Source organism: Desulfobaccales bacterium (assembly GCA_041648175.1).
GTDB lineage: Bacteria > Desulfobacterota > Desulfobaccia > Desulfobaccales > 0-14-0-80-60-11 > 0-14-0-80-60-11.
Genome location: JBAZPO010000002.1, coordinates 115,343 through 173,013, shown reverse-complemented (window position 1 = coordinate 173,013; position 57,671 = coordinate 115,343). Strand labels below are relative to the sequence as shown.

Below are 57,671 nucleotides of genomic sequence, written 5' to 3'. Positions count from 1 at the left end.
GCTCTCTTTAAACGCCTGGACCTGGGAGACATCGTGGGCTTCGAGGGCACGCTCTTCCGCACCAAAACCGGGGAACTCACCCTGGCGGTGTCCAAATTCGTCCTGCTCACCAAGGCCCTATTACCCTTGCCGGAAAAATACCACGGCCTCACCGATGTCGAGACCAGGTATCGCCAGCGCTACCTGGACCTGATGGTCAACCCCCAGGTCCGGGAGGTGTTCATCAGGCGCGCCGCGATTATCAGTTTAATGCGGCAATTCTTCCAGAACCGGGGCTACCTGGAAGTGGAAACCCCCATGATGCAGCCCATTCCCGGGGGCGCCACGGCCCGGCCTTTTGTCACCCATCATCAGGCCCTGGACATGACCCTTTATCTGAGGATCGCGCCGGAGCTCTACCTGAAGCGCCTGGTGATCGGCGGGTTCGACCGGGTCTTCGAGATCAACCGGAATTTCCGTAACGAAGGTCTGTCCATCCAGCACAATCCCGAATTCACCATGCTGGAGTTTTACCAGGCCTATGCTACCTATGAAGACCTTATGGCCCTTACCGAAGAGCTGATCGCCCAGGTGGCCCAAGAGGTCCTGGGAAGCACGCGGCTGATCTACCAGGGGGTCGAGATTGACCTTACCCCTCCCTGGACCCGACTGGATCTGAGGGAGTCCCTGACTCGGATCGGAGGCATCCCCGCGGAGGTAGTACGGGACCGGGAGGCCCTGGTGAATCTGGCCAAAGAGGAAGGCGTCACTCTGCGTCCGGGCGAGGGCTACGGCCGCGCCCTGACAAAACTCTTCGACCTCAAGGTGGAAGCCCGCCTGCAGCAGCCTACTTTTATCCTGGGTTATCCCCGGGAGACCTCTCCTCTGTCCCGGTGCAGCGACGTGGATGCTGAGGTGGTGGACCGCTTCGAGCTGTTCATTGCCGGGCGGGAACTGGCCAATGCCTTCTCCGAGCTCAACGATCCGGTGGACCAGCGGAGCCGCTTCGAGGCGCAACTGGACGCCCATGCCGCGGGCGATGAAGAGATGCCCCACGCCCTGGACGAGGATTACGTCATCGCGCTGGAGCAGGGCATGCCGCCTACCGCCGGCGAGGGGATCGGCATCGACCGGCTGGTGATGCTCCTCACCGATTCGGCTTCCATCCGGGACGTCATTTTGTTTCCGCTCCTCAGACCGGAGAGGTAAGCTGCCTTGGGTTTCTTCGAATCGTTCGTAGCCCTGCGGTTGCTCAAGGGGGTCAAGCGCCAAAAAGGCTTTCTCTCCCTATCCACCTTTATTTCGATGGCCGGGGTGATGGTGGGGGTCATGGCCCTCATCGTGGTCATCGGGGTGATGACCGGGTACACCCAGGAAATGGAGAAGAAGATCCTGGGCATTAACGCGCACATCGTTCTCTTGAAAAAGGGTTCCCTCTTTACCGACTACAAGCAGGTGGTTCAAAAAGTAGAGGCTCTACCCGGGGTCAGCGCGGCCCATCCATTCATATATACCCAGGTAATGGTATCTTCAGGGGAAGGCCTCTCCGGTGGAGTACTGCGAGGCATCGATCCGGACCTGCTCACCGCCGGAGGCCCAAAAGGTCTGAGGCTCCAAGCAGGGCACTGGAAGGATCTGACCGCCGATATACCGGGGGAATCGCCGGTCACAGCCATCGGCAATGAGATGGCCCAGACGCTCAACCTCAAAGTGGGCAGCTACCTGAACGTCATCTCCCCCTTGGGAAGCCGCACGGCTGCGGGCCGCCAGCCCAGCATGAAATCATTCCGGGTTGGCGCCATTTTCCATACAGGTATGTATGAATTTGATTCGGGGCTCATGTTTCTCAGCATTCCTCGGGTACAGGAGTTTTTAGGGCTGGGCAACCAGATTACGGGGTTGGAAGTTCAGGTAAAGGATATCTATGCCGTCGGCCAAGTGGCGCGCGTCATTGATGAGAAACTTGGCGCGCCCTTTTACACGAAAGACTGGCAAACCATGCACGGGCCGCTGTTTGCGGCTTTAAAAATGCAAAAAATCACCATGTTTATTATATTGACCTTGATCATCATGGTGGCAGCCTTCGGCATCGCCAGCACCCTCTTTATGATGGTGATGAAAAAAACCAAGGATATCGCGATCCTCAAATCCATGGGGGCCACCAGCCGAAGCATTATAGAAATCTTTGTCTTGAATGGCTTGTTTATCGGAGCAGTGGGGACCTCCTTGGGGGTCTTGTCAGGATTGACCCTGTGCGAAGTATTGCAGAAATATCAATTCATCAAAATACCAAAAGATATCTATTACCTGGACACCTTGCCGGTCCAGATTCAGGCCATGGACCTCTTGGCCATCATCATTGCAGCTTTAGCCATCACCCTCATTGCTTCACTTTACCCTTCCTGGCAGGCAGCCCGTCTGAATCCAGTTGAGGGCATCCGCTATGAATAAGGGCTAAAGGAGGCTGCGCAGGTTTGGGCTTTTTTGAAACCTTTGTAGCCTTGCGGCTACTTCGAGGAGTCAAGCGCCAGAAAGGTTTTCTGCCGCTATCCACCTTTATTTCCGTAGCCGGGGTGATGGTTGGGGTTATGGCCCTCATCGTGGTCATCGGGGTGATGACCGGCTTTGACCTTGACCTGAAGAAAAAGATCCTCAGCGTCAACGCCCACATCCTGGTGCATAAGCACGGCGCCAGTCTCACGGACGAGGAGCAGGTGGCCGCCAAGATCAAGGATATCCCCGGGGTGGTTTCGGTTGATCCGTTCATCTATACTCAGGTGATGTACTCTTCACCGGGGAACATTGCGGGGGGGATCGTCCGGGGTCTGGACCCGGCGACGATTCGGGCGGGCGGGCCCCGTGCCCTGGATGTGGTGCAGGGGAAATTCGCCGACCTGGCGGCGGGGGAGCCCGGAGAACCGCCTCTGGCCGCCATCGGCAACGAACTCGCCCGGAACCTCAACCTTTCGGTGGGAGACTACCTGAACGTCATCTCGCCGTTGGGCACTCTGACGCCCATGGGCAGGTTGCCCCGGATGAAGGCCTTTCGTATCGCCGCCATTTTTCATTCCGGCATGTACGAGTTCGACTCTTCCCTGGTCTACACCAGCATCCCGGCCCTGCAGGAATTTTTGGGGCTGGGTCGCCGGGTCACCGGCCTGGAAGTGGAAATCAAAGATATCTATGCTGCGGCGGAACTGGCGGAGGTCATTCAGAAAAAACTCGGGCCGCCTTTTTATACCCGCAACTGGATGTATATGAACCGCAGCCTGTTCGCTGCCTTGAAGCTCGAGAAGATCGCCATGTTTATCATCCTGACCTTGATCATCCTGGTGGCGGCCTTCGGCATCTCCTCGACCCTGTTCATGATGGTCATGAAAAAGACCCGGGACATCGCCATCCTCAAGTCCATGGGGGCCACGCGCATAAGCATCATGAAGATATTTATCTTCAACGGGCTGATCATCGGGGGCCTGGGCACTATCGGCGGTCTGGGACTGGGTCTGGGCCTCTGCGCCATCCTGAAAAAGTACCAATTCATCAAGCTGCCTCGGGATGTCTATTACATCTCCACCCTGCCGGTGACGGTCCAGGTGCCGGATGTGCTGGCCATAATCGCTGCCGCCATGGCTATCAGCTTCCTGGCCACCCTTTACCCCTCCTGGCAAGCGGCCCGGATGGACCCGGTGGAGGCGATCAGGTACGAGTGATGCCGTTTTTGATTTTTTGTTTTTCGTTTCGGGTTAATTGTAACGCTTGCCAAAAGTTCCTTCCTTTTATTTCCTCGCCCCTCTGAGGGGAGAGGGTGAGGGGTGAGTAGAAAAAAGCTTTTGGCAACGAGTATTAAGACATGAAACCTAATACTACGAAGTCACCGATAACCAGGAAGTGCGGCGCTGTGAACCAACAGCTTAAAACGAAAACCTGCATTGACGCTCCTTGGGGAAAGTGATAAGGTGGCTTACCGTTTGGGAACGCAATGACAAAGCAGGCAAACCCTCAGACTCCCGTGAAGGTGGAAATCCGCGGCCTGGCCAAAATCTTCCGCCACAATGGCAACCAGGTGGAGGTGCTCACCAGGGTAGACCTGGATATCCGCTCGGGTGAGACCCTGGCGGTGGTAGGGGCGTCGGGCGTAGGAAAATCGACGCTGCTACACATCCTGGGGACCCTGGAGCGCCCCAGCGCCGGAACCGTGCTATGGGAAGGCCAGGACGTCTTCGCCCTGGATGACCGTTCCCTGGCAGCCTTTCGTAATCACAAGGTCGGGTTCGTGTTTCAATTTCACCATCTACTGGCCGAATTCAATGCCCTGGAAAATGTGATGATGCCGGCGCTCATCGCGCGGCTGCCAAAAGCGGTGGCCCGTGAGCAGGCCGAGGCGATCCTGGTGCGGGTGGGGCTTAAGGACCGTTTGACCCACCGGGTCTCCACCCTGTCCGGCGGCGAACAACAGCGGGTGGCCGTGGCCCGGGCCCTGGTGCTGGGGCCGGAGGTGCTCCTGGCCGATGAACCCACCGGTAACCTGGACCCCAAAAGCGGAGGCCGGGTGCAGGAGCTCATCCTGGAACTGAACCGGGAACGCGGCCTCACTTCGGTCATCGTCACCCACAACTTGGAGATGGCCCGGGCCCTGGATCGGCAGATCACTTTGTTGGAAGGCAAAGCAGTAACTCTACATGGAGAATAAAGTGGCTCGAAGCCTGATTGCAGCATTCCTCCTGGTGGTATTGGCTCTGGCTTCCTCCGGACCAACCCTGGCCCAGGAGCAGGAATTGGTTTTCAAAAAGGTTGCTGTTTTCCCTTTTATTATCAACAGTAAAGAACCGCTGGAACACCTGGGGCAAAAGATCAGCCAGGAAATCCAGGACCGTTTGAAGACCGACGGCTTCACCCTCATTGCCCCGGAAGCCCTTGCCAAGGAAATCTCCCAACTGTCGGAACCCTTGAATGACGGTTCAGCCCAGCAGATCGGCCGGAAACTGGGGGCAGACCTCGTGATCTGGGGAACCTTGATCAAGGTGGGAGACGCCCTCTCTTTGGACGCCCGCCTCCTGGACCTGACCGGCAAGATGCCGGTCACTGCCTTAAAGCTGCAAGGGACAGGGCTCAAATCCATAAGCGGCCTTTCTCGTCAGGCGGCCCAGGAACTGAGCCTGAAGATTCTGGGTAAGGAGAAGATTGCCCACATTGTTATCAAGGGAAACCGCCGCATCGAACGGGACGCCATCCTGGGAACGATGCAGACCCGGGAAGGGGAAACCCTGTCTCCGGCCCACGTGCGCGAGGATTTGAAAGCCATCTACAAGATGGGTTATTTCACCGACGTCCGGATGGATATCGGTGATACCCCGGAAGGCCGGGTGCTCACCGTCCTGGTGAAGGAAAAGCCCTCCATCCGGGAGATCCAGGTGGAAGGCAACCGGAAGATCAAAAAAGATAAGATCATAGAGGTTATGGCCCTCAAACCCTTCTCGGTAGCCTCGGAAGGCGCTATCAAGGAAGACATCAACAAAGTCCAGCAGTTGTATCGGGAGAAGGGCTATTACGAAGCCAATATTTCCTATAACCTGGTGCCCGCGGGCGAACACGAAGTTAACCTGGTGCTCAATGTCAATGAAGGCGGCAAGATGGCCATCAAAGATATCGAATTCGAAGGCAACAAGGCCTTCAGCTCCAAGGAACTCCGGAAGGTGATGGAAACCAAAGAACGGGGCTTTTACCTCGTCTCGTTAATCACTGGGTCAGGTAAGCTGAATAAGGACACTTTGGAACGGGACCTGGAAAAAGTCTCCTCGTTTTATTATAACCATGGCTATATCAAGGCCAAAGTCGGGGAACCCAAAGTAGACATTAAGGGCAATTGGATTTATGTCACTATTCCCATTCAAGAGGGGCCTGAATACCATGTAGGTAAGATCGATTTAACCGGTGACCTCCTGGAAGACAAGGCCAAGATCCTGGATATGCTGAAGACTCCTAAAGCGCCGGTCTATAGCCGGGAGCAGTTGCAGGAAGATCTTACCATCCTGGCTGATTTCTACGCGGACCACGGCTATGCCAACGCCGACATCGTGCCCCTGATTAAGGAGAACGAACAAAATTTAACCGTGGATGTCACCTTCGACATCCATCAAGGCCAAAAGGTCTATTTCGAACGTATCGATATCGCCGGCAACATCAAGACCCGGGACAAAGTGATCCGGCGGGAACTGCGGGTCTACGAACAGGAACTCTTCAGCGCCACCAGTCTCAAAGAAAGCATCAAGAATCTGCGGCGCTTGGAATATTTTGAAGATGTGAATTTCTCCACCACTCCGGGGAGCGCTCCCAACCACATGAACCTGAAGATTACCGTCAAGGAGCGGCCTACTGGCACCTTCGGTCTTGGAGCGGGTTACAGTACCCAGGACCGCGCCGTGGGGATGGTGACGATCAGCCAAAACAACCTGTTCGGGCGAGGCCAGCAAGTCAAAGTTGAAGGGGTTATCGGTACGATTTCCCATCGGATTCGGGCCTCTTTTGTGGAGCCTTACCTTTTTGACCGGCCTTTGAGTCTGGGGATCGACGCCTTTAACTGGGAGCGGGAATACAGCGAATACACCCGGGTCAGTCAGGGTGGCGTTTTACGCCTGAGTCACCCCCTTAAATGGAAGTATACCCGCCTTTTCTGGATGTATCGGTTTGAGAACGTCCAATTACAGGACCTGGTGCCCAATGCCTCGGAGACCCTGCAGCAGGCTGCGACGATCCATAATACCAGCGCCACCTCATTCATAGTGCGGCGGGATTCCCGGGATTCCACGTTTGCCCCCACCCGAGGTTCGGATAACAGCGCCTCGATTGAGATGGCGGGGTTGGGAGGCGATACGGCCTTTGTGCGCTACATTGCTGAAACCGGCTGGTATTTTCCGCTTAAATGGGATTGTGTCGGCGTGCTCCATGGCCGGGCCGGCGGGATGAACAAGTTGCACTGGGGTGCAATGCCGGCTTACGAGCTGTTCTACTTGGGTGGTATTGACACCATCCGGGGCTTTAAATATGCTGAGATCAGCCCCCGTGACCCGGCCACCAATGAACGCATCGGTGGCCCGCGCTTCCTGCAACTTAACACTGAGTTCAGGTTTCCCCTGTACAAAAAGATGGGCCTCTCGGGGACGGTCTTTGTTGATGCTGGTAACGTCTACGGTCCCAATGAAGTTGGCCCCTTTTTACGGACAACTGCCGGAGTCGGTTTCCGCTGGTTCTCCCCAATGGGGCCACTGCGGGTGGAATGGGGTTATAATCTATCGAAACATCCCTGGGAACGTTCCAGTGCCTGGGAATTCACCATGGGCGGCACTTTCTAGAGCCCTGAGCATGATGAGGACAACTTCCCTGGTTAGGTAGCCGCCGGGGAATCATTTTAGTACGAGAAACTCAGGAGGTTTGCATGTCTAAAGTGGGTGTGGGGCTTTTGATAACTGCGGCTTTGATTTTGACGCCGCTCTGCGCGGCGCACGCTGAATTCAAGGTTGGCGTGGTCGACGGTATGGATGTCGTCTCCAAATCCGCCGACGGGAAGCGGGTCCAGGACAGCATCAAACGTAAGTCCGAAGAATTAGGTAAGCCGTTTGCCCAGAGGCGTCAGGAGCTGGCAAAGCAAGTCGAAGAATTTCAGAAACAGGCGGGCATGATGAAAGAAGACGCCCGCAAGAAAAAGGGCGAAGAGCTGGAAAAGAAGATGCAGGAGTTTCAGCGTCAAGGCGCCGACGCTGAAAAACAACTGTCACAGTACCAGGAAGAGCAACTCAAGCCGTTGTTCCAAAAATTGGAAACCGCGGTGAAAGGCGTGGCCGCGGCGGAAAAGCTGGATCTCGTCCTGGACAAGCGCAATTCCGGGCTGCTGTATATGGATCCCAAGCTAGATATTACCGATAAGGTGCGCAGCAAATTCTAAGAGGCGCACTACTTCGACCCCTAAAGGTTTCATGACACGCACTCTGGGCGAACTGGCGGTCTTCCTGGGAGGAGAACTCCACGGACCGGCCGATCTTGTCATTGAGGGCATTGCCCCCATAGATCAGGCCACTGACCGGGAGATTACCTTCATCGCCCAGAAGCGCTTCACCCGCCTGGTGGATCAGAGCCGGGCCGCGGCCTTCATCGTCTCCCGGGAATATGCCGAGCTACCGCGGCCCCTGATCATCGTGCCCCATCCTTATCTGGCCTATGCCAGGGTAGCGGCCCTCTTTGCGCCTCCCTTGCGGCGTTGGCCCGGGGTCAGCGATCTGGCCTATCTGGGAGAGGGAGTCAAACTGGGCCAGGAAGTCTCCATCGCGCCCCTGGCCTTTATCGGGGCTGGCGCCGAATTGGGCGACCGGGTCATCATCATGCCTGGCTGCGTCATCGGCGAAGAAGTCAAAATCGACGTCGACACCCTGGTCTATCCCAACGTCACCATAAGGGAGCGGTGTACAGTGGGCGCGCGGTGCATCATTCACAGCGGCACGGTGATCGGCTCCGACGGCTTCGGGTTTGTGCCGTCAGACGCGGGCCACGTGAAGATTCCCCAACTGGGCACCGTTATCATCGCAGACGACGTGGAGATCGGGGCCAATTGTACCATTGACCGGGGAGCCCTGGGTGCCACCCGTGTGGGGCAAGGTGTCAAGATGGACAACCTGGTGCACCTGGCCCACAACGTCCAGGTGGGAGACTATTCCCTACTGGTGGCCCAGGTGGGGATATCCGGGTCCACCAAATTGGGAAAGGGTGTAGTCTTGGCGGGACAGGTGGGTGTGGCCGGCCACCTTGAAGTGGGAGATGGGGTCCAGGTGGGCGCCCAATCCGGGGTGCACCACTCCATCCCTGCAGGCCAGATAGTCTCCGGCTCCCCGACGCGGCCGCAACGGGAATGGCTCCAGCAAATGGGGCATATCCCAAAATTGCCGGACATTTACCGGAGGCTTAAGCAACTGGAACAGCGCGTCATAGAACTCGCAGCCCAACTGAAGCAGGAGCCGGAATCATGACCGCGCCTCAGACCCTATCCATAGATGAAATTCAACGGCTTCTCCCTCATCGCTACCCCTTTCTGCTGGTGGACCGCATCATCAGCCTGGAGTTGGGCAAACGCGTGGTGGGGGTGAAAAATGTCAGTGCCAACGAGCCCTTTTTTCAGGGGCATTTCCCCGGCCGCCCCATCATGCCTGGCGTTCTCATTGCGGAGGCCATGGCCCAGGTGGGGGGCATCCTGGCCCTCCTGTCCGTCCCGGAACACCAGGGTAATTCCTCCCTTTTTCTCCTGGGCCTGGACAAGATGCGCTTTCGCCAGCCGGTGATTCCGGGAGACCAATTACGCATCGAGGTGGAATCCCTGCGCGGCGGCAAGAAGTTTTGGAAGATGAAGGCCCAGGCCTTTGTGGAACAGACCCTGGTGGCCGAAGGGGAACTCATGGCCGCAGTGGGTCAAGGGGAGGGATGAGGATGGCCGAAATCCACCCCACTGCCCTGATAGACCAGACCGTGGAGCTGGCTGAGGGGGTCACCGTTGGACCCTATAGTATCATCCAAGGCCGGGTAAAAATCGGCCACGACACCCACATCGGCCCCCACGTGGTGATTCGGGACTTCACTACCATCGGAGCTAAGTGCGAGATCTTCCAATTTGCAGTTATCGGCGAAATTCCCCAGGATTTGAAATTTCAGGGGGAGGAAACGCACCTGCTCATCGGCGACGGCAACACCATCCGGGAGTTTGCGACGCTGCACCGGGGTACAACCGACGGTGGCGGAATCACCCGCGTCGGCCACGGCAATCTGTTTATGGCCTACACCCACGTGGCCCACGACTGCCAGGTGGGCAATGGCGTGATCATGTCAAACGCCGCCACTCTGGGGGGACATATTATCGTCGAGGACTACGCCATCCTTGGGGGGCTTTCGGCTGTGCACCAGTTTTGCCATATCGGCCGCCACGCCTTTGTAGGCGGGTGTTCCGCTGTACATCGGGACGTCCCGCCATATGCCATGGCAGTGGGCAACCGGGCCAAACTGGTAGGTCTCAACCTGGTGGGCTTAAAGCGGCACGGTTTTACGGATAGCTTACTCCAGCCCTTGAAGCGGGCCTACGAACTCCTGTTCCTGTCTGATTTGAATCAGAAAGAAGCCATCAACAGAATCAAAAAAGAATTGCCCCAAACTCCGGAAATCCAGCACCTCCTGGTTTTTTTGGAGTCTTCGGATCGGGGCCTGCTCCCGGCGGATGTCCGAGAACATCGGCTTAATCGCGGGTAAGGGCCAGTTCCCCCTCCTGTTTGCTCAGGCCGCCAGGCAGCAGGGCGTCCAAGTCATCGTTGTGGCCCACCGGGGTGAGACCGACCCGGCCCTGGAATCCCTGGTTCACGAGTTCCATTGGATTTACGTGGGCCAATTGGGCAAAATCATCCGCATCTTCAAGGCAGCCGGAGTCCGGCAGGCGGTCATGGCCGGCGGCATTAGCCGGGGGCGCCTCTTCAAAGAATTCCGTCCGGATTGGCGGGCCTTGAGCGTCGTCCGCCGGGCCGGCGCTGGTCAAGATGACCGCCTGCTGCGGGCCGTGGCTGCTGAGCTGGAGTCCGAAGGCATCACCATCGCCCCCTCCACCCTCTTCCTGGATGACCTCATGGCCACCGCTGGCAAGCTCTCCCGCCACGCTCCCAACCAAGCAGAGCTGGAGGACATCAGTTTGGGATTGCGGGCGGCCAAGGAGCTGGGCCGCCTGGACATCGGCCAGTGCGTAGTGGTGCGGCGTCAGATGGTGGTGGCCCTGGAGACCATCGAGGGCACTGACGAAACCATCCGCCGGGGTGGGGTTCTGGCCGGCCCCGGCGCTGTGGTGGTCAAGGTGAGCAAGCCCGGCCAGGACTTGCGGTTTGACGTGCCCGCGGTGGGCCTGGACACCATAAACACCATGCGGGAGGTCAAGGCCGCGGTGCTGGCCATCGAAGCCGGCAAGACCCTGATGTTCAACCGCGACGAGATGCAGGAGATTGCCAACCGGGCCAAGATAGCGATCTGGGGCCTTGATGAGTAGCCGGGCGAGGTACAATCGTTACAAGAGTTTCCCTGCGAGCGTAACTTTGGTATGAGGCGCCGGTTGAACCTCCGTGTCCGAAACCGGATAATCTTGCGGGATGGTGGTAAAAAGTCCCCCTTTGGAAAAGGGGGATTTAGGGGGATTTGGATTTTCACGGCAAAGCCTGCTGCTATAATGCTCGGCATTTTTGCAAGAGGCTCTTTTGGCAATGAGTATAAATGCCCGCCTCTCATACTAATTCGCATCCAAATGGTGGCATAGGCGTCTCGCCTGTGCAGGCGCAGGCTAAAGCCTGCGCCTGCCAATAATAGGCCTTTGAACGCAACTCGGTGCCAGATAGCTCGACAAAGCGAGGGATTCTATCAAGGGCGCTGGTTGCCGGCAGTGCCGCCTGGCTCGCGTTTGATGGACTGACGAATCAGCAGGGCGAGTAACATCAACGCCGCACCAAGAATTCCCAGGGCTTGAAAGCGAAATACCAGCGCTCAGGGCTTATTTTACCGGAACCACTGCCGGTACCGGCCAGGCCTTGACGTTGGTCAGGATATCCAGCGCCTGCTGCGTGGGTGCATAGGAGCGCACAATCAAGTAGAATGGTCCGTCGCCCGCAGGCAGCCAGTTGGCTTCTTTGTCAGGGCCGGGGTTATCCTTCTGGATGTAAATGGTAAAGGAACCGTCCGGGTTTTTCTTCATCCCCGGGGTATCGCTCCCCAACATATAACGGTTGAGGGGGTTTAAGATGGTGTAATTGTTCTTGGCATCATAGATCGTCAGCGACCAGAAGCCGGGCGGGATGTAGGGCAGTCCCTCCTTAAAGGTCATGGCGTATTGCTTGGCGCCGGTCAGGTAATTTCTTTCACTGTCCAGGGGATACATCCAGTAGATCGCTTCATCGGGCGTGTTGGCGGTCAGGCCGACGCGGGCCACAATGGCCCGGGTCCGATAGTCCGTGCCAGAATTGCCGATGGTCGGCGGGGGGATGAAGGCCCCTTGATAAAAGGTGCCGATGGGCTGACTGGCCAACATCGGCCCAATATTTTTAGCCCCTTCTTGCATCGCTTCGACTACCACGGCGGGCAGCTTGGTGCGATCCCAGGGCTTGCCGAGTTCGAGACCCAGGGGCTTAAACATCGGCAGCAGCGCGGTTATCTGATCTTGCGGCGGCGGGTTTTCGTTCAAGGCTTGCGAGAATAATTCCCAGAACTGCAGCGGATCTTTAAATTCCAGAGCACTCACAGGCAGATCCGGATTCGCATAATCCGGCGCCGGATAGTCGTACTTGGGCGCGGCTGGGGCCTTTTTGCCCTTAAATTCCGCCAGGCCCAGCGGCTTGATTTCATCGAGCACCTGCCTGGCCCTGGCCAAATCCACCTTACCCTTCACGTAGAGATGCACCCGGGGTTGCAGCAAAATCCAGGGTGTCGGGCAATCGATGCGTTTAAGGCCCTTGGGCAGTTTGCCCTGCCAACCCGGACCCACCAGGGCAAACTTGCCGCCCTTATAGCCGGTGGCCTTCCCGCCGATGGTGGCGAAGGCGTTGGTCCACATATCCACGATTTCGACCATATAATAGAGGCCTTGGGAGTCAGGCACACTCAGGATGATGGGTTCCCGGCTCAGGTCCATAAAACCAAAGCCGTAGACCGTATTGACGTTTGGGGTGACATAGCCCGCTTCCTTGGACAACTCCGGGGTGGAAATATTCTCCATGCGCCAGATTTGGTTCGGCCGCGCTTTGGCCTTCGCCCCCACGGCATCGTTGTAACGCAGGCTGTACATAGTGACGAGCGGCCCACCCCAGGTAGCGGCCTGGACGGCCAGAGAGTAGGTCCATTCCTTCAAGGCTGTCACCTCGCCCGGGGCCAGCATTCGGTCCTCTTGCTTCGAAGCGGGAGCGCTGGGGGACGCAGCTTGCTGGGCCAGGCCCGGCAGCGTCACCAGCATAATGGCCGGGACAAGTCCCAAAAGCGTGAGGACCAATGGTCTTACCTGCATCGTTTCCTCCTCCTATTCTGTTGGGGTGATTGTAATTCACTACAGAGGAGCAAGTCCAGTTATTTGAAAAAAGAGAAAAAGCAGTGGCCACCGCACTCAATCCACCATTTTGATCAGGGCAGTATCCCGCCGCAATGATGATTTGGCCGCTTTAGATCGTAAATGGTGCGACGTCAGGTGATGGTAGCTTTAAAGACCATCGAGGGCAGGGAAGAGACATTCTCCGAGGTAGCGGGCTAGCCGGTGGACTTCCCGCTTGGTCCACCTTGCCCTCGGTGCGAGTAGCCGATGAACTCATGCAAACCGGGGTGAAGGAGGAGCTTTTGGGCAGTTCGGAGGGGGTTGGTAGACAGAACCATAGGCGCTGAGAGCATCTCGAAAACAGTAACCGAGCCCGCCATGGCAAGCATCGAACTCAGGGCAGCCCTCGCATGCCGTACTTTGAAAGTGCTCCCTGCCTGGAAAGGCAAGCTCGCGGAGCCGAGGTGAATTCCATACCTCGAGCAGGCCTTGCTCGCGCAGATTGCCGACGGTATATTGGTCTTGCTGAGGCATTTGCTCGCATAAAAGGACGCGTCCATCGGCGCAGATGGTCAGGGACGAGCGGCCGCCGCTGCAACTTGAGCGATTTGACCATCGCCCCCATTTCTCCTCGGTTGTCTCCAAGTTGTAGTCGATCACTGAGCCATTGAATCTAGCCTCGAAGTCCTCTTGCCGGTCATCGATCTGCCTGATCTCGTTTCGCAGCCAGTCCATCTGCCCAGGAGTCAGGAATTTGCCATCGTCATGGCGGTACATAGACCGTCCGTAGCCTGCCGCAGTGGCCTTAGCGACCCCAAGGTGACGAGCCTCCTCGAAAAGAGACGGGATGTCCTTGTAGTTGTGGGGCGTGCAAACCGCATTTAAGCGCACCCGGATGCCGGCTGCCACGAGATTCTCGACGCTCCGGACAGCCGTCCGATGATAGCCCCGCTGCCCCGCCATGAAATCGGCGAGATCGGAATTCCAGGCGTCGAGACTGATCTGGAAGAAGCGGTCGCCTATTCCGGCTGCGGCGAGGGCTTTGGCGAACGACGCGTCAACCGGCGATTTCGTCGAAACGAGAAAAGCGTAGTCGAAGTGGATCAGAACGTCGAGCAGTTCGAGGATATCGGGGTATAGCATCGGATCGCCGCCGGAGAAGACGGCGATGTTTGTTCCGGCGGCAGCGCCCTCGCTGAGGATCTCAGCCCAGCGCTCGCTGCTTAACAAGTTGCGACGCGGGATGGGCTTCCGTTCTGCGTAGCAGTATAGGCAATCGGTGCGGCATTGGTTAAACGGCATAAGGACCAATGACAGCGGCGCGTCGAGGCGCTTATCCGGCTCGAATAGAGACGGTGGCACGATCATATCCTCGGGCCGGTAGACCGGCCAGCTGCCAGCGACGAGATTGCGAGCCTCGCAGAGCACCGGGTCGCTGCCCTTGATGAAAGCGGCGACGGTACGCGTGAGGATTCGACGAGCTGCCAACTCGGAGATGTCTGCGGCCTCTTGCAACTGCTGGGCGATGCTATTGAGCGTCGAGGCGCCGTCGAAGAACGCCAGCGCTATCCCCGTCTCCGGGGTAAGGACGTGCCACCCCGTCTCGTCGGTCGAATACTTGTGGGCAATCACTCTGCCTTTGTCGTTTCGAAGCCTCCAGGACGGCGAGATGCACAGCACAGTGTCCCGGGCCCGCAGACGAAGTGTCGCCATCTCACCACTCGATCTCGACCCGGTCGGCCAACAACCGCAGCTCGACCGGGTCTCCGGTCTTCTCCGGTTTGTCGAACAGGCTCTGCATGGCAAGGGTGTCGAGACAGCTCGTCACACCGCTCGGTGAACACGCCGTACATGCGCCGACACATTCAGAGGTGCAGGCCGTAATACACGAGCTGGCACATGAGGTCACGCACTCAGTGCAGGCCGTGATGCAAGCCTCGCATAATGCGGTTTCACCAAGGACATTCTGGTCGTAGAGGGTTTGGCGAGTCCTTTGCACCAGTTCGAACAGGTTATGTTGGCTGACGAGCGCGCGCACCTTCTTGACATCGACCGCCGTACGCTGCTGCCGAATGGGCAGAGCTCGGAGGAGCCCCGACACCTCGCACAACTCACCGACCGCCTCGGCATGCATCTTGGTGGCGTTGCCGACAAGACGCACATAGTTCTCATCCAGATGACGGGCCTGTTCCCCGGGCTTGGCCCCAGCTCGTAGCCGACGCTCCTGGTGGTCGAAATCATCAATCGCCCGTTCGAGCTCCTTCAGACGTTCGGACAACTGAATTCGCCGGGCGAGAAGAAGCTCGGCGGTTTTTTGCAGATCCAGAGGGCTGACCTTCGCTTTATTCGTCATGGCGTCCTCCTATCTATGTATACATATTTCTGATACTTTACCTTAATCTTTAAAGATAACTACCCTTCCCATTCTGTCAAGGCAAAGCAATCTCGACAATATCTTGCCAAACCGTAACTTGACAGAGATTTTAATTAATTACAGCTATGACCGGTATGATGAAATGCGCTGCTTGTGGGGAGGATTCCAGAAGCCGGCGGGGACTCCTTAATCCTGCGGGGATGCAGTTGTAGTTTCGGCAGCCTGCAGGTAATCCTGCATCACCCGCATGGGGTGCTCCTCGGTAAGGCGGACTGTCAACTTGTAGTGCAGGGTAAAGGCCTCGTCCCAGGAGTTGGTCTCCACTGCCAGGTCCGGCTGGGACAAGTGTCGGGGGATATAGAAAAAATTGGCTACAAAGACGCCGGTCTCAAAGACATCGTCCCCCTTGCGGATGGTGGACACCAAGAATCTCCGCCGGGTGGCCTTGTTTTTCACCTTGTTGAACAAACCTTTTTTGGGTTTCATGGTGCCTGGTTCTCCGAAGCCGCGGACTATTCTTAGTCCCCGTTCTTCATCCTTCTCTTGGCGGATTTTTTCTTAGTTGGCACCGATCCCGCAGAACCTGCCACCACTTTGTACCCCCGCTTCCGGCTCCGGGAGACCCGGGTGGCTTTGCCGTTACCCTTGGCAAACCAGAGCTTCTCTTCCGCGGGCGGCAGCTTGGCGATGGGGGCCCCTTCGAGTTCGAAGCCCTTTTCGATCAACGGCCGCAGATCGGCCCACTTCTTCGTGCTCCCCATCATGGCGACGATAATTTCCTTATCGCCGTTCTTAAACAGACCCACATAAGTGTGCTTGGCCGCCCGGGTATACCCGGTTTTACCCGCCACCGCCAGGGGCGTGGTAAACAGGAAGCGGTTATGGTTCCGTAATTCCCGGTCTCCCTGAATGGTGTGGTACTTGGTGGACATGATCTTAGCGAGTTCCGGATTACTCATGGCCCGGCGAAACAAGTTGGCCAGGTCCTCGGCGGTGGAGTACTGATTGTCCGCGGGGAGGCCGTTGGCGGTGGCGCACGCGGTGCGGTAGGCCCCCCACTGGCGCACTTCTTGGGTGAGTTGATGGACAAAGGCTGGCTCACTGCCGCAAACCTTTTCTGCCAGGGCCCGGGCCGCGTCGTTGGCCGAGTTCAGCAAGAGGGCGTAAAGCAACTCCTCCACCGTGTAGGTCTCCCCCGGCTTAATGTTGATCTTGGAGGCTGGGGCTGCCGCGGCGTAGGCGCTGACGTTCACCTTGTCGTCCATCTTCAGGTGCTCTACTACCCCCAAAGCAGTCATAACTTTGAGGGTACTGGCCGGCGGCAAAAAGAGCTGGGGGTTGAGAGACAATAAGATCTTGCCGGTTTTGGCGTCCATAATGACAAAGGAGCGGGCGGACACGCTAAAGCCTTCATCCTCACCCGCTGCCAATCCTGCTGCCATTACCAAAACTGCCAGAATCACCCAAACTGTAACGCTGAATTTGACGCGAAAATTCATGGAGCCCCTTGCATGCAGAAATGATCTTCGGACCCGAAGGGCCTTCGGTTGAACATGCAGCCTTATACTATCAAAATTTCCTGGATTGGCAACTCAGAATGGCGGCGATGCGGCCGGAAAACCGCAGTACATATGAATTAATAGAACGGGGGCTTAAACACAGTCACCGCCTTCGCTGAACCGCTGGAACTCCTTTCAAGGGAAATCAAACCCCGCGCCACCATGGGAGACTGGGGCCGCCAGGTCCTCATGATGGCACAAGAAGGTCGCTTTGGACTTTAAGGACCTGCGCTGATGACCCAAACAGAAACGGTGCGCTGGGAAAACCGGTCATAGCGCACAGGGCCTCAACCGGTTTTCTCTAGTTCCTTCAAGTAATCAGCCGGGGGGACAAAACCCGCAAACCGGTGCAGCTCTTTGCCATCCGGCGAAAAGACCAAAGTGGTGGGCGCGCCGGTGACGTTGAATTTTTTCACAACATCCATATGACTGCGTCCCTCCAGGCGTACCGGGACATACTTGGAATTCAAGCTCTCCACCACCCCCGCGTCGGCGTGAGTCTCGGTGTGTAGCCGGGTGCAGTGAGAGCAGCCGTCCATATACAGTTCCAGCACGATGCGCCGGTTCGCTTTCTGGGCCTCTTCCTGGGCCGAATCCCAGCTATCCCGCCAGTTGATTTCTCCCATGAGGTTTCTCCTTTCTTTTAGGGGTTTTCAGCCTATTTCGGGCCGGATCGGGTTTAACGAAGCAGCCCGGATTTGTCCATCCCCGCCCGCACTTAAACCATAGGTTACGATAAGGCGCATATCCCAAAAGGGCAAGGGTCAAGGCGGTTTTCAGTTATTTATTCGTAACGACTTAGTTAATTCAACATATGCCCCCTCTGCGTTCTCTGCGCCTCGGCGGTGAAAAATATCACCGCGAGGGGATCTGCCAGCAGCCAAGGTCACGGAACTGTATCTTTTTCCGGGGAGATGGTATGATTAATAGTTATCGTGGGATAATGGGTTCACGGACCCAGCGCGATTCATAATCGGGCTGCTGCTATCGGCCTGCGACTTGATGGGTGCCATGGCTTATCTGTTTATTCTCCTGCTGGCGGCAGCCTGGTTCTACCAATTTCTGGCGTTGGTCTCCTTGTGGCGGTTTTTTCAGTCCCCTCCCCCTGCCCCACCGGTTGCCACTGGCCCTGGCATCACCGTCTTGAAGCCCCTCAAGGGCTTGGGATCCCTCTCCAAAGAATGTCTGGCGAGCTTCCTGGCCCAGACTTACCAGCCCTTTCAGGTGCTCTTCGGGGTGCGGGAGGCTGACGACCCGGTGGTGGCGCTCCTGGTGGAATTGCAGCAGGCTTATCCCCGGTGCGATCTAGAGATTGTCGTCTGCCCGGAGGATCTGGGACTCAATCCGAAAATCAGCACCTTGCAGCAGCTTCTGCCCCGGGCGCGGTATGATCTCTTGGTGGTTGCCGACGGGGACGTGAAGGTGGACCCCGATTACCTGGCCCAGGTGGCCGCAGCCTTCCGGGAGCCGGGGCTGGGCCTGGTGAGCTGCCCATACCGGGCCGGCCGGCCCCAAACCCTGGGCGCCGCCCTTGAAGCCATGACCATCGCCGCGGATTTTATCCCTTCGGTGGCCGCGGCCACGTCGGTCGAGGAGATACGGTTTGCGCTGGGGGCCACTATGGCCCTGACCCGGCAGGCCCTTACCGCCAGCGGCGGTTTCGCCCCCCTGGCTGATTTTTTAGCGGATGATTATCAATTGGGCTACAGGGTTGCCCAGACGGGGCTTCAGGTCTTGATTCTGCCCTACGTGGTGGAGACCAATAACCCCGAGATGAGTTTGGCGGCCTACCTGGCCCACCAGCTCCGTTGGGCCCGCACCTACCGGGTCTGCCGCCCCGGCGGCTACCTGGCCTACGGCATTACCCACGCCCTGGTATACAGCCTCGCGGTTCTGGTGGCCGCAGGGCTGGCTCCGTGGGCCTGGGGCTTGGTGGCGGCCACTCTTATGCTGCGCGGGGTGGTGGCCGGGTTTTCCGAGCGCCTCTGTCTGAAGGGGGACCTGCCCTGGTGGGCCTTGGGCCTTTTGCCCCTGAAAGACTTGTTATCCTTCGGCCTGTGGCTGGCGAGTTTCCTGGGCAGCCGGGTCTCTTGGGGTGAACGAAATTTTCGCGTGACCCCTGAGGGCAAGCTGGAGCTTTGGTAATTTGAATCTGAGGACGGGCTCCATAGGCGAAACGCCTGTGGCTACGAATCCATGAAGGAATGATTGATGGATAAGAAAATCCTGAAACAGTTGTTGGAGGAGGTCCGAGCCGGGCGGGTGCCGGTGACTGAGGCCCTGAAGCGTCTTCGCACCCTGCCCTTTGAAGACCTGGGGTTCGCCCGGGTGGATCATCACCGCCAACTCCGGCAAAGTTTCCCCGAAGTAGTGTTCGCCGCGGGTAAGAGTCTGGAACAGATCCGGGGCATCCTTACGTCCCTGAGCGCTCGCTCGGATAACATCCTGGTGACCCGTCTGGAGCCGGACATGGCCGCGGCGCTCACGTCCGACTTTCCGGGCGTCCGTTATTATCCCGACTCCCGGGCGTTAACCCTCAGCCGGGGAGAAATCCCCGACCGGGGCCGGGGTCTGATCCTGGTGATTTCGGCTGGCACCTCGGACATTCCCGTGTCCGAAGAGGCCCTGGTCACCGCCCGCATCATGGGCCACCGCGCGGAAGCCCTGTACGATGTGGGGGTGGCAGGCCTGCACCGCCTCCTGGCGCACCAGGATTTGCTGGCCCAGGCCACCTGCTTCATCGTGGTGGCGGGCATGGAAGGGGCGCTCCCCAGCGTGGTGGCGGGCCTGGTGGACCGGCCGGTGGTCGCGGTGCCAACCAGCATCGGTTACGGCGCCTCCTTCGGCGGCCTGGCCGCGCTTTTAGCCATGCTCAATTCCTGCGCCACGGGCCTTGCGGTGGTGAACATCGACAACGGCTTTGGCGCCGGCTACCTGGCGGCCATGATTAACCGGAAGGATTAGGAAGAAGACAGATAGCCGCTTTTTGATTTTTAACTCATTCCCAAGTTAAGCTTCGGAATAAGTTGAAAAACGATCAAACGACACCCTTCCATTCTCCTGAGTTTGCTTGTCTCCGGGAGCCAATAAAATTAGTTGGGTTTGCGTAAGCCAAAAGGCTATATTTGTGTGTTAGGCAATCCGCCTGATTTTTCTGGGCCAAATACCACTTTTCCAAAAAGGACTCTTTTTGTCCAGGTTTCATAACCTCGGTTCAAGCTTGAGCAAGGCGCTATTCCGCAGCGCCTGGCTGATAATTCTGTTTAGCCTCTTGATGACGGCGTTCTCCGTCTACTATGCCTTGAACCACTTGTCGATGCGGACCAGCCGGGGCGACCTGGTGGGCTCCAACCTTCGTATTATGCAGTTGAGTGAAGTAATGGATCGACAATTCGGCTCCCGGGATAATCTCGCCGTGGTAGTGGAGAATTCCGACCCAAAGCATAGCGTCCAGTTTGTTGAGGCCCTGGCGGCAGAATTGGCGCTCTACCCTCAAAACTTTCGGGAGATATTCTATCGGGTTGATCCGCAAAAGTTCAAGCATTGGGCTTTGCTTTATCTGGGACAGAAGGAGCTGCTCGAACTCAAGGGCAAGTTCTCCGAGCATCAAAAGGAGTTGCGAGCCCTAGCCGCCGATCCCCGCCTTAACCGGTTCTTTCAAGTGGTTAACGAAGAGCTCACCCGGGCCATGTTGGGGGAGCTCTTTACCGGGTTTTTAAAAGAAGGACAGGAAAAAGCGAAGATTCCCGATCTTGGGCTGCTGCAAGCCACCCTTAACCAACTGGAGATAAGCCTGACCGGGGGCGGAGCGTTTGACTCACCTTTTAAAAGTATTTTCCCCGGAGGGATGGCCGACCTGAACCAGGCAGGCTACTTTTTTACGGAGAACGATAAGTATCTGCTGCTTTTGGTGACTACCCGGCAAGAAGACCATACCGAGGCCGCCGAAGATTTAAAGCTGCTGCGACAGGTCCTGGATCGGGTTAAAGCCCGCTTTCCAGGCATCCAGGCCGGGGTTACCGGCCCCGGAGCCTTGGAAGCTGATGAAATGTCCGAGGCCATGGCCGATGTTGGACTCGCCTCCTGGGTGTCCCTCGTCGGGCAAATGTTATTAATGATCCTCTTTTTCCGCAGCCTGAAAAGAACCCTGGTACAAGGAGCGGTCCTGTTTATTGGGCTGTGCTGGACTTTCGGCGTCGCGGCCCTCGCGGTGGGGCACCTGAACCTGCTCTCCATTGTCTTTGGACCTCTGTTGCTGGGAATCACCGTGGACTTCGGTATCCACTGGTATTCCCGCCTGGAGGAGGAACAGGGTCGGGAACCGCTCTGCACCAGGGGCAACCTGGCCTGCACCATCAGACACGCCTCCCCGGGAATCTTTTATGCCGCCCTGACCGCGGTGGTCTCGGTGGCCCCCTTGATATTTACCGGGTTTAAAGGATTGGAAGAACTGGGACTCATCATTACCTTGGGTATCCTGGTCAACATATTTGCTTTTCTGGTTTTGCTGCCGGCTCTGGCAATCGTGACCGAACGATGGACCTCCGGACCTTTTGAAGTAGAATGCGGCGGCACACCTCGTTCCTTTCTTTCCCTGAGGTGGCGGCGGCCAGGCCTGGTGGCAGCCTTGGGATTGGTCATCACGGTCATAGGCGGGGTTAGCCTGTTTCACGTTCCTTTTGACTTAAACCCGTTGCACCTGCAAAATCCCCGAACCGAGTCCGTAGTCTGGGAACAGAAGCTCATTCGGGAGTCCAAATACTCAACCACTTATGGGGCTATGACAGTTAGTAGCATCAAGGATCTGCCGCGCCTGACGGAGGCCTTGAAAAAGCTGGACAGCGTCTCCCACGTGGAGTCCATCCTATCTTTCCTGCCTGGCCAGGTGAAAGACAAGCAACGTCTGTTGGCTGAACTGAAGCCCTTGGTGACCGGGGTAGATTTTGCTGCCGGCCCGCCAAGCCCTTCGGGCCCAATAGAACTTGCCTCTATCCTGGGGAGTATCCGGTTCAAGCTGTCGCGTGCCGTGGAAAGCCATTGGGAGCCTGAGGATAAGCCCATCCAGGAGAAGCTTAGCGAAGTCAACCGTTCGCTTTTGCGCCTTATCCCTCTCTTAAAGCAGGGAACCAATCCCCAGACCGCCACGCGCCTGGCAGATTTTGAGCAAAAATTTTTCTCCGATCTGCACGACCAATGGGACTTTTTGCGGGCTAATACGGATCGGGCCATGAGACCGCCGCGCCTTGAGGATTTGCCCCAAAATGTGCGCGAGCGCTTCATCAGCCCCGAGGGGCAGTATCTTATCCGGATCTTCCCTTCCCGGGATATTTGGAATCCTGAGCCTTTAGGGGAATTTGTGCGCGACTTAAGGGGCATAGACCCTAACGTCATCGGGGACCCGGTGTTACTTTATGTATTCACCTTGGCGTTTCGCAACGCCTGTCTCTGGGCGGCCGGGGTTTCCCTCTTAGGCATTGCCTTGATGGTAGCGTTCCTGCTGCGAAGTTTGCGGCTGACGATCCTGGCCTTGGTCCCTCTGATAGTGGGGACCTCATTAACCTTGAGCCTGATGTGGCTTTTGGAGGTCCCTTTTAACCAGGCTAATGTGCTCTTTTTACCGCTGATACTGGGAGAAGCTGTAGAGTACGGTATTATCATCCTGGTGCGCTGGCAACAGGAAAAATCGGCTCGGGTCATCACCTTACCTGCGGGTACCGCCAAAGGGGTTCTTTTAGCCGCGTTGACTACCGCCGTGGGTTTCGGCAGCTTAATGATTTCGGGCCACCATGGCACCTTTACCTTGGGGCTCTTGTCCGCGGTAGGCAGCCTGAGTGTTTTGCTGGCCGCATTGAGCGTCTTGCCAGCGCTCCTCCGGCTGTTAAGAGAGCGTCATCCTGCACCCTAGCTTGCCATCTTTGGCAGCTATCGATTGGGTGGAATAAATGCCGGGTATTATCTGGATAGTGGAAGTTGAGAGTTGTGATAAGTTCCTGAGCGCAGCATAAATATTGCCTTTGTCAGGTCGAAGACCAAGTTCCCGCGTGCATGTCTTCCTCAACCTCAAAGGGAGAGTGGGTGAGCCGCGTTATGTTGTAATTTACCCGGGCATACCGGGAAATTTAGCTGATTAGGCCTGAGGTCTGCGGGTATATTATCTATTGGGAGCTAAGAAATGGAGCTCAAATTCGAGTTGCTTTAGGTCTCTTGGATCAATATTTGAGGACTCTATGGAGGGAATTAAATACACATCCTTTCCCAGGACCTCCAGGCGGTGGTTATCGCCCGGTATTGCAAGAACAGATAGATCATCCTGAAAAGCGTGATCTAACGACGAAGTAACAGAATTGATACCAAAAATCGCCTCGTCAGTGGTAAGGATCTCACTGCAAGGCGCCTTTCCGGTAATATCGGTAATCTCTATGAAGTCTTCCAGCGAGATCATCCCAGCCGGGACCGAAGCAGGGATAGCCAGGTACATCAGCATTACCGTCCATAGGAAAATTATTCTTGGGCTGTTGAGCCTTTTTCTCCAACTGTACAAGTCTCCCTCCTTGGAGCGCCATGAGTTGGCTGCCGCGTTCTGTTTTTATTAAGTAATTGCCCTAACCAGAACACAATATGAAGCCAATCTTTACCCTTGGTTTTAGCTGTCAAGTCAGAATATGGGTCCTTTTTTTTGTGGATGACCGGAGTGAGGTTTCTGTCAACAATCCCATCTGCCCCAAAAATGATCTATGGGTGCCAAAACAGGATGCCATGAAGACGATATCTTCTCTGTTGCCTCGATGGGGCCTTCAAGCGGATATCATTAGGGTATGACTTTATGTAACCCAAACTCGGAAGATTAAGCTATGGTCAAAAGTGTCAAATCACTCTAGGCATTTTTACCTAAATATTTATGTATATTTTTGTGATTGATGTGGCTTAAAGTGAATCAAGGAAAATCCGATTCGGTCTTTACAGTTCCTCACCTCATCCTTTCCCCCCCAGAAAATGATAAGATAGGCGGATGGTCGACTGTTATAGCACCGGAATCAAAACCCGATCCCAAAATACCGGCCCTGCCTGGTCCCAGAGGCACTGAGGACGTGATGCAATGAAACCCGTACGCTGCCTGTTCCTGGCATTCTTCCTGACCCTAAGCCTGGTTGGTTCCCTCCACGCCGCCGAAAGCCACCGGATTTTCCAAACCTCCACCCTCCAGGCCCTCATGGATGGAGTCTACGACGGGGACCTGACGTTTGAAGAGTTGGCCCGGCATGGCGACTTCGGCGTCGGAACTTTTAACGCCCTGAACGGCGAAATGATCGCACTGGACGGGAAATTTTACCAGATCAGGGACGATGGCCGGGTTACTCCTGTGGCCGGCACTATGAAGACTCCGTTCGCGGAAGTGACTTTCTTTAAGGCCACTAAAACCCACATGCTGGAAAACCCCCTGACCTACCGGCAACTGACCGGCTATATCACTACCCTGTTGCCCAGCCCAAATCTCCTCTACGCCATTAAGATCGAAGGGTTCTTCCCATACGTCAAGACCAGAAGCGTTCCCCGCCAGCATAAGCCCTATCCCCCCTTAACGGAGGTTGCCAAAAAACAGGCGGTTTTTGAGTTTACCAATGTTAAAGGGGTAATCGTGGCCTTCCGCTATCCCCAATACCTGTCCGGCGTCAACCTGGCCGGTTACCACTGCCATTTCATCACCGCGGACCGCCAGGGCGGCGGACACCTCCTGGATTGCCGGGTGGAGGGGGCCACGATGGCCATTGATACCATTCCCAAGCTTGACTTGCGTCTGCCTGAAACCCAAGAATTCATGCAGACGGATTTAACCAAGGAGCGGCAGCACGAACTGGAAAGAGTCGAAAGGTGATCCGAAAGCCACCGGATGGAGGGAAGGAATCCCGCGCTCTAAGCCATTGCTTTTTTAAGTCGGATGCTTACCATTCTACCTGAGGAGGTCAACCATGAAAACCTGCCTCTGGTTATTTTTGATCCTCTGTGTGATTGTGGTCGGGTGCGCCCCCGGTTATTATGCCACCGGATCGTCTTACCAGGAAGGCCCTCCCGCTGAGAGATTTGAAGGGATGTCGTTTAATAATCCCGAAACCGCGGAAGAAAAGACCATGAGGATTTGGCGTGAAGGTGCGAGCCGCTGAGCCAACCGCGGTTCGCCATGGTCCCCCGGGCTGAAAGAGCATTACCCCACCCACTGAAGCCTGAACAATCTCATACCCTGGTCAGTCTGCCGGTTATCGTGAATGATAGGGTGGTCGTGGAGTTTATAGCAGTTGCCAAAAATTCTTTCTGATTGCTGGATTTCTAAATCCCCCTAAATCCCCCTTTTTCAAAGGGGGACTTTTACAGCAATTCCGCTAAGTTCCCCCCTTTGGAAAAGGGGGGTTATACGAAGTTGCGGCCATACAAGTAATTTGTGTTTTGTAGGGGCGGACCTATGTGTCCGCCCTCAGGACCGGCACTCGCGCAGGTGCGTCCCTACAGAATCGAAGCTATGTTTACTTCGATGAGCGCAACTCGGTAATGTACCTTAAAGGAAAAAACTTTTGGCAAACGCTAAACTCAGAGATCAGAGTGGCGAGTGAAGCATGGATTATACTGAGTTGCGCTCATAAAGGTAATTTCAAAGAAGTTAGGCGCCGGCTGAAACTTCGTGTCCGAAACCGGCTAGTCTTAAGGGATTGGGGTAGAAAGTCCCCCTTTGAAAAAGGGGGATTTAGGGGGATTTGAATTTTCACGGTAAAGCCTGCGGCTACCAAATTACCTGTTTGAACACTTTTCCTTATAACAGTCACTCATGAGCCTTTGGCTCTCTCAAAAGCATGAAACCCCGGTAGGGCGGGCGTCCCCGCCCGCCACTCTACTTTGAACTTTGAACCTTGAACCTTGAACTTTTCTAAGCAGATCAGGGTGCTGAGTGAAGCCTGAATGAGAGCCACCCCTAGATCTTGGACGGCTCTTTTTTCGCGTCCAAGACCGCCCGCACGTGGGCCAATTCGTGCTTGGCCTGAAGGAGTTCCGTTTGCAACTGCATGCGCTCCTTTTTTAAGACGGCTTCAGGCCCTAAGGTGGCCAAAGCCCTCTCCAGATCCTCCACCTTTCGGGTTAAGCGGTAGAGTTCTTGAGCCAGATAGCGAACGCTCATGGTGCCCCCTGGGTGTGGTCCAGGGAATCCAGGTCACCCGGCATCGGCCCTTCCGGCGTTACCACCGACGGCAGTACGAAGTAGAAATTGTTGCCCCCGGGGGTGGCCTCGTACCCCACTTCGCCACCGTGGGTTTCCACAACGTTGCGGACAAAAAAGAGCCCTCGGCCAGTACCCACCTCACCGTCAATATTGGTGCCCCGGTAGCCCTCGTCGAAGATATGGGGCACATCTTCCGGGGGCAGGTGGGGGCCAGTGGTAAAGACATTGAACTTGATGCCGTCTTTGCCGGGGCCAAAATAGTTTTTCAGGTGATCCCGGCCATATGCCATGTATTTGCGGCCTTCAAAATTGCGCCGGGCATATTTCACCGCATTGGAGAACAGGTTGGCATAGACTTGGGACATGAGACCCTTGTCCACCGACAGGGCTAAGTCTTCATCGGGCATGACTCCGGCGCCGGTGTCGATCTCGATGTGGCGTTCCTGAAGCTTGTCAATATAGAGATTTAATTGCGGTTCAATGATTTCTTTGGTTACCCGGGTCGTCCGCCGCCGCAGGACGAATTGGCCTTTCTGGAAGTGGGACAGGCGAAACAGGGATTCAATAAAGAGACTAACCCCTTTGTAATGCTGTTCAAGATGTTCGTAGTCCTTCTCCAGATCGTCAATCAGGCTCCGAAAGACCTGCCGGGCATCCGGATGTCCTGGACAGGCGGGCTTCCTGATTTCGCAGACGCATTCCAGGTCCTGCAGCTTCTTGATCTTGTTGCGCAAATGCCGGAGATAGAGGCTGAGGCTGATGTTGGGAATGATCACATTGTGTTCGATATCGGCCACCAGGCTGTTGATAAAGCGAATGTGCTGAATATTCTGGCGGGCGATAATCTTGACGTGGACGTTGTACCCCAGGCGGTTGGCAAATTTTTCAAAGAAAAACCGGTCCGCCGCCGAGATCCGGGCCTCTGGGTATAATTCCAGCATCCCGATAACCTGCTCCTTGGCGTAAAAGGGAAGCTGGTTCACCAAGAGCAGGTTGCCCCGGATGGGGATAATCAGGCCGCCATCGGCAGAGTAAGGCTGGCTGGCCAGATGGATGTGATCTGGAGGGGGTGTCTTATCGGGATAGAGCCCCCGGAGGCTATCGCAGGTCAGATCCAGCCGGTTCTCGGAGCAAACCAGGTAGAGGCGGGCGTCCAGATCAAAGAACTCCTTGATGACGCTCACCGCGACCCGGTAGAAGTTCTCTATGGTCTCGTATTCCTGGGCCAGGTCATAGAAGGTCTTGAGGGCGTCGTCCTTCAGGGGGCCAAAATTGTACTCCTGAAAGATGTACCTCTTTTCCTTGATCCGGGCGGAAACTTCTGCCAGGTCCATGGGCATATCCATCGTGGCGTCCTTTGGACGGGATGATCGTCACCCCGGTTCTGCCCCGCAGGCCTTTTGTTGTCAGCGGGCGGCGGCTCGCCGGTATTCCTTGACCCCCAGTTCATAGAGATCCCGCCCCTGACAATCATTGATGACAATGGTAGGAAAACCTTCCACCTCCAAGCGATGCACTGCCTCCGGCCCCAGCTCGGGGAAAGCGATTACTTCGGCTTTCTTGATGCGCTGGGAAATGAGGGCCCCTGCGCCGCCGGTGGCCCCCAGGTAAACGGCCTTGTGTTCTTGAAGCGCCGCAATGACTTCAGCGGAACGTTTGCCTTTGCCGATCATCGCCTTCAACCCCAGCTTGATCAGCGTCGGAGCATAGGAATCCATACGATAGCTGGTGGTGGGACCGGCGGCTCCGATGACCCGGCCGGGCCGGGCCGGGCTGGGACCCACGTAATAGATAATCTGTCCTCGTACATCCATGGGCAGGTTCTCGCCCCGGGCCAGCATATCCACCAGACGCTTGTGGGCCGCGTCCCGGGCCGTATAGATCACCCCGCTGACTATGACCGTATCGCCGATTTCCAGTTGCACGACGTCCTGGTCGGTCAGAGGCGTTGTCAGTTTCACCGTCTTGGCCATGATTTACCTTTTATGCCAGTTTCCCATTCAAAGACTATCAGGAAAAAATGAGATTTTGATTCTTTTTAACAGTCGCTTATGAGCCTGTGACTCTCTCAAATCCATGCAAATTCGGTAGGGCGAGGTCTCCGTCTCTGTTGCGATCTTGGGGCAATGGTGCGCAATGCGAACCCTGCATTAACCTTGAACCTTGAACTTCGAACTTTACAGCACCACTTCCTTATGACGGGAAGCGTGGCATTGAATGTTGACCGCCACCGGCAGCGAAGCAATGTGGCAGGGCTGCATCAGGATATGCACAGCCATCGCGGTGATTCTGCCTCCCAGACCCTGGGGTCCGATGCCCAGGTCGTTGACCGAGGCCAGGAATTGCTGCTCCAGGGCCGCCAGTTCCGGATCGGGGTTGGGCTGACCCAATTCCCGGAGCAAGGACTTCTTGGCTAAAAGCGCGGCCCGCTCAAAGACCCCTCCGATGCCTACACCCACAATAATGGGGGGACAAGGGTTGGGGCCGGCTTCGGCCACGGTGGAGATCACTTTTTCTTTGACGCCGGCCAGGCCTTCCGCGGGCTTCAGCATATAGAGGCGGCTCATGTTTTCGCTGCCCCCGCCCTTGGGGACGATGGTGAGCTTGACGCGGTCTCCCGGGACAATTTCGGTGTGAATGACCGCCGGCGTGTTATCGCCGGTATTGGCCCGGGTTAGCGGGTGGCACAGGGATTTCCGCAAATAGCCTTCGCCGTATCCCTGGCGCACCCCTTCGTTAATCGCCTCCGTAAAATCACCACCCACCAGGTGCACGTCCTGGCCTATTTCGGCAAAAATGATGGCCAGGCCGCAGTCCTGGCACATGGGAATGCGCTCTTCTTGGGCGATACGGGCGTTTTCCAACAGTTGCCGGAAGATTTCTTTGCCGCTGGGGGATTCCTCGGCCTCGGCCCCTTTGGCCAGAGCGGCCAAAAGATCGGCGCCGGGCTCATAATTGGCGGCAATGGCCGCGGCTTTCACGGCCTGGGTGACCTGGGCCACCTCGATCTGTCGCATATATGCTCCTAAAAAACGCTTATCGGCTTTGAGTTATGGTTTTGAAGAATCAAAAATCTTTCTTATTCATCCAGGTCATTCTTAAAGAATTGCTGGCTGGAGGCCTGGGGTGCCTTCTCCTGAGCGACTTCAGCCTCGGGGTAGAACGTCTCATCGGATTCCGCCGCGGCTTCATCGTCAGTGGCGTTGCCGGCGGTCTCCTCAGTTCCCTTCTTAGCCAGCACCGTGTCCGAGGCCTCCTGGAATTGCTCTACTGGCGTGCCTTTCAAGGCCTCTTTCATGTAGGCGATGAAAATGGGGGCCGCGGCTTGGGAGCCGGTTTCCTTGGGACCCAGACTACGTTCGTCATCCATCCCCACCCAGGTCCCGGTGATCAAAGACGGCGTGAAGCCGATGAACCAGGCGTCCCGGGTTTTATTGGTGGTGCCGGTTTTGCCTCCCATGGGCCGCCCCAGGACCCGGACCCGGGTCGCGGTGCCCCGCTCCACCACACCCGTCAGGAGATTGGTCATGGTCTCGGCGGTTTGGGGGCTGATCACCTGCTGGCCGTGAACCCGGCTTTCCATCAGGACTCGGCCGTCCCGGTCTTCGATCCGGTTAATGAAAACGGGTTCGAGCAACTTCCCGTCATTGGGGAAAGCCGAGTAGGCCCGGGTCAGTTCCATCAAGGTGACATCGGAAGCGCCCAGGGCGGACGCATAATTGGGAAAGATGGGGCTCACGATCCCCAGAGTCTTGGCCATGCGTAGCGTGGCCGGGACGCCGATAGCCATCATCAGCCGCACTGCGGGAACGTTACGGGAATGGGCTATGGCATAAGATAAGGGGATGGGGCCGTAAAAGCGGTGGTCATAATTTTGCGGCGACCACAACTGGCCGTGCTTGCCTCCGGGCAGGGAAAGGGGGGAGTCCACCAGAATGGAATCCGGGCGATAGCCTTTTTCCACCGCGGCGGCGTAAAGGATGGGCTTGAAAGCCGAGCCGGGTTGCCTCCGGGCCTGGGTGGCCCGGTTGAAAGTGCTGTCGCCAAAGTCCTTACCGCCCATGAGCACCCGAACCTGTCCGGTCTTCAATTCCATGGACATCACCGCGGCCTGGACCATGGGCGCGGCGATCAACTCCGCGGTCCACATTTTGCTCTGGCGCTCCCGGCTCAGAAGGCGCACCTGGACCACATCCCCCGGCCTTAAGGAGGCCACCGGCGTGGAGGCCCGGGATTTGCCGCCGCTGGGGTCCTGCAAGATGCCCCACTGGTCTCCCAGGCGAAAATAGACGCCCTTGGCGCCCTTGCGCCGATCCGGAGACTTCACCACCAGGGTGGTCACCGCCAGTCCCTTACGCGGCGGGTATTTCCGGTAATACTTGACCTGGCGGTCCTGGAAGGACGCCATTTCCTTGCCGCTAACCTGCTTCAGCGGCCCCCGGTAGCCGTTGCGCTGGATGAGGCCGTCGATGCCTTCCTGGATTGCCTCGTGGGCCACGCGGTGGAGTTGGACGTCCGCGGTGGTATAAACCCGCAGTCCCATATTGTAGACCGATTCCCTGCCAAAACGGTCTTCCAGCAGGGTCCGCACTTGCTCCGTAAAGTAGCCGCAATTCTTGACCCACTCCGGCCGGAAGGGCTTAAGCTTGATGGGCTGCCGGAAGGCCGCCTCTTCCTGTTCTTTGCTGATGAACCCCACTTCGGCCATACGCCTCAGCACGTAGGCCTGGCGTTCCTTGGCCCGCTGGGGATTGAGGTAGGGATCATAGCGGCTGGGGGCCTTGGGGATGCCCGCCAGGATGGAGACCTCCGCCAGGCTCAAGTCCTCCACATGCTTGGAGAAGTACTCCTGGGCCGCGGCTTCCACCCCGTAGGCCCCGTGACCCAGGAAGATATGATTCAGGTAGACGTCGAGAATCTCTTCTTTGGTCATGTAATGATCGATGCGATAGGCCAGCACCGCTTCCCGGATCTTCCGGGTGAAACTCTTCTCAGAGGTAAGGAGGATGCGTTTCACCACCTGTTGGGTGATGGTGCTGCCACCCTGGACCACTTCGCCGGCTTCCAGATTGCGGAAAAAGGCCCGGACTATGCCGGAGATATCCACCCCGGGGTGTTCGAAGAACCGCGCGTCTTCCGCGGCCACAAAGGCCAGGATCAGGTGCCGGGGCAGGCGGCTATAAGGCACCTCGATCCTGCGTTCGGAGTAGAACTCCCCGATGCGCTGGCCGTCCCGGGCAAAGACCTGGGTGATCACCGGGGGCCGGAACTCCTTGACGGAGGTAAAATCCGGCAGGTCCCGCAAAAAATGGTGGTAGACGAACACCCCGCCCGCGGCCACCACCAAAAGCCCGGTAAAGAGCAGCCCGTAGATGATCATATTCAGCCGCCGGGCCCAGCGCCGCCGTTGATGATATTTTTCCAACCGGTTGGGGTTGGGTTCCTTGAAAAATTTCATATATGCCTTGGGTTACGCTTGCTTTCAGACGTGGATAGTTCCAGATTTTCGGGGGAAGGGGGACCTGCCGTTGGCACACTTAAAAGAGATTCTCCCTTCACCCCGCATTCCCGGCGCACCGGCCGCCAGCCTCCCCGCCAGCGCGCCCGCTTACCACACCTAGTCGGATGAACCTCATTAATTATTAATTATATATCAAATTATCATACCTTCTTAAAGTTTTCCATGAATTGTCCGACCTGCACCCCCAAATGGATGCATTCGATGTTATCCATGCACTTGTCAGCGTCCACTTTGTCGATATAGGTGGCCAGGTGGTGCTGGTCTTTCTTCAACTCCAGGACGTAGGTATTTTTCCCTTTGTCAAAGGTAAGGGAAGAAGTTACGCCGTGCTTGTCGATATCCGGGTACATCAGGTGGATCTTGTCCTTTAATTCGGCGATTGTGTGAGCCATAGTTATCACTCCTTGTGGCGAATTAGGCGGGCAAATCTCGCCGCCGAGCCCATACAAGACTCTATCCTGAAAATAAGGACCACAACCGGGCGCGGCAAGGGGAAAGGACGATTTTCTCGAAACAATTCCTGGACCTTGCCTCCACCGACCTATTTCCAAACCGGTATCAAGGCTTGAAGTCTTCTCAACCAGGAACAGGTTTGGGAGCATGGGTTTAATACCGATGTGCATCCAAATGGTGGCACAGGCGTCTCGCCTGTGCAGGAGCAGGCCGCAGCCTGCGACCGCCCTCAATAGCTTCTTGAATGCACCTGGAATAAGTCCCCCTTTGAAAAAGGGGGATTTAGGCAGCAGCGTCCGGCTAGGTTTTTGCAAATGAGGAAGTTCGTTGGGCGTAGTCCAACAGCTCAAAAATTCGCTGCGCACTTCCGGCCCCGAGAAGATTACTTCCCCCTCACCCTAACCCTCTCCCCCATTGGGGAGAGGGGAAAAAGTGGAACCGATTTAATGCCTTATGGTTACTAAAACGGCCACATCTGCTACCCCCTCTCCACCCGCTTCGGGGGGAGAGGGCTGGGGTGAGGGGGGCAGAACAACCTCATGCAATTTTCTAACCGGACACTGCTAGGATTTAGGGGGATTTCAAGAGGTTATAAAAATCCCCGCTACCCCCTTTTCCAAAAGGGGGTGATTTTTTTCATCTCGTCCCATAGCTCCAGCTTTCCCATCTCCCTCCCAATCCCGTAGGGCGGGAAAGCGTAGCGCATCCCGCCTTTTCCATCTCGTTCCCAAGCTCCAGCTTGGGGAAGCATATTCTTACGCCAAGCTCCGCTTGGCGACAGATATGTCCATTATATCACCGGCGGAAGCAAAGCAGAGCCTTCCAAAAAAAATAGGTTCCCAAACAGGAGCTTGGGAACCAAAAGAAAAAACCCGGCTAAATAATGACCGGATTTTGGAGGTGGAATTGGTTTATTTTATTTATAGCTTATTTTACCCTACAATTATGCGACTCTTCGTAAGATATTATCTCTTTGAAACTTTATCTCCCATTCTTTCGTCGTGCACCGGAACTATCCTTTAAGTTCTATTTTTTGCTGCACTAACTTTTTATAGGTGATTTCAGTCTCGTCACACCATCCATAGACCTCTTCTAATACTTCCTGCGCCACCCTGAGCCTGTCCGTGTCGAGGACACATACATCACCTGTCTCTAGTACTAACTGTTTCACGGGAGGATTCAGAAGCAATTTTTTAATAGCAGCCAATTCACCTTGAATTGCCATCAAGTCCTGAATTGAGGGCAGCCCGATACAGTCTGCCAGTGACTGAACTTCCTCCAGGAGGTGAACTTCCTCCGAGGTAATATGGTCGGAATATCTCATGGTATTTCTCCTTGATAACAGGCTATAGTTTTCCCCACCTGCAATCTGCCTGTATATCACTGGAGCAACTCTATGTCAAGCTAAAATGTCCTCGGTGGCCCAGGCGTCTCGCCTGGGCAAAGCAGCTGAAACCTACGGACTCCATTGACGCCGCCTCGGGCAGCGACGCTACACTTATCCTACTCGTCCCCAAACTCCAGCTTTTCCATCTCGCCCCCAATCCCGTAGGGCGGGAAAGCGTAGCGCATCCCGCCTTTTCCATCTCGTTCCCAAGCTCCAGCTGGGGACGCCTATTCTTACGCCAAGCTCCGCTCGGCGACAGATAATTGCATTTTATCACGAGCGGAAGCAAACCAGAGCCTTACAAAAAAATGGGTTCCCAAGCGAAGCTTGGGAACCAGAAGAAAACCCTTATCCTATTAGCATGCCTGCCAGAATTGGTAATTTATTTTTGCTGTGCCTGTTTCTCCCCCTCTTCTCCCTTATCCTGATTCACCTTTTCTCCCACGGAGACCGTAGCTGCATCCACCTTCTCCTTGCCAGTATAAGTGATGATTTCAGTTACCCGGTCGTTAGTATCGTAACATACCCCGACTTTGACATCAGTCCCACTTGCTACTGCCTCAACCGGGGTGCCAACTACCTCCCAGAGCCCAAGAGTGAAAACATCGGCTACAGCATGAAATACGGCTCTACCAGCCTTTGCTCCGGTGCTATAACCTTGACGAACCGAGAAAACGTCTGTCCGTTTTCCATCTTTCACTTCAGTAGTTAGTGGCGAGCCTAATTCTGAAACTACTCTTGATCTATCCACACCTTTAGATAATACTGACAAATCCTTTCTGCTAGGCTGCTGTGTCGCCATAACCACGGAACAACCTGTAATAATCATCACCACCAAACATAATATGCTAAGTTGTTTCATGAGGCGCCTCTCTTTTAACTATTATTTTTCAGCCTCTCCTTTGTAATCTCTTGAAGCTCTACCGGGAGACAAAACATCAAACTGATTTAAAGTTAGCTTGGTTTCTTAGTTCCCATCAAAGCCATAATGAAGTCTGAGTCATTAACCAGCTTAGATACAGCATCCTTTAATGCTCCTTCTAAAGCTAGTTTAGCATTATTCCCGGTAGCCAATTGAATATTCTGCTCTACGTAGTTTCCAGTGATTGTTTTATTATAAATTATATTGCCATTTGCTAGCTTAACTTGTAATCCCATCAAAACCTCTGCTGAGGCATCACCCGCAAAAAATCCTGTCTTGAAATCATTAATAAATTTTATTAATTCAACATTAATTATAGTATCACCATCGTTTACAATAAATCCACGGTTAGTCAATTCAGTTTTGATAGAATCCCGAACCAATTGAACAACATCATTATGAGGAATAATTGCACCCATTTCCATCCCATAGGCGTTCTTTTTATAAGATACTTTATCTTGCATACTTCGAGCGTCATTCACATTTACCTTGAGATGAATTTTTTCTGCTCCTCTAATCGGTTCGATATTTTTTTGAGGAGTGTAATCCACAGTTATAGCTTCTTTGGTTAAGGCACAACCTGATACTGAGAAACCAAACAGAAGAACCAAAGATGTCATCAGAAATTGCCATCTTTTACAGTTTTGCATATCAATCTCCCGCCAGTCACTCATTGCACATATTGAGGATATTTGTCAAATATTTTTTACTATTTTTTGTATTTATTATAGATAAGCGATTGATTGATAATCTTTTTATAGGTGAGTCCGTACCACATACCCCGTAGGGTGGGAAAGCGCAGCGCATCCCGCCTTTAGCATCTCCCATCTCCAGACTTCAAACGTTATCATCCGCCTCCCCTTAGGTAAATATCAAGGTAAAGCCCTCATCATCCTGCCTCACCAGGTCATGGACGCCATCCTCACCCTGCCCGCCCAAAAACCGCGTCATCTTTCGCAGCCATTCTGGAGGCCGGCCCCATCCAGAGTTTATGATGCTCCCATGCTTTACCGGGATAAAAGCGCCACGCTAATGGTCAAATCGTGGAAAATGAGGCGGTTCCAGCCGGCTCCCCCGTGTCGCGTCCCGGCACAGAGATCCCCGCTCATCCTGAATCCCTCGATATTTATTACTAAATTTGCCGAGAGTCGGATTTTTAACCCCGGCACAACCCAGATACGACCGTGGCACAGGCTTGACCCTGACCCGCCAACCACGCGGGTCCCGCCTGGGTCGAGGGCGACGGCACCTCGCCCTGGCCCCGGCACGCGTCCCGGGTTTTACCTGTTTTATCGGCAGGCGGATGGTCTTTTTCGGCGATTTTGGGCGATTTTGGGGGTCTAAATTGACGCGAAAACGAGGTTTTAGTTCAACTCGTTCCCAAGTTGCACTTGGGAACGCAAATGAGTGCCAAGCTCAGCTTGGCATCAATCGAGGGCGTTCCCAAGCCCAGCTTGGGAACGAGCCATTCATGAGCCTCTGGCTCACCCAAAACCATGAAAGTATTGGTGGCACAGGCTTTCCAGCCTGTGCGAGCAGCACTTTCAGAGCAGAAAAATATATGGCTTTTAGAACTCCCTATCCATAGTCCTATACTGAATAGCTTCGGCAACGTGCGCCGGACCGATGGCCCCCTCCCCTTCCAGGTCGGCGATGGTGCGGGCGATCTTGAGGATGCGGTGATAGGCCCGGGCGGAGAGGCCCAGACGCTCCATGGCGGTCTCCAGCAGCCGTTGGGCTTCGGGTCCCGGGACACAGTGCGTTTTAATCATCCGGGGCGGCATGTGGGCGTTGGCGTAGATGCGGGTTTTATGAAACCGCTGCGTCTGGACCTCGCGGGAGGTGACCACCTGGACCCGCAATTCTTTGGAGCCTTCGCTCGACTCCGGCGCGGCCAGGTCTTTAAAGGGCACCGCGGGCACCTGGATCTGGATGTCGATGCGGTCCAGAAGCGGGCCGGAGATGCGGGAGCGGTAGGAATTGATCTGGTTCGGGGTGCAGGTGCAGGCCCGTTTGACGTCGCCGTAAAAGCCGCAGGGGCAGGGGTTCATGGCCGTCACCAGCATGAAGCGGGCCGGGTAGGTCAGCGAAGTGGCCGCCCGGGAGATGGTCACCTTGCCCTCTTCCAGGGGCTGGCGCAGGACCTCCAGGGTGGAGCGGCGAAACTCCGGCAACTCATCTAAAAAGAGCACGCCGTGGTGGGCCAGGCTCACTTCGCCGGGACGGGGGATGGTGCCGCCACCGATCAAGCCCGCGTCCGAGATAGTGTGGTGGGGCGAACGGAAGGGGCGTCTCGGCACCAGGGCCTGGCCCGGCCTTAACCGCCCCATGATGCTGTAAATCTTGGAGGTCTCCAGAGCTTCTTCAAAACTCCAGGGCGGCAGGATGGTGCGGAGACATCGGGCGAGCATGGTCTTGCCCGCGCCGGGCGGTCCCACCATAAGAACATTGTGGCTGCCGGCCGCGGCAATGAGCAGGGCCCGCTTCACCGGCTCCTGCCCCCGAACCTCCCGGAAGTCATCGTCATAACGGGGCGGTGGGGTCAAAAGCTCAGGGGTTTCCGGGATAAGCAGCGCCAGGGGCTCCCGTCCGTTTAAGAATTCCACCACCTGGGAGAGGTGCTCCGCAGGGTAAATGTTAATCCCCTGGACCACGCCCGCCTCTTTGGCGTTGGCCTTGGGGATGATGAGGGCAAGATTTGCCTCCCGGGTGGCCAGGGCCATGGAGAGTACACCTCGGGTGGACTTGAGGCGGCCGTCCAGGGAGAGCTCGCCATAGAGGAGATAGTTCTCCGGGGCCTCCGGAGGAATGAACCCCTGGGCGGTCAGGATGCCCACCGCCGCAGGCAGGTCGAAGCCGGTGCCATCCTTGCGAATGTCGGCCGGAGCCAGATTGATAGTTATAAACCTTATTAAATGCGTTTTCATCAACAAGGGCCTGCAAGGCATCGGGGTTGAAGCGGAACGGGGGAGGCATTATGACCCAGGTTTTCGTCTCCTCATCATATTCCACGGTGATCTTACCATCAAGCAGGGATTCGATCAATTTCTGCTTTTCTGGGGGTTCCAAGGCAATGATCTTATCTGCGATGCCCCTAAGCCATCTCCGGTTGCCTTTGACGAACCTCACCATGTCCTGATGGTTGGCCCTGGCCCTTTCCAGGCCGGCCAGCCTCTGCCCCGTATCGTCAATGTGGGCCTCAAGCGTTTGTATCTCCCCGCCGATCTTCTCCATCTGTTGGGCGAAAATGGCCCGGTCGAACCCCGGCTCCTCAAGCATGGTGAAGAGGTTTTCCCTGGCCGTGGTCTTGCGCCCCAAGGCCCTCTTATATTGGGCCAACTGCTCCGACAGGCCCTTGGCCTGCTCATCGAATTTCTGCGGCGCAAGAAGCCGCTCAATCTTGGCGGGGGCATATTTTCCGGCTATGGTGAACCCCCCGAAGGTCAGGAAGTGGAGTAGGTGATACATCACCCGGTCCTGTAGGGCCTGTGCGGGGATGCTGGGCAGGGAGCATTTGCATTTTTTCCCGGCGGCCTCCAGGAACTTCTTACCGGAGGTTGCCCAATAGCAGCAATAATAGTCGAAACGCCCCCGGATGGACTTGGGCTTGACAGTGCCGCCGCACTCGCCGCACCTGAGGACGTTCCTGAGCCAGAAATTCGGGTTGGTGGTGCGCTTGGTTTTCACCTTATTGAAGGCTATCTTTTCCTGCACCCGGTCCCAGGTCAGCTTGTCGGTCAGGGGCGGCAACTTCAATTCAAAATGCTGGTCGGCGGGCTTCATTTCCTCCGTCTTGATATTACCCTTGAAGACGTGGGTGTTGCGAAGCAGCCGCCCGGAATAATAGCAGGGGTTCTTCAATATCTGGCCCACGACGGTTGCGGAGAACAGGGCCAGCTTAGCCTTGACGCCGTCCTTGCGCAGGGCGATGGTTATGTCCTTGTAGCTCTTCCCGTCCAGGCACATCTTGACCATCCGGTTGTAGACTTCGGCCTCCTGGGGGTCAACCTCCATGCATTTCTTCTCTTTGTTCCAGGCGTAGCCATAGGGCGGTTTGCCGATGATGATATCTCCCCGCTTGGCCCGGATATGGCGGTTCTCAAGCATCTGACTTTTGATGACTTCACTTTCAAATTCCGCAATACCAGCAAGGACGGTTTGCAACAACCGCCCGGCAGGTGTGGAGGTGTCCAGGTTTTCCTTCAATGATGCAAACTTGATATGATTATCATCCAGGACGCCCAGGTTGTTCAACAGGTCCTTGGCGCTCCTGCCGAACCGGGTCATTCGACTTACAACAACGATATCAAATTCCTTTCGCCGGGCACCGTCCAGGAGGGCGTTCAATCCGGGCCTATCCTGCTTCCGGCCGGAAACGCCCAGGTCCGTGAATATCTCTATCAGTTCCAGGCCATGGCTTTCGCAAAATCGGGTAATTTCGTCCTGCTGGGTTTGGGGGCTTTCGCCATGCTGAGCCTGAGCTACCGTGCTGACCCTGGCATATCCAACTGCTTTCTGAGGTGTCATGGCTTGGCCTCCAATTTGTCCAGGCCGACCCTCTTGAGCCAGTTGCTCAGCGTGGCCGGGGTGCAGCCGTAGCGTTTGGCGATGAAGTCCTTGCGGGAACCGTTTTTCAATAATGCTTCAATCTCCGGCTTGAACTGGTCCAGCTTGCTCTTGCCCTTGCCCTTGGGCCTACCCAACTGCGCACCCTTGGCCCTGGCAGCTTTCAGGCCCTCTTTCGTGCGGGCCGAAATCAAATCCCTTTCGATTTCGGCAAAGAGCGCCATCATGGTAAGGAACACCTTGGATTCGATGCTTCCGTTGACGTGCTGGCCTCCCTTGACGACATAGACGTTGACGGCCTTCTTCTTCAACTCTGCCAGTACCTCAAGGATTTGCAGCGTGGACCGGGCAAGGCGGCTGAACTCCGGGGTGATGAGCCAGTCACCCTCTTTTAAGGTATTGACCAGCTTCCCAAGCTCCCGCTTGCGCCAGTCCTGAACCCCGCTTATCTTTTCCTCAACCCAAAGGACGGGGCCGAAGCCTTTACTATTAGCCCAGGCCAGGATGTCGGCCTTGTTCTTGGCGGTGTCCTGATCCTGGGTTGATACTCGTAGGTAGCCATAGACCTTCATAATGTCCCCCATGCAGGGGAGGGGCCTTCCCCTCCCCTTGCTGACCAGGTTTTACTTCTTGGCGAGTTCGGCGTCAATCTCTGCATCCGTTACTTCGATCCCGGCTGCCTTTGCCTTGCGGATAAGGAGCCGTTGCCGGGTCCAATTGCGGCGGTCCTTGTCCTTCCGGGCCTTGTCCCTGCGGATTAGGGTCTCAGCTTCCTTTTCCGTCACGCCCAATGCTTTCAGGTCGATTGCCATTGCTTTTCCCTCCACTTTTTAATTTAACCTCTAAAACTGGTTAAATTATAAGATAAAAGCAATAGAAAGTCTACCATTTTTTATAGATGTCAGGATATTTTTATAAGGTTCCTTTTCGCTATCGCCCAACCCTGACATTCCCCCCGCGCAGCTCATTGACGAACTGCTTTTGTTCCGCCCGGCTGGCCTCACCGATCTCTGTAACATGCTGGGGCGGTAGGCTCCGGGGTTTCGGCTCTGGCACTGTCTCTGGCTCCTGCTCCGGTTCCCCAGGGCTATCCCCAGGGTCGGGGAGATCATCGGCGTACACCGGCTTAGAATCGGTTGTAGGGGGTGTTTTGGGCCTGGGCAAGGGCGGGGGCAAGGTCCTGGGGGCCGGGGCCTTAAAGATAGCAGGTATGTCGGCGTCGGGGACCTCTGCGCCATCCATCTTTCGGGTTAAGTAGAGCAGGGCCTCCACCTCTTCAAAGGTCAGCCTGGACATGCCCTCTTTGGTCCGGGCCTGTTGTTCCTGCTCAAGGTGATCCTGGGAGCCTTGCAATTCCAGCAGCCGGGCCTCGTGATAGAGGGCGGCGATCTTCACCAGCAACTCAAAGACTCCCCTCTGCTCCCGCAAGGCGTTTAAGGCGGTGAGGTCGCCAGCCGTGCTATTCTTCTCAAAGTTCCGGTCGAAGATCAGCCGGGCCTTACTCACCAGGTCCTCTATGTCAGCCATCAGCCCCATGACCTCCAAACCGGACTTCCGGGTCCACGCCTGGGTAAGCTGACGGGACAAATGGCTTTCCTGATGATTGGCGATAGAATCGGTGCTGACCCCGTATGTGCGGGATATCAAGGTTTTGGATTTACCGGAGACAATCTCCCGTTCTATTGCTAACCGCTCAGGGTGATTACATATCTGGCAAGCTCTGGGCATAGTGGAATCTCCTTTAAGCCAATAATTGTTATTTGTCAATAATCATTATTAAACAGGCCAGGGGGGGCGGACCCTGAGCGCTATGCTTATTTAAAGGCCGTTTAGGGCGCTTCGCTATTGTTTTTAAGGGAGCGTTTGTTTTTCCCAAGATCGCCTCCTTATGATGAGGGAACCAAACCAGTGAAAGGTTTCTGAAAGGTTGCGTAGCAACCTGAAAGAAGCCCTAGCTATCTTTAGATAGCTGTTAACCTTATTCTCATTAATACTTATTCTCATTAATAACTTATTCTCTTTATGTCCTTAAACCTTAAGGGGTACGGTACACCTTAAATCTTATAGGGTACCATACGCCTTAAACTTTAGGGGGTACGTACCCCTTAAACCTTAAGGGGTAAGGGTGGCGTTGGCATACGCTCCTGAACGACAGCATCCTTCAATGACAGGCCAGTTTTCCTATTCATCGCCAAGCCCTGCACAAACTCATCGGGGGCCATGGCCACACGCTTCACCCAGGGGCCGCCAGGGTACTTCCGCCTTACGAAGGCCACCAGACCGGCCTTAGCCAGTATGTTGTTGGCCCTGTGGATGTATCCCTCGCTGATCTCGGCTTCCCTTGCCAGGGTCTCGTTACCGACGAAGGTTTCCCCGTAGGCCATGCCTTCCTTATTCACTTCAACCTTATTGTTGGCGCGGTTCCTGTAGATGAGGAATAGCTTTGTGGCGTTATAATTGTTGAGGGCAATCAGGCGGAAGGCCATGTCCCGGTCGAACGCCCACCAATCTTCCTTAATTTTTTTGACTTCGGCCATGACCATCCGGCATTCTTTGGCCCGCTGGCATTTCTTGCAGGTTGGGTCCTTGGCCTTGTATCCCTTGCCGAACTCGGGGCATTCTTTGGGCTGGGCTTTCTCTGTACCGGGCTGGGCTTCGGTTCTTTTGATCGGGGTGACGAATGTGCCGTCAGGTCGTCTGGGAAGTTTTTTGTCGTCCATCGTTGCCCCCTCCAAGGCATAATTCCCTGGGCAGGAGCGGTGTGGAGGCACCGCCCCTTTTTCCTGGGATTCTCAGGCCCCAGTAAGCCAAGGGAAACTCTCTGTTCATATTATAGTTGGTTTCCATCCAACCGCCCTCGACCCGGCGGCGGCCCCGGCGCATCGGCAAGAGGTATACCCAGGGCCTTTCGGCAGGGCTTGCAAATCCGGTTTTCCGGGTCCTGGGAATCGAATTTTTTATCACACTGAAGGCAGGTCCTCCGGGCCGGCTTCGGTGTGTAAATAGCGGCCAGGCGTTCATATTCTTCGGCGCTCATCTGGCGGACCTCCTGGGAGCCCGGGGTAAGACCCGAAGGCCATTGTTTTGCGCCAGCCATTCGGGAATAAGCAAGGTGTCGCTCCATTCGCCGATGGAGACGCTGACCTGGCTCTTGGGCAGCCAGCACGGCCGGTCCATTTGTGACTGCGGGACGAAAAGCACCGCCTTTTCCGTCATCTGGACCGCCCATCCTTCGATTTCGATCATCTTATTTCTCCTTTACTCTTCCGGCCCCGATTTAAAATCTCGTTAGCCCTAACTTAAGTTAGGGTTTTCAGCCCAAACAGGGCCGATAATCAGGCACCCCGATAAAGGTTGGCCTTGGCCCCGGACAGCCCGTCCAGCGAGGGAAGCGGGCTAATGTCCGGGGCCAAGGCCGGTTGGTGGGCTATGCTGTGCGGTGCCGGAAAGGAGGACCGGGGTGAACTCCGCCTGGGCATGGGCCGATATGCAAGTGAACGCAAACATCGACTACTCCTACAAAAATCCTTTATGCCTCGGCCCTTTTAGGCCAGGGGGCGTCGGCCCTGCCGCCTTCCTTCCGTGCCATGCGGCAGGCACGCAAGAACGGCATCACAATTTCGACGTTGTATACGGGCAAGGCAAGGCCGTCATAGGGCGACCCCTTGCAGCTTATGAACAGCTCGCCGTCCCGCTCCACGACATCCTGATTGTCAATCATCCGAACCGGCTCGCCGATTGCAAGACCGCAGGGGCCGTGTGGCAGGATCGGGGTCGCCTTCCGGGCGAGTTCGGCCTTTTTCTTGGCCTCTGCCATGCGTTTCAGGGCCACGATTTCATCGGCGACGATATCAACCTTGGCCTCTGCCCTGAGCCGCTTTTCCCGTATGGCATCGGGTTCGTTCTCAGGAACCGGCTTGCCACATCGCCACGCCTTGTCCCTGGCCTTGTCGAAATCCTGAATGGCGGCCTCAAGGGCGGCCTGGGACTTGGGGAGATTGGTTTTCATCCACTCAGCCAGCAGCGAATCAGGATCGTTGGTGGCCTCCATTAGAAGGTTGTTTATCACCCGGCCCTTGGGATTCAGAAAGGCCGATTGCTCTTTCAAATGGTCAAACTGTTGGTCGTACTCCACTTGTTCGCCGATCTTGTAGCGCCTGGGCATCACACCACCTCCGGGGGAAAGACGGCCTCGTCAGAGTGGTCCTGCTCTGACTGTTCCGGCTGCTTGCGGGCCTTTTGCTGTTCGAGGAACTCGGCTTCAAGGACTTCGATTGGATAAACGGCCTCATGTTCGTGGTTGTTTTCCATGTTGTTTCTCGCCTCTCTTCGTAAATTGTTGATCCATTGTGCAAGGGCGTCTCCAAGTATCTCCACGCCGCTGTTCACTCTTAGGCCGCACCCTGCTTTTTTTGAACATGCGCCAACCCCATCAGGTAAGATGGCCAAATGGTTTGGTTCGTGGGTGATGGAACAGCGATTGTACTCCTGGCCGCCATGCTGGCCGTATGTTTCGGTGTAATCGGAGAAAATCCCGACGCTGACCTCGCCGGGGAGCTTTATGATCTCCGCCGCCCTGGCATGGTTCGCAGGAATCTGGATCGTGCCCCTAATGGCCTTCTTGTTCTCATCGTAATATGGCTTGGTCACCCGGCCGACGACATATTTATCCCAGATCGCCTTTGAGCTGTTGACGTCAACGTATTGGCCGTCTTGCTTGGGATGATCAACGGTCACGGGCTGGCCTTCCCACTTCGGGGTGTTGGCCTTGAGAACGTGGGCGGGGTGGAAGACCGGCCCATGGCTCCCCGAGTGAACTCCCTCCACCATCAATGTGCAAGGGGCTACGAAGTTGCCCCCTTGGCGGGTCCACGGGGTTTCCAGATAGACGGTGAGGTATTCCATCGCCATTCCCTACAACGTGGCAGCGTGAACAATGCCAGACCGACCGTAATGATCACTTCTGATCTGCGGGATCATGCAGGCCACGACCGCAAATTCATTCGTGAACCCCCCGTTGAGCGTCCATTGTAGAACGGTGGGGGAAAGGCCGTGAAGCAGTCTGACAGTGCTGGATTCCATGCTGACGAGCAAGATGTTGTCGTCGGCCAAGAAGGGGGCTGCCTTAATGTCCTTGATACCTTCGACCTTCATAAGACGGTCCCGTATCAACATTTTGCCCTGCTCCAACAGAACGTAATCCCGGTCCATCACAATCGTGTAGGCGGCGGGGATGTAGAGCGTCCAGGGGCCGTAATGTCGGCTCTCAAGGCTGGCCTGCACCATGCCAAGAACATCGTCCAGGATATCCCCCGGATCGGCCGTAAGCCAGCTTTCAACCAGGACTTTTTGGGTCCTGTCAGGATGATTCGTGTAGCTGTAAACCAAGCCCCGCCCGAATTTATAGGTCTCATCGGCGAACAGCATCCTCTCCAGGCGTTCGGAGACGACGCGGGTCGCCTGGGCAACGGAATCCACCTGCAAGTCGGAGCCGGTGCCTTTGCGGCTGGCCTCCAATGGGCGCTTTCCAATGGAGAAATCCGAGTGAATCAACGGCATGGGCGTGTACACCGCCCCGTATTCGGGCCTGTCCTTCCTGGTGCGGACCGCAGGGTCCATGCTAACCCCGGCCTCCATCGACTCGCTCATTGTATGGCTCTCAAATTCGGTGGTGCCCAAGGAGGGAATGTTGACGGTTAGCCCGGCATTGATGAGGTCCTGAATGCCGACAAGGTGAATGTGGGCGGTCTCCAAAACCGTTTCATCCAACTGCTTCCATTCGTCCCGGCGCAATGTTGCGTAAACATCGGGGCCAGCCATAACAGTTTTGAGTTTGCCGTTGGGCTCAAAGGCCATGTAAGTTGCACCGGCGGAGTTGATCATTGGTCTGTTTACGCCGTCTTTGATGGTAACGTAAGTTTTACCGTCACTGCCGATGAACGGGCGATATGCCCCCGGCTCAAACGGGCCGCTGATTGCCCGGTTCATGCCAAGCAAGCGCTCCATCTGACTTTCGCTGATATGGATCATGTTTTACCTCCTATTAATGTCGGCACCTTGAGGTGCTGCGTCCTTTCCGTAGGCCAGTCAACCAGCCCCAAGACTTGCTCGATTTTCTTTCTCGTTGCGGGCCGGGGTATCGACCTATTGTTTTCGTACAAGGAAATCATCAACACTGTTACGCCGATTTTCTTTGCAAGTTCCACCTGGCTCATGTTCTTACTTCGTCTTGCTTCCTTTAGATTCATGCGTTACCCCCCGGATAAAGTGGGTTGTTTTTGGCTATAAATATAGGTTAACTTTAATATAAATATTTCCGGCCCTAACCCCTAATTGGACGCCTAATATTTTTTTAAGGGGGCGATTTTCTTTGACAATGCCTTCCAAGTGTGCAAGGGATAAGAATGGAGGTAGGCCATGGAAAGGAAGGTGGAGGCGGAAATCTACAAGGCGACTTATTGGGACGAAAACGTTAGAGATGAAGACCTTAAAGAGCAGTGGCGGAATATCCCCAAATACGCCCCCCGAGTCAAGGTACTTTACATTTTGGCCTGTAGAAACTGTAGGCAGTTGATGTGGGGCGAAATGGAAGTGAAGGAATCAAACGATAAAGAAGTTCTCATCCCGCATTTCTTCAACCATAGCGGAGACGACAGACAGGAGTTTACCCGCTGCCCGGACCAGGACTGCAAGAAGGAACTGTATCCCCAAGAGGATGGTCTGAATATAAGCCTGGTAGGGGGCAAGGTTCGAATTGACCCCGGGGCCACGAGGCCGAAGGGTTGCCTTTTTCGGTCGCCAAGGGAGCTGCAATCACAGTTTACTAATGATTATGATCGCTTTTCCGGCAAAAGGCCCGCTTAGGCTACCCGGGTATAGGGGGTATCAGGAGGGGTCATCATGCTCCTGATTATTTGGATTCTCTTTGGTATCGGGGCGGCTATTGCAGCCTCCAACAAGGGCCGCAGCGTATTTGGCTGGTTTTTGCTCGGGATTCTCTTGGGTCCTTTTGGACTTCTCTTTGCACTTCTTATTTCTTCTAACAAAGATGAGATACCTCCAGTCATAATAGCCCATGAATTGCCCCCAATTCCCTACTCTCCTGAACCCGAAGATGAAACCAAAGTTTGCCCCCAGTGTGCGGAAACTATCAAGAAGGCTGCCAAGAAATGCCGTTATTGCGGGGAAACCTTTAGTTTTGACCAAGGGAAGCAGGAAATTGAACCAAAGAAGGAAATCAAATTCGACTTCACAAGGCGGGGGAGTTGAGTTAGAAAAGAAATGAAAATATAAAAGCAGGAGGCGGTCATGCTACATTTTCGAAAGAAGATTGGCATATTTTCCCTATTTTTAGCATTTCTTTTAGCCGTTCCAGGATTTGCAGAAACCTTGGAAGCTCCTAGCGGGAAAGTTATCGTCTTTAAAACCGAGGACTTGATGGACTATGCCATCAAACACATTTCTGAAAAAAAAGAACCCTCTGATCCTCTTTTTCTTCAGACTATCGCCGCTCTGGTAGATAATGGCACTCAATGTTCGGTTATTAAATCTGGTAGTTCTCGGCTATCTTACCGCCGCAAAGTTAGAATTCTGAATGGTCGCTCCCGTGGCGCCGTAGGCTGGGTCAATGGGGAATTTGTAAAATAAAAGCCAAGAATACCCCCTTAAGCCGCCCGGCTTCCCAGCAATAAATGGTAGTTACCCAGGTTCGCCTTATACTGGCCGATTAGATTAGGTTTATAGTAACGCGGTTATCGGGGAACTTATAGCCGGAGTTTTTCACCGCGGCCCTGACCCGATCTTTACTTTCTTTGACTGCGGTTTCGGCCAAGCCCACGGTGGTAAAGGCGGGCAGGCCCGGGGCTAGGTCCACCTCCACATCGACGATGTAGGCATCCACCCCCAACAGGGCCCCGCTTTTCACCCTGGCAAGCATGGGTTTTCCGGGAGAGTAAGCAGGTAATGAGCGGTTATCTGGACCACGATATGGTTAGTGCGGGCTCTCCGCTTCCAGGAGATCTTCCAGGTTATTATTGGAGTAACCGTAGCACAAAATCGGTTTGATCACCTGCGATTGTTTTTTCCCCCTGGCCGGTTTGAATTGCTTCTGGGACTTGAGCGGTTCCATTTCCGTGGCTATGGGGGATTTGCTCTTGATAAAACCGGCGCGCAGGCCATAGATGTCGAAGACGGTGCCGTTATGAAACCAGCCCAATTGCCGGCCTTGCCAGCCGTAGACCTTGTCCTCGGAGAGATACGCCACCGGGCGGCCATCCCACAGGTAGATGGTCTCACCGTCATCGGCGATGTAGGAGACCGGCTTGCCATTCTTGTTGAACAGGGTAATTTCCATGGGGTCGAGACTCCTTCCTGGCAAACAGGTGGGCACCCACCCGAATTTTATGCATGCTGATGGCGCTGATGATGCTCGATCTTCAGGCAACGGTCCATGACCACGTTCAGGCCCGCCTGCCTGGCCTTGAGGGCCGAGGCGGCCTCTTCCAGACCCTGCTGCATCCATATTACCTTGGCACCCACCGCAATGGCTTCATCGACGATCCCGGGGATGGCATCCACTTTGCGGAAAATGTCCACGACTTCCACCGGGAAAGGAATATCCCGGAGGCTGGCGTAACACTTTTCACCCAAAATCTCCCGGCAGCCCGGATTGACCGGCACAATGCGGTAGCCGTGCGCCTGCAAATAGTGGGCTACTTGAAAGCTGGGCCGGTTGGGGTCGGAGGACAACCCCACCACCGCCACCACCCGGTGATTATCCAGAATCTCGGTGATTTCCGCGGCGCTGGCCTGAGTCTCAGAGGTTGTGGTCATGACAGCCCTCGTTGCTTTTAAGGAAGGCCTTTCGGCAAAAAGGCCGGGAGGAAATCCCGGCCCCGCCGACAAGGTTAGAAGGTCATGGTCGTGGAGCCGGGGCCGGGGCCAACAGGCTGGAGCAACTCCAAGGTTTCCGCATCCGCAATCTTCAGTGCCATTTTGATGTACTGATAGCCGAACTTCAGGAGTTCCTCGTCATCGTCCCAGATCTTCTCCCGGACCTCATCGTCCACACTGAAGACGTTTAGGAAGCGGCTCTTGAAGACGAAGTTCCGGAACTGGTCCAGATCATACAGGACCATGGCGAAGAGCCGGTTGCCCCGCTCGTCGGTGACCGGCCCGCCATTTTCGGCCCGGCGCAGCATCATGATCTTCCATTCCCGATTCATTTCGTCATACTGGTCCACGCCCTGGTCTTGCCGCCAGGAGGCGACGGTCCATTCCACATCCTCATCATACCCGCGGCAGTGTTCTTCCCGCACGAAGAAATAAAATTCATCCAGGCCTTCTTCGGTGATGAGGGAGCCCTGGCCGACCGGATAATAGCGGCAGGTGGCCGGGCGGTCGCTATAGACCGAGCAACCGGCGACGGGCTTAACGAAGGGGCAGCGGTCCTCGAACCGGGGCATATCCATGATGACCATGGGAAGGCCCGATTTGTCATGGGCTTCCGTCCGGGTATATTTTGCCAGGAAGTCCGCGGCCTTCAAATTGAGGCGGTTTTTCAGGCGGAGGATATCATAGGGGGTAAGGATGATGGTGGTCTTGCCACAGCACTCGGTGAAGCAGGACACCCCGGGATGACACCGGAACTTGAAGCGGCTCTCCGGGGTCAGTTTCCGAGGCTCCACCACCCGCATGTTCAAATCTACCATGTTCAACTCCTTAACGGTTTTTCTTTGCTTATGAATATCTTATCAAAATTTGATCCAAATAAAAATCTTATAATGAGGTCGAAGAACTGAGGTGTGGCCTCCAAGACCATGGAACATTTATTTAAGCATTAATGGCTTTATGCCGATTAGTAAAAAAATTTGCCGTAAGGAGATACCTATGGCTCAAACCTCTGAACTAGAGCAAAAAGTGGTCGCACTGGAAAAGAAGGTGAGAACGCTGGAAATCGCCGCTTTGTCTACCCTTATTTTCATTTTTTTGCTGAATATCTTTGCCAGACTTTAAGCCGAGAACTTTTGCGGGTTTTTCTTTATTCTTTAGACGCAACTTATTGATTGGTCTGCTATGGGCCAGGACAGGGTACTCCGCGCTCATAGCATTCCCCTAATACATTTTAATGTGGCAACGCATCCCATCAAATTTATTTTCGGTCTGGTAGTAATGTCGAAAAATCGACGTGACAATTTTCAACAAGCTCTGGCAGAATTCGAGCCGAATCACCGATTTTTTTGCGCCAACTTTGCGGCATATCAGCGAAGATTTTATGAACCTCATCGATTAAATTTCCATCTGTGATTATTTTTTTCGCCACAGCGCAGACCTGATGATAGTCTTTTTCCCGTTTTTCTTTTCTTTCAGGAAGAGAAGCGATCAAGAGTTTATGCAAAGTAAAGGCGGGCATAGATGGTAACGCTATGCGCCCGATGTCTCTCAACGAGACTTCCACTTTATTATTAAGCAGTATATCAAGATAAGGTAGCGGTATTGGAACCGTAGATAATGCTTTGAGTTCCGGGAATCGCCCTTCTGTGCCACTGCCTTTTCTCGGTTGTAAAAATTCTATCTTGAGCCCATCACCTTCATAAATAATGGTACCATCAGCGCAAAATTCCTGTCTGAAACCAAGTTCCTTGAGCACGGCTTCCAAATCCACAGATGGTCCTTTATAGGGTATCGGTATAGCGAAGTCGATATCCAGGGTACGTAAAGGAAACCATTCAACCCCAAAATGATTTTGATAGACTTTAAAACAATAGCTGCCGATAAGTTCAATGCCAGCCTCAAAAAAGCCAAACCCCTCCATTGCTATGAGAAGCTTCCTAAGGGGTCCGGTGAAATCTTTCAGTTCTCGAGACATTCTATTAGCCCTCAAAAGTTTTAAGGCGCTTTTGGCAGAGCGTAATTCGCGGATCAATCTTTGACGATTTTTAATTTTCTCAGCGATCTTTTTTACTGACGGGTCGCTTTCACTGCCCAGATAAACATCCTCAAATCCTTGCCCTTTTCTTTTATGCAGGTATAAGAACCAACCTCCCCAACTTTTTCTGCGCTTAATCGACCCCACCGGAGAAATCAACAGTTCCCCTATGAGTCTTTTTTGATAGTCGAGGTAATAGTCCCGACTCTCTTCCCAGATCTGCTCAATGACCATGGATCGACTCCCTCTATCGTCGACTATACCCCACAAATTACATAAAATCAAGCTTGTGGGGTATATACCCCACAAGTCAAGTAAAGTGAGAATGTGGGGTATAGTGAGTTAAAACCTCAGGGGAAGCAAAGAAACAGAAATATTGAAGAGCAAAAATCGATTAAAATTCAAGCGATTTAGGAGGATTAATTATGTTCTACCTTGGTATTTTAGAGACTGAAAATAAGTTTGCTATAAATAAAACCGGCCCCCAAAGGGGGCCGGCGGTGTTTCACGGCTTTGACCTGCCCGCGGTTAGAACCCCCGGCCTGACATGCGGGCCTGGAGCATGGCCACGGTGCGATAGACGATGTGGGCCAGCTTGGTGTACGGGGCGTAGAAGAACAGCATGAAGATCGCGGTAAGGTGCAGGAAGTACGTGGGGTAGGCCAAGATCCGGATGCCCACCAGGCGGAAGAGCCAGGCACCGAGACCCGTTGCACCCACAGTAAAGATCACGTAGATCAGGAACCAGTCAAAGTAGGAGCCGTAGCCGGCTTTTTCGGCATTTGCCTGACGCTCTTTGAGGATGTTGTAGATACCGTAAAGCAAAGAGGCGGTCCCTGCGATGGCTAGCAGTTTAATGGGCTCATAGATCGGGTAAGGTGATTCGTGGTGCAGAACCCATTCGTTGAGGAAACCCCACGTGGTAACAATCAACAAGAAAACAAACCCAAACACCAGGAACAGGTGGTTGGTGGAACGGTTATAAGTAACTTCGCACTCCCTGAAACGGTTGTGCATCAAAATGTCTTTTAGGGTTGTTACAAGATTCCCCACCAGATTGCCTTCTACCTTGACCTTCCAGGGGTTAGTGGCATTAATATCCTGCCAGAAGGCCATGACGCCTTTGGCCAGCACCGCCACCGCGAAGAAGAAGATGGGCACGAAGATGAAATCCACCAGGAGCGTGGGGAAAAAGTGGGAGAAAACGATGGGGCCTTCGGGGATGTTCCAGTGACCCGTGGCCTTTAAGGCCAGGAACAAGAGTAACATCGGGAAGGCGATGAGCAACGGCAGGAACCTGGGGTCCCCCACCGACTTGGCCAGCACCGGCGGCGTGGCGTATTTCTCGATACACATCTGCCGGAGGACGCCCAGGACCTCACCGGGCTTGGCGCCCCGGGGGCAGTACACGGTGCAGTCACTGCACTGATGGCACAGCCAGATGTCCGGGTCCTGGAGCACTTCGGTGAGACCCCATTGGGCCTGGAGCATCTCCTTCCGGGGGAAGGGTTTTTCATCGGGAGTGAGGTTGCACACTACCGAACAGGTATCGCACTGATAACACTTTTTGACCGTGTCCCCTCCTGCGGCCATCACCCGCTTCACGAATTGGAGGTCCGGTTTTATGATTTTTTCACCTGCCATGGATCATACCTCCTAAAATTCCTTGAACGGGTTGGGGCCGATCTCGCGCACCCGAGTCACAAAGTCGTCGAGAATCTTCGGCAGGCGATCGAAATCGGAGTGGGCAATCGGGTATTGGAGCACCCGGTCAGACTCCAGACCCAACTTATCCAAGGTTTCCGACAGCTTGCTCAGGCGGTATTCGCAGAGCTCGCTGCCCTTGGCGAAGTGGCACTGATAGTCGTCGCCGGATTTGCAGCCAAACAAGATAATGCCATCAACGCCCTTGGACAGGGCATCGGTGATCCATACCATGTTGAAGGACCCCAGGCAGCGCAGGGGAATGAAACGGACATACGGGTTTAAGCGCAGCTTGTGCAGTCCGGCTGCGTCCAGGGCCGGGTAGGCGTCGTTTTCGCACACCAAGCCAATGATGCGGAACGGCGCCGCCGGATCGTCCTCATCCTCGAGGTCCGGCACATCCACACTCTTGATCATGGAACCGATGAGGTCAACATTGAAGTCCTTAAAGGATACGATCCGTTCCGGACAGGCCCCCATGCACGTGCCGCACCGGCGGCAGCGGTTGATCTTATAAAAGGGGGTGCCTTTTTCGTCTTCTTCGATAGCGCCGAAGGGGCACTCTTCAGTACACCGCTTACAGGATGTGCAACGCTGCATGAACGGGTCCGGGAAGGTCTCGTCCCAGGCCCGGGGGTGCACCGCCATGCCCGCAGCCACGTGCTCCGCGGCCTGAATGGCCTTGCAGGCGGCGCCGATGCCGTCTTCGACAGCCATGGCCATATCCATGGGCTGGTGGACGCAACCCGCGGCGTAGATGCCGGTCCGCCGGGTTTCGTACGGGAAACAGATGAAGTTGGAGTCAGCAAAGCCGTGGTATAGATCCAGGTCGGGCAAGGCCGGTCCCTGCTTATACCCCAGGTTGAGCACGGACTCGTCGGCGGTTAAGGGCACAATACCCACAGCCAAAACCACCAGGTCGGCTTCGAAGATGACGTTTTCACCCAGGAGGGTGTCGGTGGCATTGATCAGGATATTGCCGCCATTACCCAGGCTGACTTCGGCGATCTCGGCCTTGGTGAGCATGACGCCGGCGTCGCTCTGCACCTGCTTGTAGAACAGCTCCGTCAGCCCCGGCGTCCGGATGTCCTTATAAAGGATCATAGCCGTAGCATTGGGGTGCTGCTCCCGCACATAGACGGCCTGCTTTAAGGAGGCCATGCAGCAGAAGCTGGAGCAGTAGGGCAGATGGTCCGGGTCCCGTGAACCGGCGCACTGAATAAAGGCCACCGATTGCGGCGCCTTGCCGTCGGAGGGCCGCACGATCTTGCCCGCCTTGGCCATCTCTTCCATTTCGATACTGGTAATGATGTCCTTGGACAGGCCGTAGCCCAGCTTGGTGAGCTTGGTGGCGTCGTAGGGCTTCCACCCTGCGGCCATAACCACAGTGCCGACCCGCAAGGTCTCGACGTCGCCGCCCACCTTGATGTCCGCGTCCAACAGACCGGGCTGGCCATCGAGTTTTTCCAGGGTCGCCGAGGTCATCACCTTGATCTTGGGATGATTCTGGACTTCCTGGATCTTCTTGAAGACCACCGGCTCCTGGAGGGTGGTGTAGGGGTAGCTGGTGGGGGTCTGCCGGTACATCTTGGCCGCGAACCCGCCCAACTGCGCCTCTTTTTCCACCAGGACCACGGCATAGCCGTCGTTGGCCGCTTCCAGTGCCGCACTCAAACCCGCGGTGCCGCCGCCGATAACCAGAATGGTCTTGTCGCATTCGGTCTGGTAGGGCTCAGGCAGCTCGTCCTTTTTGGCCTTGGCGCAGTACATGCGGAGATAATCTTCCGCCAGCAACTGGGTAGCTTCAACCTTGGGCTCCTGGGTCCAGGCCACCAACTCCCGGATGTTGCAGCGCTCGACGATGGCATTGGGAAAATCCAGCTCTTCGTATTTTACCCGGGGGGAGCAGGCTGCGATGACGATGGCGTTGATGCCTTCGCCTTCGGGCTTCATGTCCTCCAGGATCATGGCGCGGCCCTCAGGGCTGCACATGATGTCAGCTTCTTTGATGTGCTGGATTTTGCACTCTTTTTTGATTATTTTGGTGAGGCTCTCAAAATCAACGGCATCGGCGATGCCGCAGCCTTTACACAGATAGACTCCGTATTTCTTTTCCATCATGACCTCCTGCCCAGGGCGATGAGACTCTTAAGGGCGGCCCCGGTGCCATCCTGCACCGACTTGGTCACATCCAGGGGGCCCTTCAAGGTTCCCACGGCATAGACTCCCGGCGGCATCAGGTCTTGAATGACGAAGCCATCCGGCGTGTAAGACAACGGCAGGGCGAAGGGGGAGGCTTTGGTAGAGGGCACCATGCCCGCCGCCAGGACCACCATATCGAAGACCATGCTCTCTTTGTTGCCCGTGGCGGTATTTTCGGCCACCACCACAACATTGTCGGTCCCGGGTTCCTGGGTGATCTTGGCCACTTTACCCCTGATCAGATGGACATGCTCATCGTCCCGGACCTTCCAGTAAAACTGCTCATAGCGGCCGGGAGTACGGATATCGATATAGAAGATATAGACCTCGGTTTCCGGGTCCTTTTCCCGCAAGTAGGTGGCCTGTTTCAGGGAGGCCATGCAGCAGATGTAGGAACAGTACGGGAGATGGTTTTCATCCCGGGAGCCGGCGCATTGGACAAAGGCCACTTTTTTGGGCGGCTTTTGGTCGCTGGTCCTGAGGATCTGGCCGCCGGTGGGGCCGTTGGAGGCCGCCAGGCGTTCCATCTGCATATTGGTGATGACGTTAGCCACCTGGCCGAACCCCAGGTTGTCCATCTTGGTGGCATCGTAGAGTTCCCAGCCGCTGGCCATGATGATAGCACCGACGTTGAAGTTCAGGGTCTGGGGTTTCATGTGCAGTTCGATGGCGTCGTACTTACATGCCTCCAGGCACTTCTGCCCGCAGTCGCCGCTGCAGATGCTCTTGTCGATGACGTATTTTTGCGGAAAAGCCATATCATAGGGCAGATAGGCCGCTTTGGTCTTGTCCAGACCGTAGTTGAAATCATTGACCCGCCACTCGGTGCAGGCTTCTGCACAGGCATGGCACGCTACGCAACGATCATTGACGTAGCGCGGCTGCACCTTGACGGTGACGTCGAAATCGCCGGCGCTGCCGCTGACCTGGGTAACTTCCGCCATGGTATAAAACGTGATATTGGGATTTTCTTTGATCCGGCGAAAGTTGATTTCCAAACCGCAGGTGGGAGGGCAGAGCTTGGGAAAATATCGGTGGAGTTGGGCAACCCGGCCGCCCAGGTAGGGGGCCGCCTCGGTGATGATCACCTGAGACCCGGCTTCCGCCGCCTCCAGGGCCGCGGTGAGGCCGCTCATGCCTCCCCCGATGACCAGAATTTTGCTATCGGCGTTCACACAAGTCCTCCTTGGGGACGTTGAAGCGATCCAGAGCATCGGCCATGTCTCGGCTCCGGCCCAGGCCCTGAGACCCACTTTCCCCATGTATAATACATTGTGAATATGGGTTCAAGGAAAAACCGCATCGCTCTGGTGGGGGGATGGTGATGCATCCCTTATACGCATTGCCAAAAGTATTTTCTTATGCACCCTTCACCCCGACCCTCTCCCCTCAAGGGGCGAGAGAGATAAAGGATGGACTTTCGGCGATTATATAAAAATGGCCGTGGCTGGCCGAGGGGCCTGATACCACGGCCAAAAAAACAGCCCGGGGCTTCGGTTGCCCGAAGCCCCGGAACCTAGCCGTTGTTACTTAACCAACTGCTTGTAAGGCTCGGTCTCAAACTTCCAACCGTTGGTGTTCTTGTCGTACTGAGAAATGGTGAACACCTTCCACTTGCTGTCGTCGATAGACAGGAAGTCGGAACGGTAGTAGTAACCGGGGTAACGAGTCTCTTCCCGGAACAGGATGTGACGCAGATGAGCCTCACCGGAGAGGATACGGTGATACTGTTCCCAGGCCCGCATCAGTTCGTGCAGGTCCCGAGCGGCCAACCGGGTAGCGTCTTCCTTCAGCAGGGTGAGGCGCTTCAGGCCTTCTTCCAGGCTCGGTTTGTTACACATGTACATGGTGGAGCAACCGGCAACATACTCGTCCATCAGCTTCTGCAAGCGGGTCTGGACCTGCTTGGGCAGCAGATAGTTGGGGTTGATCTCCGGAGCTGAGGTGTAGCCTTTGTACTTCTCGAAGATCTCGAAGGGCAGGTAGATATCGGCGATAACTTCGTCGATGTTCTGTGCCGCTTCCAGCTTGTCGGCCTTGTGGTCCAGGATGAAGGCAATGGCGCCCTTGGCGGCCATGCGGCCCTCAGCGTGGGACCCGGAGGAGAACTTGTGACCGGAGGCGCCGACGCCGTCACCCGCGGTGAACAGACCGTCAACGGTGGTCATGCGGTCATAGCCCCAGAACCAGCTGTCGGGAGCGCCCATGTAGCCCTTTTCGGGACCGGAGACCCACAGACCGGCGCAGCCGGCATGGGAACCGAGCAGGTACGGCTCGGAGGGGATGATCTCCGACGGCATCTTGTCGGGTTCCATATTGAAGGAAGCCCACAGACAAGCGGCGGAGATGGACATATCCAGGAAGTCTTCCCAGGCTTCGGCTTCCAGATGCTTGAGTTCTTTCTTGCTCAGAACCTCAGCCAACGCCTTCATGGCCTTGTCGGTGTGCATCATGATGGGGCCGCGGCCTTCCCGCATTTCGATCATGGCCGCGTGGTTACGCAGACAGGTGCCGGGAGCATCGGCATAACCGGGGTACTCTTTCTTAACGCGATCCCAGTTTCTGGCCATATAATCTTCGCCGTAAGCGTTGGTGGCCTGAGCTTTGAAGAACAGGAACCAAGCGCCGACCGGGCCGTAACCGTCCTTAAAGCGGGCGGGGACGAAACGGTTTTCCATCAGCACCATCTTGGCGCCGATTTCAGCGGGCATGGCGTAGGTGGAGCCGGCATTCCATACGGGGTACCAGGCACGACCCTGACCTTCACCCACCGACCGGGGCCGGAAGACGTTGACCACGCCGCCGCAAGCAATAATCATGGCTTTGCATTTGAAGACGTAGGTCTTGTGCTCACGGACGCTGAAACCAACGGCGCCGCATACGCGGTTGCTGTTGTTCTTATCGGTCAGCAGTTTTACGATGAAGACGCGCTCGTAGATGTTGTCCATGCCCAGGGCGTTCTTGGCGGCTTCGGCCACGAGCACCTTGTAGGACTCACCGTTGATCATGCACTGCCAACGGCCTGAACGTACGCACTTACCACCGTCTTTCAGGAGGGGCAGACCCTCGTCCCGGGCGGCCTGGCCGTCAACGGTGTGGTTTTCGGCGTCTTTCTGCCAGATGGGGAGGCCCCAATCCTGGAAGTCATGCACGGTCTGGTCGACGTGGGCGCCCACGCTGTAGACCAAGTCTTCACGGATGATGCCCATGAGATCGGTGCGGACCATGTTCACGTAATCGGCAATCTTGTTTTCCGGGCCGATGTAGGTGTTGATGGCGGAGAGGCCCATGGCTACCGCGCCGGAACGATCCAGGGCGGCTTTGTCAACCAGGGTGATCTTAAGGCCGAGGTCCTTGGCATAAGCCGCAGCCTCGACCGCGGCGCCGGTGCACGCCATACCACCGCCCACCAGCAGCAAGTCGGTTTCAATGGTTTCTACTTCCGGTTTTGCACAAAAAGACCATTTACAAAATTCTCTTTCCAGAGCCATATCTCAATGTCCTCCTTGAATTTTCGCTGCTGTACAAACTACTCGGCGCGGGCCGGGCCGGTGTAGAAACCGGGCTTCTTAAGGTCTGCCGCGGTGGGCAGCTTTTTGCCCTTGAAGCAATCAATGGAACCCTCAGGAGTGGTCCGGATGGGGAACTTGAACCGTTTGATGGTCTTCTGGTCCCGGAACTTGATGGTCCACATGATGGAGTCGGAGCCGCGCAGCGGGATGGTGCTGGAGCCCAGGGGCATGATGTCGGCATAATGCCGCACTTCGATAGCCTGCTGGGGGCAGATCTTTACGCAG

55 protein-coding genes and 1 pseudogene (2 of these 56 running past the window's edge) are annotated in these 57,671 nt (G+C 55.5%); 19 read left to right on the top strand and 37 right to left on the bottom strand.

Annotated features, from left to right (window positions below):
- The 10 genes from lysS to lpxI form a co-directional block, all read left to right on the top strand.
- On the top strand, positions 1 to 1,188 hold the 3' portion of the coding sequence (gene lysS, locus WC600_02800; protein MFA4901654.1) for a lysine--tRNA ligase. It extends 297 nt beyond the left edge of the window; the window shows 1,188 of its 1,485 coding nt (coding positions 298-1,485); its start codon lies off the left edge, out of view; the stop codon is at positions 1,186 to 1,188.
- 6 nt (positions 1,189 to 1,194) lie between these two features.
- Positions 1,195 to 2,430, top strand: a complete 1,236-nt coding sequence (locus WC600_02795) for an FtsX-like permease family protein (protein MFA4901653.1) — start codon at positions 1,195 to 1,197, stop codon at positions 2,428 to 2,430.
- Positions 2,431 to 2,453: 23 nt separating this feature from the next.
- The gene (locus WC600_02790) at positions 2,454 to 3,689 is read left to right on the top strand and encodes a lipoprotein-releasing ABC transporter permease subunit (GenBank protein ID MFA4901652.1); all 1,236 of its coding nucleotides are present in this window, start codon (positions 2,454 to 2,456) and stop codon (positions 3,687 to 3,689) included.
- Positions 3,690 to 3,958: 269 nt separating this feature from the next.
- Positions 3,959 to 4,669: an ABC transporter ATP-binding protein gene (locus WC600_02785; GenBank protein MFA4901651.1), complete on the top strand. Its 711-nt coding sequence runs from the start codon at positions 3,959 to 3,961 to the stop codon at positions 4,667 to 4,669.
- Position 4,670: 1 nt separating this feature from the next.
- Positions 4,671 to 7,328, top strand: a complete 2,658-nt coding sequence (bamA, locus tag WC600_02780; GenBank protein ID MFA4901650.1) for an outer membrane protein assembly factor BamA — start codon at positions 4,671 to 4,673, stop codon at positions 7,326 to 7,328.
- 83 nt (positions 7,329 to 7,411) lie between these two features.
- On the top strand, positions 7,412 to 7,918 hold the full coding sequence (locus WC600_02775; GenBank protein ID MFA4901649.1) for an OmpH family outer membrane protein: 507 nt from the start codon (positions 7,412 to 7,414) through the stop codon (positions 7,916 to 7,918).
- A 31-nt stretch (positions 7,919 to 7,949) separates the two neighbouring features.
- Positions 7,950 to 8,993, top strand: coding sequence for a UDP-3-O-(3-hydroxymyristoyl)glucosamine N-acyltransferase (gene lpxD, locus WC600_02770; GenBank protein MFA4901648.1), 1,044 nt, complete (start codon positions 7,950 to 7,952; stop codon positions 8,991 to 8,993).
- Positions 8,990 to 9,445, top strand: coding sequence for a 3-hydroxyacyl-ACP dehydratase FabZ (gene fabZ / locus WC600_02765; protein ID MFA4901647.1), 456 nt, complete (start codon positions 8,990 to 8,992; stop codon positions 9,443 to 9,445). The genes lpxD and fabZ overlap by 4 nt, the downstream gene beginning before the upstream one ends.
- A gap of 2 nt (positions 9,446 to 9,447) precedes the next feature.
- A complete protein-coding gene (gene lpxA, locus WC600_02760; protein ID MFA4901646.1) occupies positions 9,448 to 10,257 on the top strand; it encodes an acyl-ACP--UDP-N-acetylglucosamine O-acyltransferase in 810 nt (269 codons plus the stop codon).
- Positions 10,226 to 11,035, top strand: coding sequence for a UDP-2,3-diacylglucosamine diphosphatase LpxI (gene lpxI, locus WC600_02755; GenBank protein MFA4901645.1), 810 nt, complete (start codon positions 10,226 to 10,228; stop codon positions 11,033 to 11,035). The genes lpxA and lpxI overlap by 32 nt, the downstream gene beginning before the upstream one ends.
- Positions 11,036 to 11,530: 495 nt before the next feature.
- On the opposite strand, the gene WC600_02750 is transcribed toward lpxI, so the two are convergent.
- The 6 genes from WC600_02750 to WC600_02725 all read right to left on the bottom strand — a co-directional run bounded on the left by WC600_02750 (position 11,531) and on the right by WC600_02725 (position 17,613).
- Positions 11,531 to 13,033: a DUF1254 domain-containing protein gene (locus WC600_02750; GenBank protein MFA4901644.1), complete on the bottom strand. Its 1,503-nt coding sequence runs from the start codon at positions 13,031 to 13,033 to the stop codon at positions 11,531 to 11,533.
- A 294-nt stretch (positions 13,034 to 13,327) separates the two neighbouring features.
- A complete protein-coding gene (locus WC600_02745; GenBank protein ID MFA4901643.1) occupies positions 13,328 to 14,767 on the bottom strand; it encodes a radical SAM protein in 1,440 nt (479 codons plus the stop codon).
- A 1-nt stretch (position 14,768) separates the two neighbouring features.
- A complete protein-coding gene (locus tag WC600_02740; GenBank protein ID MFA4901642.1) occupies positions 14,769 to 15,407 on the bottom strand; it encodes a hypothetical protein in 639 nt (212 codons plus the stop codon).
- 207 nt (positions 15,408 to 15,614) lie between these two features.
- A complete protein-coding gene (locus WC600_02735; protein MFA4901641.1) occupies positions 15,615 to 15,914 on the bottom strand; it encodes a hypothetical protein in 300 nt (99 codons plus the stop codon).
- A 32-nt stretch (positions 15,915 to 15,946) separates the two neighbouring features.
- Positions 15,947 to 16,927 (bottom strand): serine hydrolase, encoded by a 981-nt coding sequence (locus WC600_02730; GenBank protein ID MFA4901640.1) that lies wholly within the window; start codon positions 16,925 to 16,927, stop codon positions 15,947 to 15,949.
- Positions 16,928 to 17,274: 347 nt separating this feature from the next.
- Complete coding sequence (locus WC600_02725; protein ID MFA4901639.1) at positions 17,275 to 17,613, bottom strand: thioredoxin fold domain-containing protein; 339 nt, start codon at positions 17,611 to 17,613, stop codon at positions 17,275 to 17,277.
- 385 nt (positions 17,614 to 17,998) lie between these two features.
- Between WC600_02725 and hpnI the strand changes: the two genes are divergently transcribed.
- The 3 genes from hpnI (at position 17,999) to WC600_02710 (ending at position 22,892) form a co-directional block, all read left to right on the top strand.
- On the top strand, positions 17,999 to 19,132 hold the full coding sequence (hpnI, locus tag WC600_02720) for a bacteriohopanetetrol glucosamine biosynthesis glycosyltransferase HpnI (protein MFA4901638.1): 1,134 nt from the start codon (positions 17,999 to 18,001) through the stop codon (positions 19,130 to 19,132).
- Positions 19,133 to 19,198: 66 nt separating this feature from the next.
- The gene (larB, locus tag WC600_02715) at positions 19,199 to 19,951 is read left to right on the top strand and encodes a nickel pincer cofactor biosynthesis protein LarB (GenBank protein MFA4901637.1); all 753 of its coding nucleotides are present in this window, start codon (positions 19,199 to 19,201) and stop codon (positions 19,949 to 19,951) included.
- A gap of 256 nt (positions 19,952 to 20,207) precedes the next feature.
- On the top strand, positions 20,208 to 22,892 hold the full coding sequence (locus WC600_02710; GenBank protein ID MFA4901636.1) for an MMPL family transporter: 2,685 nt from the start codon (positions 20,208 to 20,210) through the stop codon (positions 22,890 to 22,892).
- 246 nt (positions 22,893 to 23,138) lie between these two features.
- On the opposite strand, the gene WC600_02705 is transcribed toward WC600_02710, so the two are convergent.
- Entirely contained in the window at positions 23,139 to 23,528 is a 390-nt protein-coding gene (locus WC600_02705) for a hypothetical protein (protein ID MFA4901635.1), read from the bottom strand.
- A 555-nt stretch (positions 23,529 to 24,083) separates the two neighbouring features.
- Here WC600_02705 and budA point away from each other — a divergent pair.
- On the top strand, positions 24,084 to 24,860 hold the full coding sequence (gene budA, locus WC600_02700) for an acetolactate decarboxylase (protein ID MFA4901634.1): 777 nt from the start codon (positions 24,084 to 24,086) through the stop codon (positions 24,858 to 24,860).
- 94 nt (positions 24,861 to 24,954) lie between these two features.
- On the top strand, positions 24,955 to 25,146 hold the full coding sequence (locus WC600_02695; protein MFA4901633.1) for a hypothetical protein: 192 nt from the start codon (positions 24,955 to 24,957) through the stop codon (positions 25,144 to 25,146).
- An 800-nt stretch (positions 25,147 to 25,946) separates the two neighbouring features.
- Here WC600_02695 and WC600_02690 read toward each other — a convergent pair.
- From WC600_02690 to WC600_02595, 20 genes and pseudogenes are all read right to left on the bottom strand, one after another.
- Positions 25,947 to 26,150: a hypothetical protein gene (locus WC600_02690; GenBank protein ID MFA4901632.1), complete on the bottom strand. Its 204-nt coding sequence runs from the start codon at positions 26,148 to 26,150 to the stop codon at positions 25,947 to 25,949.
- On the bottom strand, positions 26,147 to 27,538 hold the full coding sequence (locus WC600_02685) for an ATP-binding protein (protein ID MFA4901631.1): 1,392 nt from the start codon (positions 27,536 to 27,538) through the stop codon (positions 26,147 to 26,149). The genes WC600_02690 and WC600_02685 overlap by 4 nt, the downstream gene beginning before the upstream one ends.
- A gap of 60 nt (positions 27,539 to 27,598) precedes the next feature.
- Positions 27,599 to 28,165 carry a Fe-S-containing hydro-lyase gene (locus tag WC600_02680; protein MFA4901630.1) on the bottom strand — a complete coding sequence of 189 codons (567 nt, stop codon included), beginning with the start codon at positions 28,163 to 28,165 and terminating at the stop codon, positions 27,599 to 27,601.
- A 204-nt stretch (positions 28,166 to 28,369) separates the two neighbouring features.
- On the bottom strand, positions 28,370 to 29,209 hold the full coding sequence (locus WC600_02675) for a fumarate hydratase (protein MFA4901629.1): 840 nt from the start codon (positions 29,207 to 29,209) through the stop codon (positions 28,370 to 28,372).
- A gap of 62 nt (positions 29,210 to 29,271) precedes the next feature.
- Complete coding sequence (locus WC600_02670; GenBank protein MFA4901628.1) at positions 29,272 to 31,650, bottom strand: PBP1A family penicillin-binding protein; 2,379 nt, start codon at positions 31,648 to 31,650, stop codon at positions 29,272 to 29,274.
- A gap of 203 nt (positions 31,651 to 31,853) precedes the next feature.
- A complete protein-coding gene (locus WC600_02665) occupies positions 31,854 to 32,105 on the bottom strand; it encodes a hypothetical protein (GenBank protein MFA4901627.1) in 252 nt (83 codons plus the stop codon).
- Between the two features lie 1,073 nt (positions 32,106 to 33,178).
- On the bottom strand, positions 33,179 to 33,490 hold the full coding sequence (locus WC600_02660; protein MFA4901626.1) for a hypothetical protein: 312 nt from the start codon (positions 33,488 to 33,490) through the stop codon (positions 33,179 to 33,181).
- A gap of 445 nt (positions 33,491 to 33,935) precedes the next feature.
- On the bottom strand, positions 33,936 to 34,415 hold the full coding sequence (locus tag WC600_02655) for a hypothetical protein (protein MFA4901625.1): 480 nt from the start codon (positions 34,413 to 34,415) through the stop codon (positions 33,936 to 33,938).
- Between the two features lie 92 nt (positions 34,416 to 34,507).
- Positions 34,508 to 35,125 carry a YajG family lipoprotein gene (locus WC600_02650; protein ID MFA4901624.1) on the bottom strand — a complete coding sequence of 206 codons (618 nt, stop codon included), beginning with the start codon at positions 35,123 to 35,125 and terminating at the stop codon, positions 34,508 to 34,510.
- Positions 35,126 to 36,043: 918 nt separating this feature from the next.
- Positions 36,044 to 37,402, bottom strand: a complete 1,359-nt coding sequence (locus WC600_02645; protein MFA4901623.1) for a YifB family Mg chelatase-like AAA ATPase — start codon at positions 37,400 to 37,402, stop codon at positions 36,044 to 36,046.
- Positions 37,403 to 37,952: 550 nt separating this feature from the next.
- A pseudogene (locus WC600_02640) lies at positions 37,953 to 39,002 on the bottom strand (recombinase family protein).
- Positions 38,999 to 39,613 (bottom strand): recombinase family protein, encoded by a 615-nt coding sequence (locus WC600_02635; GenBank protein MFA4901622.1) that lies wholly within the window; start codon positions 39,611 to 39,613, stop codon positions 38,999 to 39,001. The pseudogene WC600_02640 and the gene WC600_02635 overlap by 4 nt, the downstream one beginning before the upstream one ends.
- A 51-nt stretch (positions 39,614 to 39,664) precedes the next feature.
- Positions 39,665 to 39,853, bottom strand: coding sequence for a hypothetical protein (locus tag WC600_02630; GenBank protein ID MFA4901621.1), 189 nt, complete (start codon positions 39,851 to 39,853; stop codon positions 39,665 to 39,667).
- Positions 39,854 to 39,971: 118 nt separating this feature from the next.
- Positions 39,972 to 40,769 carry a hypothetical protein gene (locus WC600_02625; GenBank protein ID MFA4901620.1) on the bottom strand — a complete coding sequence of 266 codons (798 nt, stop codon included), beginning with the start codon at positions 40,767 to 40,769 and terminating at the stop codon, positions 39,972 to 39,974.
- 377 nt (positions 40,770 to 41,146) lie between these two features.
- Positions 41,147 to 41,761, bottom strand: a complete 615-nt coding sequence (locus WC600_02620; GenBank protein ID MFA4901619.1) for a hypothetical protein — start codon at positions 41,759 to 41,761, stop codon at positions 41,147 to 41,149.
- A gap of 110 nt (positions 41,762 to 41,871) precedes the next feature.
- Entirely contained in the window at positions 41,872 to 42,078 is a 207-nt protein-coding gene (locus WC600_02615) for a hypothetical protein (protein MFA4901618.1), read from the bottom strand.
- Positions 42,075 to 42,287 (bottom strand): hypothetical protein, encoded by a 213-nt coding sequence (locus WC600_02610; protein ID MFA4901617.1) that lies wholly within the window; start codon positions 42,285 to 42,287, stop codon positions 42,075 to 42,077. Before WC600_02610 ends, WC600_02615 begins: the two co-directional genes overlap by 4 nt.
- A 283-nt stretch (positions 42,288 to 42,570) precedes the next feature.
- On the bottom strand, positions 42,571 to 43,206 hold the full coding sequence (locus WC600_02605) for a hypothetical protein (protein MFA4901616.1): 636 nt from the start codon (positions 43,204 to 43,206) through the stop codon (positions 42,571 to 42,573).
- Positions 43,206 to 43,946, bottom strand: a complete 741-nt coding sequence (locus WC600_02600) for a DUF2213 domain-containing protein (GenBank protein ID MFA4901615.1) — start codon at positions 43,944 to 43,946, stop codon at positions 43,206 to 43,208. The genes WC600_02605 and WC600_02600 overlap by 1 nt, the downstream gene beginning before the upstream one ends.
- A 9-nt stretch (positions 43,947 to 43,955) precedes the next feature.
- Positions 43,956 to 45,071, bottom strand: a complete 1,116-nt coding sequence (locus WC600_02595; protein MFA4901614.1) for a major capsid protein — start codon at positions 45,069 to 45,071, stop codon at positions 43,956 to 43,958.
- Between the two features lie 387 nt (positions 45,072 to 45,458).
- Between WC600_02595 and WC600_02590 the strand changes: the two genes are divergently transcribed.
- From WC600_02590 to WC600_02580, 3 genes are read left to right on the top strand one after another with little or no spacing between them, the layout of a single operon-like run.
- Positions 45,459 to 45,905: a hypothetical protein gene (locus WC600_02590; protein MFA4901613.1), complete on the top strand. Its 447-nt coding sequence runs from the start codon at positions 45,459 to 45,461 to the stop codon at positions 45,903 to 45,905.
- Between the two features lie 36 nt (positions 45,906 to 45,941).
- A complete protein-coding gene (locus WC600_02585) occupies positions 45,942 to 46,310 on the top strand; it encodes a zinc ribbon domain-containing protein (GenBank protein MFA4901612.1) in 369 nt (122 codons plus the stop codon).
- Between the two features lie 39 nt (positions 46,311 to 46,349).
- A complete protein-coding gene (locus tag WC600_02580) occupies positions 46,350 to 46,688 on the top strand; it encodes a hypothetical protein (protein MFA4901611.1) in 339 nt (112 codons plus the stop codon).
- A 79-nt stretch (positions 46,689 to 46,767) separates the two neighbouring features.
- Here the strand turns inward: WC600_02580 and WC600_02575 are convergent, their stop codons facing one another.
- The 4 genes from WC600_02575 to WC600_02560 form a co-directional block, all read right to left on the bottom strand.
- Positions 46,768 to 46,977: a magnesium chelatase domain-containing protein gene (locus tag WC600_02575; GenBank protein ID MFA4901610.1), complete on the bottom strand. Its 210-nt coding sequence runs from the start codon at positions 46,975 to 46,977 to the stop codon at positions 46,768 to 46,770.
- Positions 46,978 to 47,031: 54 nt separating this feature from the next.
- A complete protein-coding gene (locus WC600_02570) occupies positions 47,032 to 47,394 on the bottom strand; it encodes a 4-fold beta flower protein (protein ID MFA4901609.1) in 363 nt (120 codons plus the stop codon).
- A 47-nt stretch (positions 47,395 to 47,441) separates the two neighbouring features.
- Positions 47,442 to 47,873, bottom strand: a complete 432-nt coding sequence (locus WC600_02565; protein MFA4901608.1) for a CoA-binding protein — start codon at positions 47,871 to 47,873, stop codon at positions 47,442 to 47,444.
- A gap of 74 nt (positions 47,874 to 47,947) precedes the next feature.
- Entirely contained in the window at positions 47,948 to 48,751 is an 804-nt protein-coding gene (locus WC600_02560) for a YkgJ family cysteine cluster protein (GenBank protein ID MFA4901607.1), read from the bottom strand.
- Between the two features lie 178 nt (positions 48,752 to 48,929).
- Here WC600_02560 and WC600_02555 point away from each other — a divergent pair, with 178 nt between their 5' ends.
- Positions 48,930 to 49,055, top strand: a complete 126-nt coding sequence (locus WC600_02555; protein ID MFA4901606.1) for a hypothetical protein — start codon at positions 48,930 to 48,932, stop codon at positions 49,053 to 49,055.
- A 136-nt stretch (positions 49,056 to 49,191) separates the two neighbouring features.
- Here WC600_02555 and WC600_02550 read toward each other — a convergent pair whose 3' ends face one another.
- The 6 genes from WC600_02550 to aprB form a co-directional block, all read right to left on the bottom strand.
- Entirely contained in the window at positions 49,192 to 50,202 is a 1,011-nt protein-coding gene (locus tag WC600_02550) for a GSU2403 family nucleotidyltransferase fold protein (protein ID MFA4901605.1), read from the bottom strand.
- A gap of 294 nt (positions 50,203 to 50,496) precedes the next feature.
- The gene (qmoC, locus tag WC600_02545) at positions 50,497 to 51,612 is read right to left on the bottom strand and encodes a quinone-interacting membrane-bound oxidoreductase complex subunit QmoC (protein ID MFA4901604.1); all 1,116 of its coding nucleotides are present in this window, start codon (positions 51,610 to 51,612) and stop codon (positions 50,497 to 50,499) included.
- Positions 51,613 to 51,624: 12 nt separating this feature from the next.
- The gene (locus WC600_02540; protein ID MFA4901603.1) at positions 51,625 to 53,793 is read right to left on the bottom strand and encodes an FAD-dependent oxidoreductase; all 2,169 of its coding nucleotides are present in this window, start codon (positions 53,791 to 53,793) and stop codon (positions 51,625 to 51,627) included.
- Positions 53,790 to 55,049, bottom strand: a complete 1,260-nt coding sequence (locus WC600_02535; GenBank protein ID MFA4901602.1) for a CoB--CoM heterodisulfide reductase iron-sulfur subunit A family protein — start codon at positions 55,047 to 55,049, stop codon at positions 53,790 to 53,792. Before WC600_02535 ends, WC600_02540 begins: the two co-directional genes overlap by 4 nt.
- Positions 55,050 to 55,400: 351 nt before the next feature.
- Positions 55,401 to 57,365: an adenylyl-sulfate reductase subunit alpha gene (gene aprA, locus WC600_02530; protein MFA4901601.1), complete on the bottom strand. Its 1,965-nt coding sequence runs from the start codon at positions 57,363 to 57,365 to the stop codon at positions 55,401 to 55,403.
- A gap of 38 nt (positions 57,366 to 57,403) precedes the next feature.
- A protein-coding gene (aprB, locus tag WC600_02525; GenBank protein MFA4901600.1) for an adenylyl-sulfate reductase subunit beta crosses the window boundary here: on the bottom strand, positions 57,404 to 57,671 show its 3' portion. 155 nt of this gene lie beyond the right edge of the window; the window shows 268 of its 423 coding nt (coding positions 156-423); its start codon lies beyond the right edge, outside the window; it ends in the stop codon at positions 57,404 to 57,406.

Coding starts and splice junctions, on each gene's coding strand:
- WC600_02585 (MFA4901612.1), top strand. CDS start 45,942: ATGCTCCTGATTATTTGGATTCTCTTTGGTATCGGGGCGGCTATTGCA.
- WC600_02745 (MFA4901643.1), bottom strand. CDS start 14,767: ATGGCGACACTTCGTCTGCGGGCCCGGGACACTGTGCTGTGCATCTCG.
- WC600_02570 (MFA4901609.1), bottom strand. CDS start 47,394: ATGGAAATTACCCTGTTCAACAAGAATGGCAAGCCGGTCTCCTACATC.
- WC600_02740 (MFA4901642.1), bottom strand. CDS start 15,407: ATGACGAATAAAGCGAAGGTCAGCCCTCTGGATCTGCAAAAAACCGCC.
- WC600_02560 (MFA4901607.1), bottom strand. CDS start 48,751: ATGGTAGATTTGAACATGCGGGTGGTGGAGCCTCGGAAACTGACCCCG.
- WC600_02695 (MFA4901633.1), top strand. CDS start 24,955: ATGAAAACCTGCCTCTGGTTATTTTTGATCCTCTGTGTGATTGTGGTC.
- WC600_02580 (MFA4901611.1), top strand. CDS start 46,350: ATGCTACATTTTCGAAAGAAGATTGGCATATTTTCCCTATTTTTAGCA.
- WC600_02630 (MFA4901621.1), bottom strand. CDS start 39,853: ATGGCAATCGACCTGAAAGCATTGGGCGTGACGGAAAAGGAAGCTGAG.
- hpnI (MFA4901638.1), top strand. CDS start 17,999: ATGGCTTATCTGTTTATTCTCCTGCTGGCGGCAGCCTGGTTCTACCAA.
- WC600_02775 (MFA4901649.1), top strand. CDS start 7,412: ATGTCTAAAGTGGGTGTGGGGCTTTTGATAACTGCGGCTTTGATTTTG.
- WC600_02725 (MFA4901639.1), bottom strand. CDS start 17,613: ATGGGAGAAATCAACTGGCGGGATAGCTGGGATTCGGCCCAGGAAGAG.
- lpxI (MFA4901645.1), top strand. CDS start 10,226: ATGTCCGAGAACATCGGCTTAATCGCGGGTAAGGGCCAGTTCCCCCTC.
- WC600_02690 (MFA4901632.1), bottom strand. CDS start 26,150: ATGAGCGTTCGCTATCTGGCTCAAGAACTCTACCGCTTAACCCGAAAG.
- WC600_02635 (MFA4901622.1), bottom strand. CDS start 39,613: ATGAAGGTCTATGGCTACCTACGAGTATCAACCCAGGATCAGGACACC.
- lpxA (MFA4901646.1), top strand. CDS start 9,448: ATGGCCGAAATCCACCCCACTGCCCTGATAGACCAGACCGTGGAGCTG.
- WC600_02615 (MFA4901618.1), bottom strand. CDS start 42,078: ATGAGCGCCGAAGAATATGAACGCCTGGCCGCTATTTACACACCGAAG.
- WC600_02670 (MFA4901628.1), bottom strand. CDS start 31,650: ATGAAATTTTTCAAGGAACCCAACCCCAACCGGTTGGAAAAATATCAT.
- WC600_02650 (MFA4901624.1), bottom strand. CDS start 35,125: ATGCAAAACTGTAAAAGATGGCAATTTCTGATGACATCTTTGGTTCTT.
- WC600_02620 (MFA4901619.1), bottom strand. CDS start 41,761: ATGGACGACAAAAAACTTCCCAGACGACCTGACGGCACATTCGTCACC.
- WC600_02645 (MFA4901623.1), bottom strand. CDS start 37,402: ATGAAAACGCATTTAATAAGGTTTATAACTATCAATCTGGCTCCGGCC.
- WC600_02550 (MFA4901605.1), bottom strand. CDS start 50,202: ATGGTCATTGAGCAGATCTGGGAAGAGAGTCGGGACTATTACCTCGAC.
- WC600_02730 (MFA4901640.1), bottom strand. CDS start 16,927: ATGAATTTTCGCGTCAAATTCAGCGTTACAGTTTGGGTGATTCTGGCA.
- WC600_02600 (MFA4901615.1), bottom strand. CDS start 43,946: ATGGAATACCTCACCGTCTATCTGGAAACCCCGTGGACCCGCCAAGGG.
- lpxD (MFA4901648.1), top strand. CDS start 7,950: ATGACACGCACTCTGGGCGAACTGGCGGTCTTCCTGGGAGGAGAACTC.
- WC600_02785 (MFA4901651.1), top strand. CDS start 3,959: ATGACAAAGCAGGCAAACCCTCAGACTCCCGTGAAGGTGGAAATCCGC.
- fabZ (MFA4901647.1), top strand. CDS start 8,990: ATGACCGCGCCTCAGACCCTATCCATAGATGAAATTCAACGGCTTCTC.
- WC600_02605 (MFA4901616.1), bottom strand. CDS start 43,206: ATGCCCAGGCGCTACAAGATCGGCGAACAAGTGGAGTACGACCAACAG.
- aprA (MFA4901601.1), bottom strand. CDS start 57,365: ATGGCTCTGGAAAGAGAATTTTGTAAATGGTCTTTTTGTGCAAAACCG.
- WC600_02750 (MFA4901644.1), bottom strand. CDS start 13,033: ATGCAGGTAAGACCATTGGTCCTCACGCTTTTGGGACTTGTCCCGGCC.
- WC600_02575 (MFA4901610.1), bottom strand. CDS start 46,977: ATGCTTGCCAGGGTGAAAAGCGGGGCCCTGTTGGGGGTGGATGCCTAC.
- WC600_02655 (MFA4901625.1), bottom strand. CDS start 34,415: ATGAAACAACTTAGCATATTATGTTTGGTGGTGATGATTATTACAGGT.
- WC600_02680 (MFA4901630.1), bottom strand. CDS start 28,165: ATGGCCAAGACGGTGAAACTGACAACGCCTCTGACCGACCAGGACGTC.
- WC600_02685 (MFA4901631.1), bottom strand. CDS start 27,538: ATGGATATGCCCATGGACCTGGCAGAAGTTTCCGCCCGGATCAAGGAA.
- WC600_02595 (MFA4901614.1), bottom strand. CDS start 45,071: ATGATCCATATCAGCGAAAGTCAGATGGAGCGCTTGCTTGGCATGAAC.
- larB (MFA4901637.1), top strand. CDS start 19,199: ATGGATAAGAAAATCCTGAAACAGTTGTTGGAGGAGGTCCGAGCCGGG.
- WC600_02590 (MFA4901613.1), top strand. CDS start 45,459: ATGGAAAGGAAGGTGGAGGCGGAAATCTACAAGGCGACTTATTGGGAC.
- WC600_02675 (MFA4901629.1), bottom strand. CDS start 29,209: ATGCGACAGATCGAGGTGGCCCAGGTCACCCAGGCCGTGAAAGCCGCG.
- qmoC (MFA4901604.1), bottom strand. CDS start 51,612: ATGGCAGGTGAAAAAATCATAAAACCGGACCTCCAATTCGTGAAGCGG.
- budA (MFA4901634.1), top strand. CDS start 24,084: ATGAAACCCGTACGCTGCCTGTTCCTGGCATTCTTCCTGACCCTAAGC.
- WC600_02625 (MFA4901620.1), bottom strand. CDS start 40,769: ATGCCCAGAGCTTGCCAGATATGTAATCACCCTGAGCGGTTAGCAATA.
- WC600_02610 (MFA4901617.1), bottom strand. CDS start 42,287: ATGATCGAAATCGAAGGATGGGCGGTCCAGATGACGGAAAAGGCGGTG.
- WC600_02660 (MFA4901626.1), bottom strand. CDS start 33,490: ATGAGATATTCCGACCATATTACCTCGGAGGAAGTTCACCTCCTGGAG.
- WC600_02555 (MFA4901606.1), top strand. CDS start 48,930: ATGGCTCAAACCTCTGAACTAGAGCAAAAAGTGGTCGCACTGGAAAAG.
- WC600_02565 (MFA4901608.1), bottom strand. CDS start 47,873: ATGACCACAACCTCTGAGACTCAGGCCAGCGCCGCGGAAATCACCGAG.
- WC600_02665 (MFA4901627.1), bottom strand. CDS start 32,105: ATGGCTCACACAATCGCCGAATTAAAGGACAAGATCCACCTGATGTAC.
- WC600_02735 (MFA4901641.1), bottom strand. CDS start 15,914: ATGAAACCCAAAAAAGGTTTGTTCAACAAGGTGAAAAACAAGGCCACC.
- WC600_02540 (MFA4901603.1), bottom strand. CDS start 53,793: ATGATGGAAAAGAAATACGGAGTCTATCTGTGTAAAGGCTGCGGCATC.